Raw genomic sequence first — 57,200 nt, 5'->3', positions numbered from 1 at the left:
TCGTAAGGCATACCATTCCTTATGCTTCAATGGGTTAGCCATAGCACCCAGAATATCGGACAACACGTTGACAATAATCACCAGCGAACCAATCACCATCACACCCGCAGAAATAGCGGCGTAGTCCTGCTGGCGAATGGCGTTAATCAGCCATCGCCCAAGGCCTGGCCAGCTAAAGACCATCTCGGTGATCATGGCCAGCGTCAGCATGGTGGAAAACTGTAATCCAAGACGCGGAATAACCGGCGGTAGCGCGTTGTGCAGGACGTTGCGGCGCAGTATGGTCAGGCGTGACAACCCGCGCGTGGCGGCGGCTTTGACGTAGTTCTGGTCAAATACCTCAATGGTGCTCAGGCGCATCAGGCGGATCACTTCGGTTGTCGGCGCAACCGCCAGGGTCAGCACCGGCAGTACCATATGGCGCAGGGCGCTGACGATCATCTCGTGGCGCCACACCGAATCGGACAGCCACGCGTCAATAATGGCAAAACCCGTCACCGTTTTAACCGTATAGAGCAGGTCAAAACGCCCCGAAACCGGCAGCCAGCCCATCGTCAGCGAGAAGAAGAGCGTCAGCAGCAGCGCCAGCCAGAATACCGGGATGGAGAAGCCGAACAGGGCGAGGGCGCTGATAAACTTATCCTGCCATTTGTTGCGATAGATCCCGGCCAGCATGCCCACGGGAATGCCAACCATCAGGGCAAAGCCGAAGGCCAGAATGCACAGCTCCATCGTGGCCGGGAACACCTCTTTCAACTGCTGGGAAATCAGCTGCCCGTTAATGCTGGACACGCCGAAATCCCAGTGCAGCAGCCCGTTAAACCAGAAGAGCCAGGCATCCCACAGCGACGACCCCTGAAGCGGGGCATGGGGCGTGAAATAGCTCAGGCTGAAGCCGACAAAGTTCAGGAAAAAGAGCGTCACCAGCAGCAAAAGGAGCCGACGTAAGGTAAAAATAATCATGGTTTTTTCACCTCTTGTTCTTTTTCACGCGACACGCCGGCGAACGAGGCGTTGCCGAACGGGCTCAGTACCAGGCCTTTAATATCATAACGATAGGCCTGAAGACGCAGGGAAGAGGCCAGCGGCAGCACCGGCAGTTCCTGGGCGAGGATCTTCTGCGCTTCATCATAGGCGTCAATACGTGAGGCCAGCTGCTGGGAAGCCAGCGCTTTTTGCAGCACGGCGTCAAACTCCCGGTTACACCAGTGGGCGTAGTTGGTCTGCGAGTTTATCGCCGCACAGCTCAGTAGCGGCCGGAAGAAGCTGTCCGGATCGTTACTGTCGGTCGCCCAGCCGGTCAGGGTTAAATCATGATTCATGTCCATCAGGCGCGCCTCCTGGAAACGGCCCTCAACCGGTACAATGATCACTTTCACGCCCACCTGCGCCATATCTGCCTGCAGCAGTTCGGCGGTCTTGAGCGGGCTGGGGTTCCACGCCTGGGAACTGGTGGGCACCCAAAGCTGCAGCGTCAGGTTTTCTGCCCCCAGCGCTTTCAGCTGTTCACGCGCTTTTGCCGGATTGTATTCCGTAATTTTAGCTTCACCGTCATAGGCCCACGAGGCGCGCGGTAAAATTGAGGCGGCGGTTTCCGCCGTGCCGTAGTAGATCGACTGCATCAGGCGCTGGTTGTTAATGGCCAGCGCCAGAGCGTGCCGAACGGCAGGGTTATTCAACGGTGGTTTATCTGTGTTAAAGGCCAGATACGCGATGTTCATCCCCGGGCGTAGCGTCAGACGCAGGCGCGGATCGTCGCGCAAAATCGTGAGCTGGCTGGCCGCGGGCCAGGCAAGGACGTCACATTCCCCGGTGAGCAATTTCGACAGACGTCCCGTTCCGCCAGAGCCGAGATCCACCACCACCTGCGGCATCAGCGGCGTACCGCGCCAGAAGTGTTCATGGCGCTGCAGACGAATATATTGACCGGCGCGATATTCGGCCAGCTGGAACGGACCGGTGCCAACCGGCTGGCGATCGAGCAGTTCCTGACGATCTTTTTTCGTCAGGTTCGCCGCGTATTCTGCCGACATGACGGATGCATAGTGGGTTGCCAGGTGCCAGAGGAAGGAGGCATCCGGGCGCGTCAACGTGAATTCAACCGTGCGGTTGTCCAGTTTGCGCACGCTTTTCACGGTGTCGGCAAACTGCAGGCTGTCGAAATAGGGGAAATTGCTGCCGTTAACGTTATGCCACGGGTGGTTGCGGTTAAAGATACGCTGGAAGGTGAAGACCACGTCATCTGCGTTCAGCTTGCGCGTGGGGGTAAACCACGGTGTGCGTTGAAACGCGACGTCATCGCGCAGGTGAAAACGGTAGGTAGCGCCGTTATCCAGCACTTCCCAGCTTTCCGCAAGCTCAGGCACCAGACGGTAGGTGTACGGGTCAACATCAAGCAGACGATCGTAAAGCTGCGCGGCAAGGGTATCCACAATCAGGCCGCTGCCCGCTTTTTGCGGGTTGAAGGTATCCACCTGGCCGCTTACGCAATAGACGAAGCCGCTGTCACGAATGTCAGGCTGCGGCGTTAGCCCGGGCGCGGCAAAGGCCAGGCTGCTAAACAGACCAAGTGCAAAAAAGGACGATAAAACCAGACGCATAATTTTTAAGGTATTATATATGAAGTGGCTATCCTACTAATTTTAAACGACATTATCCAGTGTCGTTTAAGCCTGAGGGCATAATGGGGGCAGTAACGTTTGCAGTCGGTCACTCAGCGTCACAACCAGATGCACGTTCATACCTGCAATCCACTTTGAATATACCTCATGGACTATCTTAGCATTTTCGTGGCGCATCTGACTCGCTATAAACGAAGGATTCGCTCCGGCGGATAGCATCAAGCTTGTGAATGTATGCCGCGAATGACAGGAAGACATGTTGTCGCTATCAGATCTGGGATCATACTTTCTGAAGAAAAATAGCTGGTAAAATGCGGCCGTTTATCACCAGATCTGAGAGCAGATCAAGTACGGGTAAGGCAATGGCATACGCACAGTCTAAATAGCATAGAGTAAAAATGCTCACTTTGTTGTTACGTGCGTACCTGCCACCCTGGTTCATTTTTTCAGCACTTTCATAAGCATCATCAGTACAAACGCTATCATTGCAGACAGGCCAAACTTGATCAGAATTGCTGTGAAATCATAGTTATTCATGGCTTCTTCACCATCGCCTGATATCTGGATATGTTGCATGAAAACATCATTAATCCAGCTGTCCGGTAAGAGGATAAAACAGGCAATAAGTAAAACAACGAATTTTATGATTTTCATCTCACACCACATTTACTGAAGTCAGGTACACCACGAACATCAATTTCGATGCAAATACCATTTTGGCTACCCTATTTGGCGGGTTGAATGGTCAGTTCCAGTATTCATATTTCGTCGTCATCACGGCCTTATGTTTTTCCACATACTGTTTACCCGTCCGATCGGCTGGGACAATCGTGGTATCCATATTGGCGCGTGTGCATTCTCCATGCGAGTTCCACTCCTCACACGTTGTCAGGTTTTTTTCAATGGTGAAATACGTCTGGGTCTTGCTCAGGGACAGCTCACGGCCCTCGTTATCGTAGGCATACTCTTCTATGGTTGAGGGGGACTCGGTTTTGATCAGGCGATCATTGTCATCATAGCTGTATACAGTTGTATTGTTATCTATTGCCAAACTTCCTTTGCTTACCACCCTTGCCAGCAACCCTGATGAATTGAATACGTAGTCTATTGTGCCCACTGTGGTTTTATCTTTATCTCCTGGTTTTGTGGCCGCAATAACCGAACGATTAACCACGTGGCTGATAAGTCCTTTGTTGTTCAGCTGGTACATTCCCTCCAGCGTCTGCCGATATAATTGTGTGGCCTTCTGACTGTTGTTATCGACTATTACGCCGTTCGCATCCAACTGAATGCGCCAGCCAAATTCCGTTCTGTTTAACTGAATTTCATTGGTAGTCGTGAAAACATTTTTCGGGCCCGGTGAGGTTTTGACCTCTTTAACACTGCTGCCAGTGAGCTCACCGCATGGATTAAAGTTGCTTTGAACCGATGCGCGGATATACCCATCAGGGCTATCAACAGTGATTTCCACTGACTTAGGGATTTCGGTTCTTGTCTGCTGGTTCAGGAGGATGAAGTTGTTCAGTTTGTTTTTAGCGAAAGTTTCCGCTGTGCATTGTGCTGCATAAGTCTGAAATGAGCAGAGGGATAGAAAAGTAATAAATAGGTTTTTATTATTGAATGGCATTGTTTGTTGTCCTAAGGAGTAGAGCAGTTATCCAGGCTTGGCTTTGTAAAATGTCTGCTGTTAAATGCTGATATTGTCAGCGCATTTGATGCTTTTTAAGCAATGCCCTTAACTGATGGTAGGTCAGACCCAGCAGTTCAGCCGCCCGTTTCTGGTTGTATTTCGCCATCTTCAGGCTTTGCTCCAGCAGCTGTTTCTCCTGGTCGTGCTGGAACTGGCGTAAATCAAGGGGGAGAGTAGGGTGATCGCCTGAAGACGTTGGCACGGTCAGAGACGGTACGCTGCGCTGAAAAGGATCGATAATGATGTTGTCCAGCTCCGTCTCGCTGCTGCCGTGGCGATAGACGGAACGCTCCACGACGTTTTTCAGTTCGCGGATATTTCCCGGCCAGTGGTAAGCAAGCAGCGTCTCCTGTGCATAATCGCTGAAGCCGGGGAACAGCGGCAGTCCGAGCTCGCGGCACATCTGAATCGCAAACTGGTCTGCCAGCAGCATGATGTCGCTTTTGCGCTCGCGCAGCGGAGGAAGCTGAACGACGTCAAAGGCCAGGCGGTCAAGCAGGTCGGCACGGAATTTCTCCTCCGCCACCATCTCCGGCAGGTTGGCGTTCGTGGCGCACACCAGGCGCACGTTGACCTGCAGCGGCTGGCTACCGCCGACGCGCTCCAGCTCGCCGTATTCAATCACGCGCAGCAGTTTCTCCTGTACCAGCATGGGCGCGGTGGCCAGTTCATCAAGAAACAGCGTACCGCCGTCGGCGCGCTCAAAGCGTCCGGGATGACGCTTCTGGGCACCGGTAAACGCGCCCGCTTCATGGCCGAAGAGCTCGGTATCGAGCAGGTTTTCATTAAGCGCCGCACAGTTAAGGGAAATGAAGGGGCCGTCCCAGCGCCCGGATAAATAGTGCAGACGGTTAGCTATCAATTCCTTTCCCGTTCCGCGTTCACCGATGATCAGTACCGGTTTGTTGAGCGGCGCCAGGCGAGAAACCTGTTCCAGCACTTCCAGAAAACTGTTTGCTTCGCCGAGTAAATTGTCTTTGTATCCAGGCATGATGAAATTAACCACTCCTTAGCGATATTCACCAGGCAAGAATAGTTCTTTACTGCATGAAAATCAATCAGTCTCAGTAAAATCAATAGGATAAAAAGTTGGCATGATGTTTGTATTATCTGTACAGCAGGGCATAGCCCGATAACAGAACTATGAGGATTTGATTATGGGTATTTTTTCTCGTTTTGCCGACATCGTGAACGCCAACATCAACTCACTGCTTGAGAAGGCGGAAGATCCGCAGAAGCTGGTTCGCCTGATGATTCAGGAGATGGAAGACACGCTGGTTGAAGTGCGTTCTACCTCCGCCCGTGCGCTGGCGGAAAAAAAACAGCTTACGCGTCGTATTGAACAAGCTACCGCTCAGCTGAACGAATGGCAGGAAAAAGCGGAACTTGCGCTGCGCAAAGACAAAGAGGATCTGGCCCGCGCGGCGCTGATCGAAAAACAGAAGCTGGCAGAGCTGGTCGCGACGCTCGAGCATGAAGTGACGCTGGTGGATGACACGCTCACCCGTATGAAGAAAGAGATTGGTGAGCTTGAAAACAAACTGAGCGAAACCCGCGCGCGTCAGCAGGCGCTGACCCTGCGTCACCAGGCGGCAAGCTCTTCCCGCGACGTGCGTCGTCAGCTGGACAGCGGTAAGCTTGATGAAGCGATGGCGCGTTTTGAATCATTTGAACGTCGTATCGACCAGATGGAAGCGGAAGCCGAAAGCCACGGCATCGGCAAGCAGAAGTCGCTGGATCAACAGTTCGCCGACCTGAAGGCCGATGATGAAATCAGCGAGCAGCTGGCGGCACTGAAAGCCAAAATGAAGCAAGACAACCAATAATAATTCCTGCGGCACCTGAGCGTGCCGCATCGTAAGACAAGGAGTACACATGAGCGCGCTTTTTCTGGCCATTCCCCTGACAATTTTCGTGCTGTTCGTTTTGCCGATTTGGCTATGGCTGCACTACAGCAACCGTTCTTCACGGGGCGAACTTTCCCAGAGTGAACAACAGCGTCTGGTTCAGCTCTCCGATGAGGCGAACAAAATGCGCGAACGCATTCAGGCGCTGGAAGCCATCCTGGATGCTGAACATCCAAACTGGAGGGACCGTTAATGTCTGGACTGAATCTGAACAAAAAGTTGTGGCGTATTCCGCAGCAGGGCATGGTGCGCGGCGTTTGTGCCGGGCTGGCTCATTATCTTGATGTCCCGGTAAAACTGGTGCGCGTGGTTACGGTGCTATCGATCTTCTTCGGACTGGCGTTTATTACCCTGGTGGCATACATCGTCCTGTCGTTTGTCCTTGACCCGATGCCGGAAGGAGAACTGGCTGCGGAAGGTGCCCCCACCAGCAGCGATCTTCTCAATGCGGTTGATGCGCAACTCGCCGCCGGTGAGAAGCGGCTACGGGAAATGGAACGCTATGTCACGTCGGATACCTTTACGCTGAGAAGTCGTTTTCGTCAGCTTTAAGAGAGAGATGAGATGAAACAACACTGGCAACAGGCCGGTCAGAAGGTAAAACCCGGCCTGAAAATCGCAGGTAAACTGGTCCTGCTGACCGCGTTACGGTTCGGACCGGCAGGTGTGGCGGGGTGGGCAATAAAATCCGTTGCCCGCAAGCCGGTCAGAATGGTGCTGGCCGTGGCGCTCGAACCGCTGTTGCAAAAGGTGGCAAAACGGCTTTCTCGCCGCTACTTATCCCAATAATTTCCGCCGGCGTTAGCCCTTTCCCTTCCGGGAGAGGGACTGGCGACGGTTAACCGCATTTCTCTTTTCCCCGTGCTTTCTTTGCGGCAGCTCACAATATTGTGCTGAGCTGCTTTGCAAACACCTTTTTCTCCTTCCCGGTCCGTTGACAGATATTTTTCATGGGAGTAGATTGCCACTTCGTGGGACCGCTACCATGGAAAATGAAATGAAGACAAAAATTAAAGAACTCATTAATCTTGTTTACGGGGAAACGTTTTCTGAAGCCCAGCTTAAGGTGCTGATGGAAAATATTGGAAAGGCCGCTTCTGTTATTACAGAAAAACGTAAGATAGCCTGGGATGAAAAAGATGTTGTTCTGATTACCTATGCCGATCAGTTTTCAGCGAAAGGGGAGAAGGCGCTGCCGGTTTTTACACGTTTTTATAACAAATGGCTTTCCCATTCCTTTTCTCATGTTCATCTTTTGCCTTTTTATCCATGGTCTTCGGACGACGGGTTTTCTGTTATTGATTATCATGAGGTTGCGCCTGAAACGGGTACGTGGCGAGATGTAGCTGAATTAAAACAGTCCACCAGCTTAATGTTCGATTTCGTCTGCAACCACATGTCATCCAAAAGTAAATGGTTCTCTAATTATCTGAAGCAAACGCCTGGCTATGATGATTTCTTTATTTCTGTCGATCCTGAAACAGATTTATCCGCGGTGACGCGTCCGCGTGCCTTACCGCTTCTTACGCCTTTCACGCTGCATGATGGCAGCGTGCGACACCTGTGGACCACCTTCAGCGAGGACCAGGTTGATCTTAACTTTGCCTCTCCGCAGGTGCTGATCGCGATGGTGGACGTGTTGCTGCATTACCTGATTGAAGGGGCGCGATACATTCGTCTGGATGCTGTGGGCTTCATGTGGAAAATACCCGGAACAAACTGCATCCACCTTGAGCAAACCCACCAGCTTATCCAGCTTTTCCGCGCTATCACTGAAGCTGTCGCCCCGGGGACGGTGATTATCACCGAGACGAACGTTCCGCATAAAGATAACGTCGCTTACTTCGGTGACGGTGAAAATGAAGCGCAGATGGTTTATCAGTTCTCTTTGCCGCCGCTGGTATTGCATGCGGTGCATTGTCAGGACGTCCGGACGCTGAGCCAGTGGGCAGCGTCGCTGAGGCTGCCTTCGACGAAAACCACCTGGTTTAACTTCCTGGCCTCGCATGATGGGATTGGTCTGAATCCGTTGCGCGGAATTTTACCTGAGTCGGAAATCCTCTCTCTTGTGGAGAAACTTCAGGCTGAAGGGGCGTTGGTTAACTGGAAAAATAACCCGGATGGTACACGCAGTCCTTATGAAATTAATGTGACCTATCTGGATGCATTAAGTACACGTGACAGTCTTGATAGCCATCGGATTGCCCGGTTTATTCTGGCGCATGCCGTCCTCTTAAGTTTCCCCGGCGTGCCCGCGGTTTATATCCAGAGTATTCTCGGCTCGCGTAATGATTATGCAGGTGTTGAACGTCTGGGATACAACCGCGCGATAAATCGTGAAAAATACATTGCAGGACAAATTGATAGCGTGCTTGAAGATAAAAATAGCCTGCGCTCTCAGGTCTATTGCGCATTAAGCCAGTTAATCGCGCTGCGTCGGGCGGAAAAAGCATTCCATCCTGACAGTGAAGCTTATTTTAGTGCGTCAGGTGAGCATGTATTAAAAATCGTTCGCGTGGCGGATTGTGGCGAAAAAATAACGGCGCTGTTTAATTTCAGCGATGGCATTCAAACGGTGGAGTCCGATATTCAATCCGGAACGGAGTTGATTGCCGGAAAAGATATTACAGATAAAACGCTGACCCTATATCCATGGCAGGTGTTGTGGATTAAAGAAAACTAAAAAGGACCTTAAAAATGAAAATGCCCAGAATTGTGCTGATATCAGCACTGGTTTCGTGCGCCCTGTTATCAGGCTGCAAGGATGACAAAAAGTCTGCTGTCACCATTGAGTTTATGCACTCATCTGTCGAGCAGGAGCGTCAGGCGGTTATCACGAAGCTGATCGAAAAATTTGAGAAAGAGAACCCCGGCATCACGGTGAAACAGGTGCCGGTAGAAGAGGATGCCTACAACACCAAGGTTATTACGCTCGCCAGAACGGGCGCACTGCCTGAGGTAATTGAAGTCAGTCATGACTACGCGAAAGTCATGGACAAGGAACAGCTGCTGGATCGCAAAGCTATTGGTGAAGCCATTAAAGCGGTAGGCGAGAACACCTTCTATGACGGCATCTTGCGCGTTGTGCGTACGGAAGATGGTTCTGCCTGGACGGGGGTGCCAGTCAGTGCCTGGCTATCCGGCGTCTGGTATCACAAAGATGTGCTTGCTGCAGCGGGTATCCAGGAGCCGCATAACTGGGAACAGCTGCTAAAAGCCAGCCAGAGCCTTAACGACCCGGCCAAAAAACATTACGGCATTGCGCTGCCCACCGCGGAAAGCGTGATGACAGAGCAGGCATTCTCCCAGTTTGCGCTTTCCGGCGGCGCGAACGTTTTTGATGCCAAAGGGAACGTCGACATCGATACCCCTGAAATGGCAAAGGCCCTGGCGTTTTATAAAGCCCTGGCCGCGACCACCATGCCGGGTTCAAACGACGTCATGGAGATCAAAGATGCCTTCATGAACGGTTCTGCGCCGATGGCGGTTTATTCCACCTACATCCTGCCGGCGGTTTTCCAGGATGGAAACCCTTCCAACCTGGGCTTCGTCGTCCCAACAGAAACATCTTCTGCAGTTTACGGCATGGTCACGTCGCTGACGATTACCACCGGTCAAACCGAAGATGAAACTCAGGCGGCTGAAAAGTTTGTGACCTGGATGGAACAGGCTCAAAACGCAACCGACTGGGTCATGATGTCGCCTGGCGCGGCACTGCCGGTGAACAAGCTGGTGGTGGGTACTGATACCTGGAAAAACAACGATGTGATTAAAGCGTTTGGGCAACTGCCTTACGAACTGATTGCGCAGTTCCCAAATGTGCAGGTGTTTGGTGCCGTGGGCGACAAAAACTTCACCCGCATGGGCGATGTAACCGGGTCCGGCATCATCAGTTCCATGGTGCATAACGTCACGGTAGGTAAACAAGATCTCAGCAACACGCTTAGTGACAGCCAGAAGCGACTGACTGATCTGATTTCACAACGATAGGAGCGCTCTGCGGAAGGAAATTATGAAGACGTTGTTTTCTGGTCGTTCAGATATGCCTTTCGCCATGCTGCTGTTGGCCCCCAGCCTGATTTTGCTGGGTGGCCTGGTGGCCTGGCCAATGATTTCCAATATTGAAATCAGTTTCTTACGTCTGCCGTTGAACACGCGTATAGATGCGGTGTTCGTCGGGCTCGATAACTACATCCGCATTCTCGGGGATGCTGCTTTCTGGCACTCGCTGTGGATGACCTTCTGGTACACCGCGCTGGTGGTGATTGGCAGCACGGGGCTGGGGCTGGCTGTTGCGATCTTCTTTAACCGTGAATTCCGTATGCGGAAAACGGCGCGTTCACTGGTAATTCTGTCCTACGTTACGCCGTCCATTTCGCTGGTGTTTGCATGGAAATACATGTTCAACAACGGCTACGGCATTGTGAACTATCTGGGCGTTGACCTGCTGCATCTGTATGACCAGGCGCCGCTGTGGTTCGACAATCCTGGCAGCAGTTTTGTACTGGTGGTGCTGTTCGCCATCTGGCGTTACTTCCCGTACGCGTTCATTTCGTTCCTGGCGATTTTGCAGACCATTGATAAGTCGCTGTATGAAGCGGCGGAAATGGACGGCGCGAATGCCTGGCAGCGTTTTCGAATCGTTACGCTACCCGCGATTATGCCGGTGCTGGCAACGGTGGTGACGCTGCGCACTATCTGGATGTTCTACATGTTTGCGGATGTCTACCTGTTGACGACCAAGGTCGATATTTTGGGCGTCTACCTCTACAAAACGGCATTCGCTTTCAATGATTTGGGGAAAGCAGCGGCGATCTCCGTCGTGCTGTTCGTGATCATCTTCGCGGTGATTCTGCTGACCAGAAAAAGGGTAAACCTCAATGGCAACAAATAAACGCGTACTGAGCCGCATTGGTTTTTATCTGGGGCTGGCGGTGTTTCTGGTCATCACGCTGTTCCCGTTCTTCGTGATGCTAATGACGTCATTTAAGAGTGCGAAAGAGGCAATATCGCTTAACCCGACCATATTGCCGCAGGCGTGGACACTGCAGCATTACGTCGACATCTTTAACCCGCTGATTTTCCCGTTTGTGGACTACTTCAAAAACAGCATGGTGGTGTCGCTGACCTCATCGGTGATTGCCGTATTTCTCGGCACGCTGGGGGCCTACGCCCTGTCCAAACTGCGTTTTAAGGGCCGCACGACGATCAATGCGAGTTTTTACACCGTCTACATGTTCTCCGGGATATTGCTGGTGGTGCCGCTGTTCAAAATCATCACTGCCCTTGGGATCTACGACACCGAGCTGGCGCTGATTATCACCATGGTGACCCAAACGTTACCGACCGCGGTGTTCATGCTCCGCAGCTATTTCGACACCATCCCGGACGAGATCGAAGAAGCCGCGATGATGGACGGCCTGAACCGCCTGCAAATCATCTTCCGCATCACCGTGCCGCTGGCGATTTCCGGGCTCGTGTCGGTGTTTGTCTACTGCTTCATGGTGGCGTGGAACGACTACCTGTTTGCGTCCATTTTCCTGTCCAGCGCCAGCAATTTCACCTTGCCGGTCGGGCTGAACACGCTCTTTAGCACGCCAGATTATATCTGGGGTCGCATGATGGCGGCATCGCTGGTGACGGCGCTTCCGGTGGTCATCATGTACGCCCTGTCTGAACGTTTTATTAAAAGTGGTTTGACCGCCGGTGGCGTGAAGGGCTGAGGCGGCCAATTTTAACAAGGAGTCAGTCATGAAAAAATTAGTTGCGACAGCGCCTCGTGTGGCGGCGCTGGTGGAATATGAAGATCGTCCGGTTGCGGTTCATGAAGTGAAAATTCGCGCCCGCTTTGGCGCGCCGAAACACGGTACCGAAGTGGTGGATTTCCGCGCCGCCAGTCCGTTTATCGATGAAGAGTTCAACGCGGAGTGGCAGATGTTCACGCCGCGTGAAGAGGGTACGGCCCGCGGGATCGAATTCGGTAAGTTCCAGCTGGGCAACATGATTGTTGGCGACATTATCGAATGCGGTGATGACGTCACTGAATATCAAATCGGCGACAGCGTCTGCTGCTATGCACCGCTGCAGGAAACGGTGATCGTTAACGCGGTAAATAACTACAAGCTGCGCAAAATGCCGCAGGGTGCCTCCTGGAAAAACGCCGTTTGCTACGATCCAGCGCAGTTCGCCATGAGCGGCGTGCGTGATGCCAACGTGCGGGTCGGCGATTTTGTAGTCGTGGTGGGGCTGGGAGCGATTGGGCAGATTGCTGTCCAGCTGGCCAAAAAAGCCGGGGCGTCCGTCGTTATCGGTGTCGATCCTATTGAACACCGCTGCGAGATCGCCCGTCGTCATGGGGCAGACCACTGTCTGAACCCAATCGGCACGGATGTCGGTCTGGAAATCAAAAAGCTGACCGGGAAGCAGGGCGCGGACGTGATCATCGAAACCAGCGGCTATGCAGATGCACTGCAGTCCGCGCTGCGCGGACTTGCCTATGGCGGCACCATCTCCTACGTAGCCTTCGCAAAACCGTTCGCGGAAGGCTTTAACCTTGGCCGCGAAGCGCATTTCAACAACGCGAAGATTGTCTTCTCCCGCGCCTGCAGCGAACCCAACCCGGACTACCCGCGCTGGAGCCGTAAACGTATTGAAGAGACATGCTGGGAACTGCTGATGAACGGCTATCTGAATTGTGAGGATCTGATCGACCCGGTCGTGACCTTCACCACCAGCCCGGAAAGCTACATGACGTATGTCGATCAGCACCCGGAACTCAGTATCAAAATGGGCGTCACTTTTTAAGCTAAGGAGAGCAAATCATGAAAATCGCAACGCAAAACCAGGCCTTTTTCCCGACCAATATCATGGAAAAATTCGAGTACATCAAAGCGATGGGTTTTGATGGCTATGAAATTGATGGCCGACTGCTGGTAGAAAACCTCGCCGAGGTAAAAGCGGCCATCAAAGCCACCGGTCTGCCGGTGACGACGGCCTGCGGTGGATACGATGGCTGGATTGGCGACTTCATCGAAGAACGTCGTCTGAACGGGTTAAAGCAGATTGAACGCATTCTGGAAGCGCTGGCTGAGGTAGGTGGCAAGGGCATTATCGTGCCTGCTGCCTGGGGAATGTTTACCTTCCGCCTCCCGCCAATGACCTCCCCACGCAGCCTGGAAGGAGACCGCAACGCGGTAAGCGCCTCCTTGCGCTGGCTGGATGAGGTCGCGGCGCGCACCGGGACGACCATCTACCTGGAGCCGCTGAACCGCTATCAGGATCATATGATCAACACCCTTGCTGATGCGCGTCGCTATATCGAAGAGAACGGTCTGAAGCACGTGCAGATCATCGGCGATTTCTATCATATGAACATCGAAGAAGACTCGCTGACGGATGCGCTGCATCAGCACCGCGATCTGCTGGGCCATGTGCACATCGCAGATAATCACCGCTATCAGCCGGGCAGCGGTAGCCTCGATTTTGCCAGCCTGTTCGATCAGCTGCGTGCGGATAATTACCAGGGTTACGTGGTGTATGAGTGCCGTGTCCGCGCCGAGGATCCGGCGCAGGCTTATCAGGACTCCCTCACTTATTTGCGTGAATGCTAAGGATGACGAGCGTGATGAGTGCTTCTACACCTTCGCCTCTGCGCGTCGCCATCATTGGCGCCGGGCAGGTCGCGGACAAAGTGCATGCCTCGTATTACGCCACGCGCAGTGATGTTCAGATGGTGGCTGTCATGGACAGCCATCCTGAACAGGCTCGGGCGTTTGCGAAGCGTCATGGTATTCCCTCGGTGTGGCAGGATACGCGAGAGATGCTCGAGGCGGTTAAGCCGGATGCGGTGAGCGTCTGTTCGCCTAACCGGTTCCATTTCGAGCACGTCATGGCCGCGCTGGAAGCGGGATGCCACGTGATGTGTGAAAAACCACCTGCTATGACGCCGCAGGAGGCCGATAGGATGCGCATGGCCGCGCGCAAGGCGGGGAAAGTGCTGGCGTATGATTTTCACCATCGTTTTGCTCTCGATACGCAGTTGCTTCGCGAGGCTGTGATGAAGGGGGCGTTGGGGGAAATTTATTACACCACGGCCCAGGCGCTGCGCCGCTGCGGGGTTCCAGGCTGGGGCGTCTTTACCAACAAAGCGCTACAGGGCGGTGGGCCTCTGATTGATATCGGTATCCATATGCTCGATGCCGCAATGTACGTGTTGGGGTTCCCGGCGGTAAAAAAGGTGACGGCACACGGCTTCCAGAAGCTGGGAAACCGTAAAAGCAGCGGCCAGTTTGGCGAGTGGGATCCCACGCAGTTTACCGTTGAGGACGCCCTGTTTGGCACGATTGAGTTCTGCAACGGTGGCATTCTGCGCCTCGACACGTCGTTTGCGCTCAATATCCGTGAGCAATCGATCATGAACGTCGCATTCTGCGGTGAAAAGGCGGGCGCTACGCTGTTCCCGGCGCACATCTACAACGATGAAGGCGGTGTTTTAGTCACCCTCACGCAGCGTGAAGAAGCTGACGACCAGCGTCATAAGCGCAGTATGGATGCCTTCGTACGGCATGTGCTGGGAGAGCCCGTCACGATAGCTGATGCGGAGCAGGGGCTGGTTATCCAGCAGCTTGTCGCCGCGCTGTATGAATCAGCAGAAACAGGGGAAAGCGTGACCTTATGCTAAACGTGTCTGTATTAACCGACCCGGGCTTTTGTCCACACAGCCTGAATAAATACGCCTCTATCATGGCCTGCGGTAATGGCTACATGGGGATCCGCGCTGCGCATGAAGAAGATTACACCCAGCAAACCCGAGGCATGTATCTTGCGGGTCTCTATCATCAGGCGGGTCGTAACGAGACCACTGAGCTGATCAATCTGCCGGATATCACCGGTATTGACGTTGAGCTGGATGGCGTCAATTTCACGCTCCTGTCAGGCGAAATTCTCGAGTGGCAGCGCGAGCTGGCGTTTGCCAACGGCGAACTTCATCGCCGCGTCGTCTGGCGCTCCCCCAACGGAAAGCGCTATCGCCTGGAGAGTCGTCGTTTTGTCTCTCTGGATCAGCTGCCGCTTGTGGCCATGCAGCTTTCGATCACACCGCTTGATGATGTCACGCAGGCCGTGCTGAAAACCGGCATTGATGCAACGCAAACGAACAGCGGCAGACAGCATCTGGATGAAATGTCGGTCAGAGTGTTTGACCAGCAATACATGCAGGGCGTGTATGAAACGCAGGACCGTGCGTCAGAAGTTGTTGTTTCGGCATATTGTCAGCTCTCAGCGAAGAGCGACAGCTGTTTCACCGCCAAAAATCGTCGTCTCAGCGTTCATCATTCGCTGACGATTGCGAAGGGTGACACTGTCACGTTAGAGAAGATCGTCTGGGTGACGCATCGCAGTGATAAAGCACTGTCGCAGGCCTCTTTCGCTCGCAACGCGCTGGCCGATCTTAAGGTCTGTGCGGCAAGAGGTTACGACGCATTGCTTGAGAGTTCGTCGTATGCCTGGGAAGAGGTCTGGCGTGACGCTCGGGTGGAAGTGGACTCTGCGGAGTATCAGGATCAGATGGCGCTGGATTACGCCGTCTGGCATTTGACCACCATGACACCTGCTCATGATGAGCGGAGCAGTATCGCCGCCAAGGGGCTGACGGGCGAGGGGTATAAAGGCCACGTCTTCTGGGATACCGAAATTTTCCTGCTGCCTTTCCATCTCTTCACGCGGCCCCGAGCCGCCCGCAGCCTGTTGCGCTATCGTTGGCTGAACCTGGCCGGGGCGCGGGAAAAAGCCCGTCGCAACGGCTGGCCAGGCGCGCTGTTCCCATGGGAGAGCGCCGCGAGCGGCAAAGAGGAGACGCCGGAGTTCGCGGCTATCAACATCCGAACCGGCACGCGCCAGAAGGTGGCCTCTGCGCTGGCGGAACACCACATCGTGGCGGACATTGCCTGGGCCGTCGTCGCTTACTGGCAGGCGACACACGATGATGCCTTTATGCGGAATGAAGGTCTGACGCTGCTGATGGAAACCGCTGCGTTCTGGATGGGCCGCGCAACGGAAATCAATGGTCGTCTCGAAATCCATGACGTCATCGGACCGGACGAATACACCGAGCATGTGAACAACAACGCTTATACCAACTATCTGGCCTGGCACAACGTCGCCTGCGCTCGCCAGTTTATGGCGATGTTTGGGCGCGAGGATGAAGGTTTTACGCAGAATGCCTCACGGTTCCTGGCGAGCTTATGGCTACCAGAGGCTGACGCGGACGGTGTGCTCCCCCAGGATGATACCTTCATGGCAAAACCTGCCATCGATCTGAGCCGCTACAAAGCCAAAGCGGGTAAGCAGACCATTCTGCTCGATTATTCCCGCGCGGAAGTGAACGAGATGCAGATTCTTAAGCAGGCCGATGTGGTGATGCTTAATTATCTACTACCGGAGCGGTTTACCCCGCAGCAGTGTGCCGCCAATCTGGCGTTCTACGAACCCCGCACAATCCATGACTCTTCGCTGAGCAAGGCCATCCACGGCATTGTGACCGCCCGCTGTGGTGACACCGAAGGTGCCTACGCCTTCTGGCGCGCTGGCGTGGCTATCGATCTGGGCGACGATCCGAACAGCAGCGACGACGGCATTCATGCCGCGGCCACGGGTGCTATCTGGTCCGGCGTCATTCAGGGCTTTGCCGGCATGCAGATAGTGGAAGGGGAGCTGCACCTTGCACCCAGGTTGCCAGCCCACTGGCGAAGACTTGCTTTCCCCCTGCGCTGGCGGAACGCCACGCTGCGCTTTACGTACGAAAACGAGGTTTTAACCATTGAAGCTTCGGCACCTGTCACGCTGACGCTGTGGGGCAAAACGCTACACGTATCGGGGCATAAAGTTTGTGCCTGTAAGGACTTTCTTACATCTGTGAATGGGACCGCTACCACAGAGGTGCACCATGACGCTTAAGGCTGTTGTATTCGATCTGGACGGTGTGATCACCGATACCGCACACCTCCATTTTTTGGCCTGGCGTGCAGTGGCGGAGGAAATCGGCATCACCATCGATGAAGTGTTTAACGAACAGCTGAAGGGTATTAGCCGCATGGATTCCCTTCAGCGCATCCTGAAGCATGGCGGGAAAGAGGGAACGTTTAGCGATGAGCAGTGCCTGGCGCTGGCGACGAAGAAAAACGCGTTCTATGTCCAGTCTCTGGCGTCACTGACGGAAGATTCACTGCTTCCCGGTATTCGCGACGTGCTGGCGGATATCCGTGCGGCGAACGTCAAAATTGGGCTCGCCTCCGTTTCCTTGAATGCCCCTGGCATCTTGCGCGCCCTGGGCATTCAGCACGCTTTTGATTTTTGCGCCGATGCTTCCCTCATTATCTGTTCGAAGCCTGACCCGGAGATCTTCCTCGCCGCCTGTGCTGGCCTGAATGTGCTTCCTGAAGAGGCCATGGGTATCGAAGATGCACCTGCAGGCGTTGAGGCGATCAACGCGGCGGGAATGCTATCGGTTGGGATTGGATCTGGCCTGGACCATGCGGGATTACAACTTCATTCAACGCGGGAACTGACCTGGAAATGTCTGACCGAGTTTTGGGCATCCCGGACGTATTGATAAGGAATTAACAATGGCTCAACTGTCTCTGAAACACATTCAGAAAATTTATGATAACCAGGTCCACGTGGTTAAGGATTTCAATCTCGAAATCGAAGATAAGGAGTTCATCGTCTTCGTCGGGCCTTCGGGCTGCGGTAAATCCACAACGCTGCGTATGATTGCCGGTCTGGAGGAGATCAGCGCGGGTGAACTGGTCATTGACGGCGTTTGCATGAACGACGTGCCCGCCAAGTCTCGCGATATCGCGATGGTGTTCCAGAACTATGCGCTTTACCCGCATATGACGGTCTACGACAACATGGCGTTTGGCCTGAAGATGCAGAAAATCGCCCCGGCGGTTATCGAAGAGCGCGTTCACTGGGCGGCACAGATCCTCGGCTTGCGGGAGTACCTCAAGCGTAAACCCGGCGCGCTGTCCGGCGGGCAGCGTCAGCGCGTGGCGTTGGGCAGGGCGATCGTGCGCGAAGCGGGCGTGTTCCTGATGGATGAACCGCTTTCCAACCTCGATGCCAAGCTTCGCGTGCAGATGCGGGCTGAAATCAGCAAGCTGCACCAGAAGCTTAATACCACCATGATTTATGTAACCCACGATCAGACGGAAGCCATGACGATGGCAACCCGCATCGTGATCTTAAAAGACGGCATTATTCAGCAGGTCGGTGCCCCGAAGCAGGTGTACAACGAACCGGCGAACATGTTTGTCGCAGGGTTTATTGGCTCGCCAGCCATGAACTTCATTCGCGGCGCTATCGATGACCGCTATTTCGTCACGGAAACGCTGCGTCTGGCGATCCCGGAAGACACGCTCGCTTCACTGAATGCCGCAGGGTATCAGCGCAAAGCCGTGGTCTTTGGCATCCGCCCGGAAGATATTCTCACTCTGCAGAGCAGCGGTGAAAACATCGCGGCGAAAGTCAGCGTCGCCGAACTGACCGGCGCGGAGTTCATGCTCTACGCCACCGTTGGCGGCCATGAACTGGTGGTTCGCGCAGGCGCCGCGAATGATTATGCTGCAGGGGATAATATCGACATCCAGTTCGATATGAATAAGTGCCATTTCTTCGACGCTGAAACCGAAGCGGCTATTAGATAAGAAAGGTGTTCGCCGGAAATGCAAATTTCCGGTTTTTTTGTTTGTAAATTATAAAGGGAATATTTAATGGGTACTCTACTAAGAAGTGCTGCGCTCGTTCTGTGCGCAGGGGTTAGCTGCGCACAAGCATCAGAAACAGCTAAACAGTGGGAATTTAATATTGGCGCGATGTATGAAATAGAAAACGTTGAAGGTCAGGCCGACGATAAAGATGGATTATATGAACCCTCCGTGTGGTTTAATGCAACCTGGGATGCGTGGACTATTTCTCTGGCGATGTATCAGGAGGGGCCGGTTGATTACAGCAGTATGACCCGTGGAACCTATTTTGACCGTCCTGAATTTGAATTACGCTATCGCTTTATCGGAACCGATGATTTTACTTTCGGTCTGACCGGTGGTTTCCGAAATTATGGTTATCACTTTAAAGATGAACACGGTGCCAAAGACGGCAGCGCGAATATGCAGCGCTACAAAATTCAGCCTGACTGGGACATTAAATTAACCGATGACTGGCGCTTTAGCGGCTGGTTTGCCATGTATCAGTTTGCCAACGATCTGGAAAAAACCGGCTATGCTGACAGCCGCGTCGAAACCGAAACGGGCTTTACATGGACCATTAACGAAACCTTTGTGGCTAAAGTGAATTACTATTTAGAGCGCGGCTTCAATATGGACAGTACCCGTAATAACGGTGAATTCTCCACCCAGGAAATTCGCGCCTATCTGCCTATTTCATTGGGCCAGACGACCCTAACGCCTTACACTCGACTGGGACTTGATCGCTGGACGAACTGGGACTGGCAGGACGATCCTGAGCGTGAAGGGCATAATTTCAACCGACTGGGTATGCAGTACGCCTATGACTTCAACAACGGTTTATCCATGACGCTGGAATACGCCTATGAGTGGGAAAATCATGACGAGGGTGAAAACGACCGCTTCCACTATGCGGGGGTTGGCGTAAACTACGCGTTCTGACCGACGACACGCCAGGGGCACTAAGCCCCTGGTTTTAGCGAAGGGAAGCAGCCAACAAAAAGTGGGTATCAACCAGCACTTTTTGCGGGGCGGGCTGACCGGCAATACGCCTGAAAAGAAGATCGCAGCTCTCTTCCCCCAGTTTTCGTGTGGGGATATCAAAGCCGCCAGGTGCGGGCGTTAAAATGAGAGACAGCATCGGGTCGCTGTATCCGGCTATCACCACCTGTTCCGGGATCATCAGATTCAACTCATCCGCCGCACGATAGAGGCTGAGCAACTTCATGCTGTCGGTCGCAAATACCGCATCAGGCGGCGTGGGTGACGACAACAGTTCCAGAGCCGCCGCGAGCGCACTCTCATGGGTATAACCGCCATCCCTGATCCAGTCCGGGTTAATGGCAATACGGTGCTTTTCCAGACTGGCTTTATAACCCGCCAGACGATCGATCGAAACATGATAATCAAGCGGCGCATGCAGACAGGCAATTTTTTGCCGACCGTTTTTTATAAAGGTTTCGGTCAGCGTGGCGCTGTCATGAAAATTATCCGTGTCGACGGAATAAATATTCTGATACTCACCTTCCACTTTGCCGATAACTACTACCGGTACGCCATATGCATCCAGCGTGGTGAAAAAGGATTCATTTGCGGGTGAACTCAGCATAATGATCCCTTTGATCATTTTCTGTTTTATTTTACTTACACATTTCAGCAGATCGTCTTCGCTGCTTTTTGAGGTTTGCAAAATAACATCAAACCCTTCTTCTTCCGCTTTAGCCGTAATGGCATGAAGGACATCGGAGAAAAAGGGATTACCGGCAGTGGTTTTGGTTGAACGGGTCGAAATAACCATAATGGCATCAAAGCCTGAAGAGGTCAGGGCGCGAGCCAGTTTGTTGGGTTGATAATTTAATTCGTCAATCGCCTTCAGCACTTTGTCACGTGCTTCGGGAGAAATATTGGTTTGTTTATTCAGAACGCGGGAAACGGTTGATTTCGATACGCCCGCAACCCGTGCGATATCATAGATGGTGGGTGACATACACCTTACTCACTCCGGACTGACAGCAATGCCGTTCATCTTACTGGAGAGAAAACGGCAATAGCAATAAATAAGAATTGATAATCAACGATCTGCCCCCATTTATTGTATTCTGAAGCCATGCATTCAAGGCTTCCAGGCAACGAAGGACGGCGATGAAGCGACTTAAGAACGAAATCAATTCACTGGTGAACCGTGGCGTTGACCGTCATCTGCGTCTGGCCGTGACGGGGCTGAGCCGCAGCGGTAAGACAGCGTTTATCACCGCGATGGTAAACCAGCTCCTGAACCTGCACGCCGGGGCGCGTCTGCCGTTGCTTAGCGCGGTGCGGGAAGAACGCCTGCTGGGCGTGAAGCGCGTCCCGCAGCGGGATTTTGGTATTCCACGTTTTACCTATGACGAAGGGCTGGCGCAGCTCTATGGCGATCCGCCCACCTGGCCGACGCCGACGCGAGGGGTCAGTGAAATTCGCCTCGCGCTGCGTTTTCGCTCGAATGAATCCCTGATGCGCCACTTCAAAGATACCTCCACGCTGTACCTGGAAATCGTCGATTACCCCGGCGAATGGCTGCTCGACTTGCCGATGCTGGCGCAGGATTACCTTAGCTGGTCCCGCCAGATGACGGGCCTGTTGCAGGGGCAGCGCGCCGGGTGGTCGGCCAAATGGCGACAGCTGTGCGAAGGTCTGGACCCGCTTGCGCCGGCCGATGAAAACCGTCTGGCGGCCATTGCCGACGCCTGGACGGCGTATTTGCACCAGTGCAAGCAGGAAGGGTTACACTTCATTCAGCCGGGGCGATTTGTTCTGCCGGGTGATTTAGCGGGCGCGCCTGCGCTTCAGTTCTTCCCCTGGCCGGATGTGGACGGGGTGGGCGAGTCGACGCTGGCGCAGGCGGATAAGCACACTAACGCCGGGATGCTGCGTGAGCGTTACCATTACTACTGTGAAAAAGTGGTCAAGGGATTCTATAAAAACCACTTTTTGCGATTTGACCGCCAGATTGTGCTGGTGGATTGTCTGCAGCCGCTCAACAGCGGGCCACAGGCCTTCAACGATATGCGTCTTGCGCTGACGCAGCTGATGCAAAGTTTTCACTACGGGCAGCGGACGCTGTTTCGCCGTCTGTTCTCACCGGTAATCGATAAACTGCTCTTTGCGGCCACGAAGGCCGATCACGTCACGGTCGACCAGCATGCCAATATGGTGTCGCTGCTGCAGCAGCTGGTGCAGGACGCCTGGCAAAACGCCGCCTTCGAAGGGATCGGCATGGATTGCCTTGGGCTCGCGTCCGTGCAGGCGACGCAAAGCGGGCTGATTGACCTTAACGGTGAGAAAATACCGGCATTACGCGGGAACCGGCTCAGCGACGGTGAACCGCTTACCGTGTATCCGGGCGAAGTGCCTGCGCGGCTGCCGGGTCAGGCCTTCTGGCAGAACCAGGGCTTCCAGTTTGAAGCCTTCCGCCCGCAGGCAATGAGCGTCGACAGGCCATTACCACATATCCGTCTGGATGCGGCGCTGGAGTTTTTGATTGGAGATAAATTGCGATGACGGAACCGTTAAAACCGCGCATAGACTTTACCGGAACGCTTGAGCAGAACCCTCAGGAGGCGTTCAAAACGGCGCAGACGTTCAGCGGTACCCAGGCCGATAACTTTGCCCCGGCGCTGCAGGACGAGCCGGTTGTTGAGGATGGTCCGGCGGAGGCGGTCGTGGACGCCGCGCTGCGTCCAAAACGCAGCCTGTGGCGCAGGATGGTCACCGCCGGTCTGGCGCTGTTTGGCGTAAGCGTGGTGGGTCAGGGCGTGCAGTGGACGATGAATGCCTGGCATACTCAGGACTGGGTGGCGCTGGGCGGATGTGCCGCAGGCGCGCTGATAGTGGGGGCTGGCGTCGGGTCGGTTGCCACCGAATGGCGTCGACTCTGGCGTCTGCGCCAGCGCGCGCACGAGCGTGATGAAGCGCGGGATCTGCTCCACAGTCACGGCACCGGGAAAGGGCGCGCGTTCTGTGAAAAGCTGGCCAGCCAGGCCGGAATCGATCAGTCGCATCCGGCGCTTCAACGCTGGTATGCCGCCATCCATGAAACCCAGAATGACCGGGAAGTGGTGACGCTCTACTCCCATATGGTTCAGCCGGTGCTGGATGCCCAGGCGCGACGCGAGATCAGTCGTTCTGCGGCGGAATCCACCCTGATGATTGCCGTTAGCCCGCTGGCGCTGGTCGATATGGCCTTTATCGCCTGGCGTAACCTGCGCCTGATCAACCGTATCGCGAACCTTTACGGCATAGAGCTGGGTTACTACAGTCGGCTCAGACTGTTCAAACTGGTCCTGCTCAATATCGCGTTCGCCGGGGCGAGTGAGCTGGTGCGCGAAGTGGGCATGGACTGGATGTCACAGGATCTGGCGGCGCGTCTTTCTGCCCGTGCCGCTCAGGGTATCGGCGCGGGATTATTAACGGCGCGTTTGGGAATTAAAGCGATGGAGGTCTGCCGTCCGCTGCCGTGGATTGATGGCGATAAGCCCCGGCTGGGGGATTTCAGGCGTGAGCTGATCGGCCAGCTCAAAGAGACGCTCAATAAAAAACCTGCTCCGTGAGGTTTTGTTCACTAATCGTGCTGGCTGTCAATATTTGTTGACAGCCATCTTCCGGATCACCGTGTTCTGACATATCATTTTACTGTTATTGGCTTAAAACGGTGAATTTCCCATGCGTCTTGAAGTCTTCTGTGAAGACCGTCTCGGTCTGACCCGCGAATTACTCGATCTTCTTGTTTTACGTAGCATTGATTTACGTGGCATTGAGATCGATCCTGTCGGGCGAATTTACCTCAATTTTGCCGAAATTGAATTTAATACCTTCAGCAGCCTGATGGCGGAAATCCGCCGTATCGCTGGCGTTACGGATGTACGCACCATTCCCTGGATGCCCTCTGAGCGTGAGCACCTGGCCCTGAGCGCGCTGCTGGAAGCCATGCCCGAGCCGTTCCTCTCCCTGGATTTGAAGAGCAAAGTTGAGCGCGTTAACCACGCGAGCTGCCAGCTGTTCGCGCAGAGTCAGGAGAAGCTCAGCAATCATAACGCCGCGCAGCTGATCCCCGGCTTTAACTTCCAGCGCTGGCTGGACAGCAATCCGCAGAACACGCTTAGCGAGCATGTGGTGATTAACGGACAGAATTTCCTGATGGAGATCACGCCGGTCTATCTGAAAGGAGAAGGGAATACTCGAGTGTTGACCGGGGCAGTGATCATGCTGCGCTCGACGTTACGCATGGGTCGCCAGCTGCAAAACCTCTCCAGTCAGGACGTTGGCGCATTCAGCCAGATTATCGCCGTCAGCCCGAAAATGCGCCATGTGGTTGATCAGGCGCGCAAGCTCGCAAGCCTGACCGCGCCGCTGCTGATTACCGGGGATACCGGCACCGGGAAAGACCTGCTGGCTCACGCCGTGCATCAGGCGAGTCCGCGTGCGGCTAAGCCTTATCTGGCACTTAACTGCGCCTCTATTCCGGAAGATGCCGTTGAAAGCGAGCTGTTTGGTCACGCGCCGGAAGGCAAGAAAGGGTTCTTCGAGCAGGCTAACGGCGGCTCGGTGCTGCTGGACGAAATCGGCGAAATGTCGCCGCGTATGCAGGCTAAGCTGCTGCGTTTCCTGAACGACGGAACGTTCCGCCGCGTCGGTGAGGATCACGAAGTGCATGTGGACGTGCGCGTCATTTGCGCCACCCAGAAAAACCTGGTTGAACTGGTGCAAAAGGGGATCTTCCGCGAAGATCTCTATTACCGCCTCAACGTCCTGACGCTGAATATTCCGCCGCTGCGCGATTGCCCCCAGGACATCATGCCGCTTACGGAGCTGTTCGTCGCCCGCTTTGCCGACGAGCAGGGGGTGCCGCGTCCGAAACTGTCTGCCGATCTTGGCACGGTGCTCATGCGCTACGGCTGGCCGGGCAACATTCGTCAGCTCAAAAACGCCGTATATCGCGCGCTGACCCAGCTTGAAGGGTATGAGCTGCGCCCGCAGGATATCCTGCTGCCGGATTACGATGCCGGAACGGTATCGGTAGGCGAAGAGGCGATGGAAGGGTCGCTGGACGATATCACCAGCCGTTTCGAGCGTTCTGTGCTGACGCAGCTGTACCGCAGCTATCCCAGCACCCGCAAGCTGGCAAAACGTCTTGGCGTCTCGCACACCGCAATCGCGAATAAGCTGCGTGAGTACGGTTTGAATCATAAGAAAGGTGACGAATAACAAAAAAGCCTCTGCAAAGAGGCTTTTTACTTTACGTTTATTCCTTCGCCATCGGCGTGTTAACGATTTCTGTTTTTGTCTCTCCCTGTATCGACGCAATCCTGCTTTCGATGTCTTTCACCTGCTGCGGGCTGTGCAGCAGGGTATAGGTCAGATCGAACTGCGCGCTGGCGCCTGGCTCCAGCTGCTTAACCCGCTTCTGCTCGCGTTCAATCGTCACGGGGTAGGCGTAGCTGGTACCCGGTTCGATGCCCGTGACATAACCCTGCTTCAGCGTGTCGGTATTTTTCCATAAGGTCAGCACAGGCAGCTGGCGCGTATCAAACTGGATTGATGCGCCTTTATCTCCGGCTTTGTTGACCACTGCCGCGAGCGTTTCGTGGTTGTTGTCTGCGAGCGGTTTAATGTTAAAGACCATCTCATCAAAGCCCTTTGTCGGCCCGGCGTAGGTTTGCCAGTCGTTAATGCCCGCTTTGGCGTAGTCATTGAATGGGCTCACGCTCACCGCAGGCGCAAGGAATCGGGCGCCTTCTTCGAGGATTGGCGTGCCGAAGTTGCTGTGATAGATGATTTGGTAATCATGAGGGTAATCTGCATGGTTGGTCAGAACATCATGCAGGCTGAACTGGTTGGTTCCGGGGACGTAGCGCAGTTCGGTCATGGTTTGCAGATCCGCTTTTTTGAACGTGCTCTCTTTGATCAAACCCCGAACGCGGATCTCATGCGGAGCGGCATCCGCAACCTCGACCTCTACCTGCGATACCGGTGTATTACCGGCTCTGCCATGCAGGGTATAAATTTGCCCGTCCGCGGTGACCGGGTGCCCTGTCCACTCATAGCCACAGCGCACCATCATCTCGTTGAAACCATCCAGCCAGCCGAGACCGTTGCGGCTTTCAAGATTGATATAAGCCGGGTTCACGACCTCTTTGACGGGGGAATTCCAACCCAGTCGGGTGCCAAAGCCTTCTACGTGCAGAAGGTTCATCCCGCGGGTCGGGCTCAGGGTGATGGTGAGGCCATCTTTGCTGCTAATAATGATGACTTTGCTGCCTTCCTGCTTGCCGCCATGTAAGACTTTTTGCTCAATGCTGAACGTTTGATTCTTAACTTTCAGCTCGTCACTGGAAATCTTCCAGTTTCCTTTCTCTACGCTGCTTTCAGCGCTTGTCAGCACCCAGGTTTTAGCCGCAGCATGACCAGAAATCAGGACCGCAAGGAGCGTAAAAGCGAATTTAATCTTCATATATTATCCTTTTTGCTGAAACGATTATTTTCTTTCGTAAGCAAATCTAATGTTTAGACAAAAAGGGAAATGTGATGTGCTTCACTGGGGATGAAAATAGGGAATTTTAACGATTATTATGCGTTATTGATCACGCTCATGTTACATATTGCCTAAGTTATTGCATGATTAATGTGACTTACGAGCATTTAAGCTTTAACGATTCAGCTTTGAAGTAATAAAAAACCCCGCCGCAGCGAGGTTGAGAATAAGTTGTATAGAATGCTAAGGACTTATTATGCTTTCAGCACGTCCAGCGCGGCAGTGTAGTCCGGCTCGGTGGTGATTTCGTTAACCAGTTCGCTGAAGACGACGGTGTCGTTTTCATCCAGAACCAGTACAGCACGTGCTGCCAGACCCTTCAGTGGGCCTTCAGCAATGCTGACGCCATATTTCTCGAGGAAATCTGCGCTGCGCAGGGTGGAGAGGGTAATAACGTTGCTCAGGCCTTCGGCACCACAGAAACGGGACTGGGCAAACGGCAGGTCAGCGGAAATGCACAGCACAACGGTGTTGTCCATTTCAGTCGCCAGCTGATTGAATTTACGCACGGATGCGGCACAAACACCGGTATCAATGCTTGGGAAAATGTTCAGTACTTTGCGTTTGCCCGCAAACTGAGCCAGTGTGACGTCAGACAGATCTTTAGCCACCAGAGTAAAAGCCTGCGCTTTGCTGCCAGCCTGCGGAATGGAACCTGCTACAGCAACCGGGTTGCCCTGGAAATGAACGAGTTGTGACATAGATATCTTCCTGTTTACATATAGTTAACGTCGGGGCTAGTGTATGCCATCAGCGGATAACACGGCAAACCAAATTTTTCGCCTTACCGGGCCGCAAGGAGTCAGTGATGAGAAGCGTTAAGGTCTATGAAGAAGCCTGGCCATTGCATACCCCGTTTGTGATCTCTCGCGGCAGCCGAAGTGAAGCCAGCGTGGTCGTAGTTGAAATCGAAGAAGAGGGTATGAAAGGCGTCGGGGAATGTACGCCTTACCCGCGCTACGGAGAAAGTCCTGCGTCGGTGATGGCGCAGATCATGACCCTGGTGCCTGACCTGCAAAAAGGTCTCACGCGCGAGGCGTTACAGCAGCGTTTACCCGCCGGGGCGGCGCGCAACGCCATCGACTGTGCGCTCTGGAGCCTTGAAGCCGCTAAGCAGCAAAAATCGCTGACGTCCTTGCTGGGTGTGGTCGTGCCGGAATCGATCGTGACGGCGCAGACGGTCGTGATTGGTGAGCCGGAGCAAATGGCCGCCAGTGCGAAAGCGCTCTATGACGCCGGGGCCACGCTGTTAAAAGTGAAGCTCGACGATCGTCTGATCAGCGAGCGGATGGTCGCTATTCGCTCGGCGGTACCCTCAGCCACGCTGATTGTGGACGCCAACGAGTCGTGGCATCCCGAGGGGCTGGCCGCACGATGCCAGCTGCTGGCCGATCTGGGCGTAGCGATGCTGGAGCAGCCTCTGCCGGTAAAAGAGGATGCAGCGCTGAAGAATTTTATCCATCCGTTGCCCGTGTGCGCGGATGAAAGCTGCCACACCCGCGAAAATTTGAGCGAGCTTAAGGGCTGCTATGAGATGGTCAATATCAAGCTCGACAAGGCAGGCGGACTGACAGAAGCCCTGGCCCTTGCAGCGGAAGCCCGGGCGCAGGGGGTCGCCCTGATGCTGGGATGCATGCTCTGCACCTCCCGGGCGATCGGCGCGGCGCTGCCGCTGGTCAACCAAGTTCGTTTCGCCGATCTGGATGGCCCGACGTGGCTGGCGGTTGACGTTTCACCGGCCCTTAAATTTACCAGCGGCGTGCTTCATCTCTGAGGCTGCCAGCGCAGAAGCTCCATCATCGCTTTTAGGTAAATTTCGCTGGCTTCGTCGGAGGATATCGGCGGGAATTCAGCGGTGATGCAGGGCAGGCTCAAATCGGCACACCAGCTTCCGAATGATCCGGGTGTTTCATACCCCACGCTGGTGACGAGCGGCAGGCCGAAAGCCTGTGCCAGCCACGCGCCCAGGTCGGAGTGACGCGGATCTTCAATGCAGGCCAGCGGATCGTGGAAGGAGACAACCCAGGCGGGGTGGATCTTATGGATAAGCTGGCACAGCGCCTGCGTTTCAGGCTCCGAGCCGGGCTTGTCTCCCGTCAGCAGCACCACGTCCCGCTCCTCGGCTGAGCTGTTCCAGCGATACACCGTTTCTCCGGCGCGCCAGTTTGCCGCCGGGAAATTACGGTTCAGGTCGATCCCCCTCGCATTTGCCCGTAATCCAAGCTGGCAGCCATCCGGATTCACGGCAAGAATCACATGATGGCGTCGTAATGACGGCGTCAGCGTCCGCAGCGCGCACGAGAGCGTGACGACAGACGAGTTCTCATCACCGTGCGTGCCGGCAATGATCAAACCGCTGTCGCGATCGGCATCGGGTGCCGGGAACCAGATCAGCGATGCGCCTAAAAATGAGCGGCCATATTGTTCCGCGCCCGGAGGAAAGGCGCCGCGTTCCGCGCGTGGTCGGGTGGTTGCCATACGAAATCCTGATAAAAAAATCTCTACTGGCAGTGTTGTGCAAAAGCCGCTGTTAATCAAATAGTTTCCGTAACGGCTGAGAATTGCCTTAAATCACTATTCAGGCGTAAGTTATTTGCATTTCTTATTGTCGAAACAAATAATTACGCATCTGCTTGTTACCTGAATTTATTAAAGGGGATCTTATGAAGCATCCTGTTTCGCGTCTTTTTACCGCACTGTGTCTGTGCGGGCTCTCTACACTCTCATACGCTGCTGATGTGCCGCAGGGCACGGTACTGGCGCAAAAACAGGAGCTGGTCAGGCATATTAAAGACGAACCTGCCTCGCTCGATCCGGCAAAAGCGGTGGGGTTGCCCGAGATTCAGGTGATTCGCGATCTTTTCGAAGGGCTGGTGAATCAGAACGAGAAAGGGGAGCTCACTCCGGGCGTGGCGACGCGCTGGCAGAGCAACGATAACCGTATCTGGACGTTTACCCTGCGTGACAACGCGAAATGGTCTGACGGTACGCCCGTCACCGCGCAGGATTTTGTCTACAGCTGGCAGCGTCTGGTTGACCCGAAAACCACGTCTCCGTTTGCCTGGTTTGCGGCGCTGGCGGGTATCAACAACGCGCAGGCCATTATCGATGGTAAAGCGGCGCCTGACACCCTGGGCGTGACGGCGGTGGATGCCAGAACCTTACGCGTCCAGCTGGACAAACCGCTACCGTGGTTCAGCAACCTGACGGCAAACTTTGCCTTCTATCCGGTACAAAAAGCGAACGTTGAAAGCGGTAAAGAGTGGACGCGTCCGGGTGCCCTGGTGGGCAATGGCGCATACGTCCTGAACGACCGCGTGGTGAATGAAAAACTGGTTGTCGTTCCGAATACCCACTACTGGGACAATGCGAAAACTGTCCTGCAAAAAGTGACCTTCATTCCGATCAATCAGGAATCATCCGCCACCAAACGCTATCTGGCGGGGGATATTGATATCACCGAATCGTTCCCGAAAAACATGTATCAGAAGCTCCTGAAGGACATTCCGGGACAGGTATATACGCCGCCTCAGCTCGGAACCTACTACTACGCGTTTAACACGCAAAAGGGCCCGACGGCCGATGCCCGGGTTCGTCTTGCCCTGAGCATGACCATCGATCGCCGCATTATGGCGGAGAAGGTATTAGGTACCGGTGAGAAGCCGGCCTGGCATTTCACGCCTGACGTGACGGCGGGCTTCACGCCTGAACCTTCACCGTTCGAGCAGATGTCACAGCAGGAGCTGAATGCTCAGGCGAAAACCTTGCTCCAGGCCGCAGGTTACGGTCCTCAGCGTCCGCTGAAATTGACCCTGCTGTACAACACCTCGGAAAACCACCAGAAAATCGCCATTGCGGTGGCGTCAATGTGGAAGAAAAATCTCGGTGTGGACGTCAAGCTGCAAAACCAGGAGTGGAAAACCTATATCGACAGCCGTAATACCGGCAATTTTGATGTGATCCGCGCGTCATGGGTAGGCGATTACAACGAGCCATCGACCTTCCTGTCCCTGCTGACCTCAACCCACAGCGGCAATATCTCGCGTTTCAATGACCCAGCCTACGATAAAATTATCAACCAGGCAACGCTGGAAACCACGGCGAAAGCGCGTAATACGGATTACAACATGGCGGAGAAAATCCTCATGGAGAAAGCGCCCATCGCGCCAATTTATCAGTACACCAATGGTCGTCTGATTAAGCCCTGGGTGAAGGGCTACCCCATCAAAAACCCGGAAGACGTGGCGTATAGCCGGACAATGTATATTGAGAAACACTGACGCCCAGGGGTTCACTACTACCAAATCCAGAACTGGCGCGGAGTACAGCGCCAGTTGCTCCTTCTGATCCTCTCCCGCCACAGCAGAAAATAGCACTTTCCTGACGATACTCGCGCTGATATTTATCAGGCGATTCAAAAAACACAATACGTAATTGTGGGTAAAAATTGCATGTGTTGAAAATCGCCATCTACACTTGAACAAAATAATATCTTGTGTTCTGCATATTAAAAACATGCAGTAACTCCAGTGAGGTCAATATGTCTTTCACTAACAGAGAGTTGCGTGAACTTGTCGAAACACAATTAAAATATACGTTATGCGTTAGCCTGGACAAGGCTACCAACGGCGATATATTCAATGCTGTGGCGCTGGCAGTGCGGTATTTTCAGCAAGATCGCTTTCTCGATAGTCAGGCCCGGCAGCGCGCTGAAAAGAAAAAACGCGTTTATTATCTCTCAATGGAATTTTTACTCGGGCAGTCATTGCGTAACAACCTGATGAATATGAATTTGCTAGATGATATGCGTCAGGTTGTCAATGAGCTCGGATTTGATTTTGATAATATTTTTGATGAAGAACCCGATGCGGCACTTGGGAATGGGGGGTTAGGGCGCCTGGCCGCCTGCTTCATCGATTCTATGGCTACGTTAGATATTGCTGCTTCAGGGCATGGTATCAAATACGAGTATGGTTTATTCAGGCAGACGTTTGAGAATGGTCAGCAAGTCGAACATCCAGATGACTGGCATTCCATGCACTCCCCCTGGCTAGTTGAACACCATAGCCAGGCTATGCTGATCCCCATTGGTGGTTTCATTGAACATTCAGATGATGTTAATGGTAATTACAACCCAATGTGGATGGGATGGAATACCATCGTAGGCATTCCTAATGATTATTTCGTTTCTGGTTACAGAGGTAACACCACTAATAAACTTCGTTTATACAGTGCCGTAGCTTCTAACTCTTTCAATATTCATATTTTCAATCATGGTGATTATATAAAAGCAGTTAGTGAAAAAATAGCTTCTGAAAATATCTCAAAAATACTCTATCCTTCTGATGAAATTCTCTCAGGTAAGGAGCTCAGACTTACTCAGGAGTATTTTCTTGTGGCATGTACTTTGCGTGATATTTTTCGTGAATATACTGAAATTGAAACGGACATTTCTTTATTGCCGAAGCATGTTGCTATCCAGCTTAATGATACGCATCCCGCGCTGGCTGTTGTCGAGTTGATGCGAATACTTGTCGATGAATACAGCCTTCCCTGGCACCAGGCCTGGGATATCACCCAAAGAACCTGTGCTTACACCAACCATACGTTGATGCCCGAGGCTCTGGAGACCTGGCCAGTGGCGTTGTTCGAAAAACTGTTGCCGCGGCACTTGCAGATTATTTTTGAGATTAACCATCGTTTTCTTGCGGATGTCGCCTCCCGATGGCCAGACAAACCGCACTTATTGACCTCCTTGTCACTTTTTTCGGGGAACAACGAGAAAAGTATCAGGATGGCAAATCTGGCCATCGTCGGGAGTCACTGTGTTAATGGGGTGGCAATGCTCCATTCCGAGCTTATCAAAACGCACCTGGTTCCCGATTTTTATTTTATTACGCCAGATAAATTCATTAATCAGACCAACGGCATTACGCCGCGCAGATGGTTGCAGCAGGCTAACCCAAATCTTGCCGCGTTTCTGAATCAGCAATTGGGTAACCGATGGCCGACGGATTTACATATGCTTCGACAGCTGGAGAAGCATGCGGATGATACGGGGGTGATCGATCATATTCGCGGCATTAAATTCAAAAATAAATCCGCGCTGAGCCAGATTGTTTCACAACGCTATGGGATTATGTTGGACCCTATGGCAATGTTTGATTGTCAGGTAAAACGCATTCATGAATACAAGCGCCAGCTTCTGAATATTCTGCACGTCATTTCTCTCTATATTGATATTAAAGAGAATGGGAGAACCATAGCACCTAAGGTGCATCTTTTTGCAGGTAAAGCGGCACCCGGTTATCGAATGGCAAAGCTTATTATTCAGTTAATTAATGCTGTTGCGAATAAAATCAACAGCGATGCGCGTATTGCCGGACAGCTGAAAGTCATTTTTCTTGAGGATTACAAAGTCTCCTTAGCCGAAAGCATAATACCGGCAACAGACCTGTCTGAACAAATATCCACAGCAGGTACGGAGGCATCTGGAACCAGTAATATGAAGTTCGCGCTGAATGGTGCGTTAACAATGGGTACGTATGATGGTGCCAACATTGAAATTCTTAATGCTGTTGGGGTAGAAAACTTCTATCTTTTCGGCGCGACGGCTGAAGAAATCAATGAAATGCGTTCAAATGGCGATAATAATCGTTTCTATCGTCAGAGCGATCCTCGAATGATGCGTATAGTGGATACGCTTATTTCTGGCGAATTTACCGCGGATCGTGAAATTTTTGCACAGCTACACCATATGTTGACAACAGCCGATCATTATTGTCATCTGCTGGATTTTGACAGCTACAGTCAAACCCAACGTCAGGCAATGGCGGATTTTGAACATCCCCGCCAGTGGCATCGAAAAGCGTTGCTAAATATTAGCCGAATGGGGGAGTTTTCGAGTGACAGAACCATTCAGGGATATGCAAGGGATATTTGGGGAATAAATTGCTGAGGGTCATGCTTCCGGTTGCCTTCCGGGAGCGATGCCGGTGCACTAAGATCTGCATTCGGGAACACGTTACGCCTGATGTGAGGGTGATTATGAACTTTGAAATACAGAGTGAAAATGACGTACAGATTGTCGTTCCGCTGGTTCGCAGGCTGGATGCTTCTGTCGAGCAGACCTTTAAGCAGCAGGTGCTGGAGGTGATTGAAAAAAGTAATAAAAAGATATTGCTGGATTTCAGCCACGTAGATTTTATTGACAGCAGCTGTCTCGGCGCGCTGGTATCCATACTCAAGAGTTTAAACGGCAAGGGTGAGCTGGTGCTGTGTTCGCTTAACAGCAATACACACGATCTCTTTAAGCTGACCAGGATGGATCGTATTTTTTCTATTAAGGCCAATCGCCAGGATGCCCTGCAGGTGTTGATGGGCTAATATCACATTGCTTTTAGGGGAGAAAGCGGGATGTGCCAACGGTTAAAACGAGAACTGACGCATCCTCGCGCCAGTCCTGAAAACATGGCTCCGCTCCACCCGCACGGTATTCGCCCGGGCTGATACCGGCGCGCTATTGTGCTAATAACGCACTAAACTTCGCCAGCCACTGCGGATGCGCGGGCCAGGCGGGAGCCGTCACCAGGTTGCCGTCTACGTGGGCCTGATCGATGCCGATAGTGGCGTAGTGTCCTCCGGCGAGGCGCACCTCAGGCGCGCAGGCCGGGTAGGCGCTACAGGTTCGTCCTTTCAGGATACCTGCGGCAGCGAGCAGCTGCGGGCCGTGACACACTGCCGCAATCGGCTTACGCGCGGCGTCAAATGCCTGCACCAGCTTTAACACGTCCTCATTTAGCCGCAGATACTCGGGCGCTCTCCCGCCGGGGATGAGCAGCGCGTCGTAATCCTGTTCCTTGACGGTGGAAAAATCGGCGTTGAGGGTAAAGCGGTGACCGGGTTTTTCGCTATAGGTCTGGGCGCCGTCGAAATCATGGATTGCCGTCATGATGTAGTCGCCTTTTGGTTTGTCGGGACAGACTGCATCTACCTGATGGCCAATCATCTGCAAAGCCTGAAAAGGCACCATGGTCTCGTAATCTTCGGCGTAGTCGCCAACCAGCATCAGGATCTTCTTGCTCATCATTCCTCACCTTTTTCAATAAAGATGATTAAGATATAGCCTGGCGTGGCTGAATTGCCGGAAATAAAAAAGCCCGTCAGAGCACGGGCAACATAAGCAAATGAATAAGTGATTCGTTATCAACGTTGTTGGAGGATAACGCCGCGTATTTTACGCGGCTGTAAGGGAAGCAGATACCTGACATATTCGGTAGGTGAAACAAGCGATTAAACGTGCGTTACGGTGCGTCGAAGGTTGGGTAAAGGCTATTTTCAAGGAATTCGACGAGATACCAGATCTCACCGCTAAAAATAAACCAGAAGCCAAATATAATAAGGAGTAAAATAATTAAGGTGAGTATTATTTCTGTTTTTCCCATTGCAGCTTTAACCCACCTGAAGCTAATTGATTCGAGGTGGGCATTGTAGCGGGGCTTTACTGGATACTCCAGTTTCATGCAGCAAGGACTTTATTGCGTCCGTCATTTTTAGCGCGATACAGGGCATCGTCCACACGCTTAAACAGCTCATCAATACTCTCCCCCTGATCGTGCCGCGCCACGCCAATGCTGACGGTAAACCGCGGTAAGCCCGGAATCGTAATGCGGGCTACGGCTGCACGGATCGACTCGGCAATCTGCAACGCGGTGTCGAGAGAAGTGCGCGGCAGCAGAATTACGAACTCTTCGCCACCCCAGCGGAACACCATGTCGCCCTCCCGACTACAGGCTTCGAGCGTTCGCGAGAGGGCGATAAGCACCTCATCACCTTTCAGATGACCGAACAGATCGTTAATATTTTTGAAATGGTCGGTATCCACCAGCAGCAGGCTAAATTGCTGTTGCGCTGGAAGATAATTGAGGCTGTTTTGATCGGTAATGGCATAGAACTGGCGCCGGTTGAGTAGCCCGGTCATGGAGTCACGTAACGCCGCATGCTCCAGCTCCTGCTCCAGCCTTTTCTGCTCGGTGATATCGTGAATGATGCACAGCATCAGCTTGTCGCCGTAGATCTCAATGGGCCCGGCATACGTCTGAACGTGGCGGGTGGATCCATCGGCCAGGCGGTGAACAAAATTGAGAGGCTTATGACCACCGGGCAGCGCGGCAATCGCCGTCATAATGGGCATCACATCCCGCCCCAGGGTATTAATTTCCCAGGTATGCTTACTGCACATGTCGTCGTGTGAATAGCCATAAAAATTGAGTGCAGCCAGATTCGCATCGACGATTTGACCATCGCGGGCAGGATCGATCAGCAGCATCGGGGCGCTGTTGGTCAGAAAAAAGCGCGCATAAAATCCCTGTTTTTTCCGCCGGTAGGTGGCGGAACGGCTGGCCTTCAATCCTGAGAGTAATTGTGGTGAGGTCCCCTCGAAAACAATCACGTCACCCCAGGGGGCGTAGTGGGCAAGCGAGAGACGACAGCTTAACGGCGTATCCTGGCCATCCCAGCTGATTGTCCAGATTTCGACGATCTCCTGATCTGTTTTCAGTTCAGGTACATACATCGACAGGAGGGGTTGCGCATTCGCAGAATAGGTGCCTTTGCGCAGGTCATCGAGCGTTTTATCCCCCATGACCTGCGTTGCGGCCACATTCGCAAAAATGATCTGTTCCGACACGGGTGAAATGAGCCACACGGGTGTTTTAATTACATTCAACGCATCAAAACAAGGTTGCGACATAGGCATTTCCTGTTCATTGGCACACTGTGGCTGACATGTATGACAGAATTGACTCGCGTGTACTGCTTTGAAACATACTCCACTTCATCCCGTCAGGCATGATTTTTTTGTGAAGCAAATGCGTTTTCCGAATGAATTTTACCAATTGGTATAATTTGTTTGTCCGAGTTTATTTGCAGCAGCAGCCACGGTACCTGTTCGGCAGGTAAGGGGCGGGAGAAAAGGTACCCCTGCAGATAATCGCAGCCGAGACGGGTGAGGACCGCCTCCTGTTCTTCCGTTTCGATCCCTTCTGCCACCACATTCATTTCCATGGTCCGGGCGATACTGATGATGGTTTCAACCAGCTTGTAGCTTTTTTCATTTTCCAGCATCGAGGTTACGAAGCTTCTGTCGATCTTAAGTTCTTTAGCCGGAAGCACGCTCAGCATCAGCAGGTTGGAATAGCCCGTACCGAAATCATCAATCGAGACGGTGATCCCTGCGTGATTAAACGTATTGAGCAACTCAATGCTGCGGTCGAGATTTTTAAGCGCGGTGCTCTCCGTTACCTCAAGGATCAGCCGGGACGGAGACAGGTTATATTTTTCCAGCATCGACGAGATGATAGGGAAAATGTCCGGCTGTTCGAACTGGACGGGGGATAGGTTGAGCGACAACGTCCACTGGCTGAACCCTTGTTCAGTCCAGAAATGCAGCTGCCGGCATGCCGCTTCAATGGCCCAGTTGCCCACCGGGATAATTAAGCCGGTTTGTTCGAGCGAGGGGATAAACAGACCAGGCAGCACAACGCCTTGCTCAGGATGCCGCCATCGCAGAAGGGCTTCAAAACCATGAATGGTTTTCTCTCCCGCATGCCAGGTGGGCTGGTACCACAGTTCAAACTGATCGCGTTCAAGCGCCTGAGAAAGTTCCTGCAGGAAACCGGGTTTCGCTGGGATCGCTGTTGACATCTCGGACTGATAAATCGCCCAGCCGTTGCGCCCATCGTCTTTGACATGATGTAAGGCTGCATCCGCCTTAAGTTTGAGCTCGTGCAGCGTTTCGCCATCCTGAGGATAGAGGCTGACGCCCGCGCTGATCGTCGTGCTCAACGTATGTCCGCAAACAGACAGAGGGCGTCGTACATCCCCGAGCAGTGAAGTGAGCAGGGCGTTGAGCTTGTCGTCATCACATTCCGGCACCAGCAGGATAAAGGCGTCTCCTCCCAGTCTTGCCAGGGTCATCTCACGCGTGAGTCGGGCCGTGATGCGCTGTGCGACGGTGATCAATAACTCATCGCCGACGCTGTGACCCCAGGTATCGTTGACGCGTTTGAAATGATCGACGTTCAGGAAAATGACGGCAAATTGCCTGTTACTCAGCAACGCGCTGCGCAGGCAGTCCTGCATGCGGAGATCCATCTGGTGGCGATTCGCGAGTCCGGTGAGCGCGTCAAAGCGCGCCTGTAGCTCAAGCTGCCGATTGAGCTGCCGCAGATTGTCCGTCAGCCGGCCGGTGCGTCGGTGAGAATCGACAAGGGAAATAATTAACATCACGCCAAGCAGGCAGAGCGTGGTGACCGAAACCCAGATGGATAACCCCAGTTCGCCGATCCCGCCGGGGAGGGTATGCGACATTTCCGGGTAATGCGCGGCACTCATGCCGGTATAGTGCATCGCACAAATGGCGGCGGCCATGACCAGGGCCGCGAGAAGACGATCGATAAAGACGCCTTTGTGTTTATCTCGCAGACGGAAAGCCAGCCACAGCGCCGTGCCGGAAGCCACCACGGCAATGACCACGGACAACCCCACAATACGGCGATCCCAGATGATGCTGCCATCCAGCATCAGGGCCGCCATACCGATGTAGTGCATAGACACCACGCCAGCGCTCAGGATAGCCGTGGCGAGGATCAGTCGAAAGGAAGAACGTTTTTTGCCCACGACGGCAATGTTCAGAGACGTGGTCGATGCAACCACCGCGGCGCCCAGTGAAGCAAGGGTTAACCAGAGGTCGTAGCTCATCATCATGGGCATTTGCATCGACAGCATGCCGATAAAGTGCATCGACCAAATGCCAATGCCCAGCGTAACCCCACCGGCAATGCGCCAGAACAGGGCAGCCTTTCGGCTGGAAAGGGGGATCTTTCCGGCGCTGTCCAGCGCCACAAAGGAGGCGATAAACGCCACCAGATAAGAGATAGCGATTAACACAGGGTCCCACGATATATTGAGCATTATGCAATCCCACGCCTGAGAGGGTTACCGATTTCGCCTGCCGGGTACATCTTTATCGGGCAACGAACATGCGCATTCAAACCATATTAGTTATTTATCGTGAAAAATGACCAGTCATATTAATACTCTAAAACTTATTAAGAATATAAAATATATTCCATTGTTAATGTATTAAGCATTGCTAAACAAAAACGAATAAAAGTAGCAAAGCTCCTTAAATATGAGGGCGATCGTATCGTCTCACCGCGGGCGATACTATCGCTTAAGATGGCGAGAGACCAGTATCACAGCATCCTGCGCAGAACATTTTCACTAATACACTCTTTTTGTCTGACTTAAGACAAATCTCAGGATGCTAACGGCGAAAAAACAAACCCGTGAAGTTTGCGAGGAAAAACGTCTGAGCCAATGCTATAAGTCTTAATGCCGACCAAAATATAAAACGTGGGTATTATCATGCTAAAAAATATTAGTGTCAGGACCTTTATTATTGGGTTCCTTTTATCTCTTTTTTTGGTGGATGCAGGTGTCGTTGTTCTATTTTCCAGCAATCCTTCTCTCTTTATTTCGCTTAATGTCATCAACTTCATTGCGCTATTTTTGCTCTGGGTCTATATGACGAAGTATCTTGTGACGCCGATCAATACGGTGAAGAAGAGTATTGAAGAGGTGACAGCAGGTAATCTTGGTGTCTCTATCCCTGAATTTGGCAATAACTGTGCCGGCCGACTCATCCCGGGGATAAACAGCCTCTCCGGCAACATTGCGACGCTGGTGCGCGAGATCAGGGCGTCGTCGCAGACCGCGATGACCTTATCGGATCAACTCTCGGCACGTAGCGCTCAGCTTTCGGTGAAAACCGAGCAGCAGTCTGCGTCTTTAGTGCAAACCGCAGCCAGCATGGAGCAAATGGCGGCGAGTACTAAAAACAATGCCGATAACACCCGCCTGGCGAGCGAACAGGCTAATGTGGCGACGCTGCAGGCGCGCAAGGGCGGGGAGCTGATGGGGCAGGTCGCCAACAATATGCAGTCCATTACCGAATGCGCCCAGCAGATGACGGAGATTATTTCGTTGATTGACGGCATTGCGTTCCAGACCAATATTCTGGCGCTCAACGCGGCCGTTGAGGCGGCAAGGGCAGGCGATCATGGAAAAGGTTTTTCTGTCGTTGCGGAAGAGGTCAGAAACCTGGCACACCGCAGCGCAGAGGCCGCGAAGAATATCAAAGCGCTGATTGAAGTCACCAGCAGTAACGTCACGCAGGGCGCTACCGTTGTTTCGCAGGCAGAGAAGAATATGCATGAAATCGTGACGGGCTCGGGGAATGTCAGTCGCTTAATGGACGACATTTCCGCGTCGACGTCAGAGCAGGAAAAAGGCATTTCTCAGATCACGCTGGCCCTTTCGGAGCTGGAGCGGGTCACGCAAAGCAACGTGGCGATGGCTGAGGAACTCAACGGATCCTCTGATGTCCTGCGCAATCAGGTCATTGAGCTGCAGGCCCGCACGCGTAATTTCAGACTTGACCAGGGCTCTTCTTCCTCATTACCAGGCGGCTCGCCATCCTTCTTCCAGCGGCCAGAGCACTCACTCTGACTGAATCTCAAAGCCTGGCATGCCAGGCTTTTTTTTACGCCTCTGTCCAGCATGTACATTTCCTGAACGATATCAGCGCGATGGGAGACATAGTTGTTGCTTAACCCCCGATGGACGCTAGACTGACACCAAAAGAGCTTAAAAGGTGGAGGCGCTGTGGAAAGCATTAAAGGATCTGAACTTAACGTTCCTGACGCAGTTTTTGCGTGGGTGCTGGACGGCCGCGGCGGTGCGCGACCGCTGGAAGATAATGATGTGATCGACAGTGCGCATCCCTGCTGGCTACATCTGAACTATACCCACCCGGACAGCGCTGACTGGCTGGCCTCGACCCCGCTCTTGCCAAATAACGTGCGCGATGCGCTGGCGGGTGAAAGCCTGCGGCCGCGCGTGAGCCGAATGGGGGACGGTACGCTGATCACCCTGCGCTGCATTAACGGCAGCACGGATGAACGTCCGGATCAGCTGGTTGCGATGCGGGTCTATATGGACGATGGGCTGATTGTCTCCACCCGACAGCGTAAAGTCCTGGCGCTGGATGACATCGTAAACGATCTGAAAGAGGGCACCGGGCCGATCGATTGCGGCAGCTGGCTGGTGGACATCTGTGACGCGCTTACCGATCACGCGAGCGAATTTATCGAAGAACTGCACGACAAAATCATCGACCTGGAAGATAACCTGCTCGATCAGCAGATCCCGCCGCGCGGTTTTCTGGCCCTGTTGCGTAAGCAGCTAATTGTGATGCGCCGCTATATGACGCCGCAGCGCGACGTGTACGCGCGTCTGGCCAGCGAAAGACTCGCCTGGATGAATGACGATCAGCGACGCAGAATGCAGGATATTGCCGACAGGCTGGGGCGCGGGCTGGACGAGATTGATTCCTGTATTGCCAGAACGGCGGTGATGGCGGACGAGATCGCGCAGGTGATGCAGGAGTCGCTGGCGAGAAGAACCTACACGATGTCCCTGATGGCGATGGTCTTTTTGCCCAGCACGTTCCTTACCGGGCTGTTTGGCGTAAACCTGGGCGGTATCCCGGGCAATGCCTATCGCTATGGTTTTACCGCGTTTTGCGTCATGTTAGTTGTTTTGATAGGCGGTGTTGCATGGTGGTTGCATCGTAGTAAATGGCTGTAAATTTACGCTTTTTCCAGCTTTTGCCGGGATCAAAACGCTCTTTTAATTGAGCGAGGTCAATAAACATCTACCCCGTAAGGTGCAATATTACTCCCGCAGGTGAATGCAACGTCAAGCGATGGGCGTTGCGCTCCATATTGTCTTACTTCCTTTTTTGAATTACTGCATAGCACAATTGATTCGTACGACGCCGACTTCATAGTCGGCTTTTTTTTGCCTCCTGATTCTCAACGTCTACCCTAAAAGGGACGACAGTAAATTCTGGAGGGAATGATGAGCATCCTGAACGCTCTGCTACTGCAACAATCGCGTCAATCCGATCCTATCCCCAGCGATCCGGTCCCCATGCCCGATCCCATCCCGCGCCCGCAGCCGATGCCCGACCCGCCGCCCGATGAAGAACCGATTAAATTGTCGCATCGAACCGCGAGATCTGCGAGGATACGCGCCATCTGACTGCAAAGATGACCACGAGAGACTATTGTGACCGCTTTTTCTACCCTGAATGTTTTGCCCACTGCCCAGCTTGATAACCTCAACGAGCTGGGATACCTCACGATGACGCCTGTTCAGGCGGCCGCGTTGCCTGCCATCCTCGAGGGCCGTGACGTGCGCGTACAGGCGAAAACGGGCAGCGGGAAAACGGCGGCATTCGGCCTCGGCCTGTTGCAGCATATTGATGCGGCGCTTTTTCAGACCCAGTCTCTGGTGCTGTGCCCGACCCGCGAACTGGCAGATCAGGTTGCGGGTGAACTGCGTCGCCTGGCGCGTTTCCTGCCCAATACCAAGATTTTAACCCTCTGCGGCGGACAGCCGTTCGGCGCGCAGCGTGATTCACTCCAGCATGCGCCGCACATTATTGTCGCCACGCCTGGCCGCCTGCTCGATCATCTGCAAAAAGGCACCGTCTCGCTGGATGCGCTACAAACGCTGGTCATGGATGAGGCCGATCGCATGCTGGACATGGGCTTCAGCGATGCGATTGACGAGGTGATCCGTTTCGCACCCACCGACCGTCAGACGCTGCTGTTCTCTGCAACCTGGCCGGACGCTATCGCCGCCATCAGCGGGCGCGTGCAGAAAAATCCACTCACCATTGAAATCGACAGCGTAGATGCGCTGCCCGCTATCGAGCAGCAGTTCTTTGAAACCTCACAGCAGGGGAAAATTCCGCTCCTGCAGAAATTGCTGAGCCAGCATCAGCCTGCCTCCTGCGTGGTGTTCTGTAATACCAAAAAAGACTGTCAGTCGGTCTGTGATACCCTCAATGCCGCCGGGCAGAGCGCACTGTCGCTGCATGGCGATCTGGAACAGCGCGATCGCGATCAGACGCTGGTTCGATTCGCTAACGGCAGCGCCCGTGTTCTTGTCGCAACCGACGTCGCTGCGCGCGGTCTGGATATTAAATCCCTTGAGCTGGTGGTGAACTTTGAGCTGGCGTGGGATCCCGAAGTGCACGTGCACCGTATTGGCCGTACCGCACGTGCAGGAAACAGCGGTCTGGCGATCAGCCTCTGCGCACCGGAAGAGGCGCAGCGCGCCAATATTCTCTCTGAGATGCTGCAGATGAAGCTGAACTGGATGAATGCCCCTGCTGGCGTCAGCCTGGTGCCGCTGGAAGCCGAAATGGCGACGCTGTGTATTGATGGCGGTAAAAAAGCCAAGATGCGTCCAGGTGACGTATTAGGCGCGCTGACCGGGGATGTGGGTCTGGACGGAGCGGATATCGGTAAGATTGCAGTTCATCCGGCGCATGTCTACGTAGCGGTTCGCCAGGCGGTGGCCCATAAGGCATGGAAGCAGCTGCAGAACGGGAAAATCAAGGGTAAAACCTGTCGCGTACGTCTGCTGAAATAAAGCATCAAGCGTCTCAGAATATGTTTCTGAGACGCTACTCGCTTACTTCACTTCAAGCACGTTCAGACGAAGCTCTTCAAACTGATTGTCATCGTCTTCCGGCTGCCAGCCGGCTGGCTGCATGGGAATATCTTCCCGGTCAAACGCCAGATCGCCGCCATTCACCACGTCTGAGTCATGGTTAATGCCTTTGAAGTCGAACAGTTCTACATCCGCGAGATGGGAAGGGACAACGTTCTGCATCGCGCTGAACATAGTTTCGATACGACCCGGATAACGCTTATCCCAGTCGCGCAGCATATCGCCAATCACCTGACGCTGCAGGTTCGGCTGAGAGCCGCAAAGGTTACATGGAATGATTGGGAACCCTTTAGCCTGAGAAAAACGCTCAATGTCTTTTTCACGACAGTAGGCAAGCGGGCGGATCACAATGTGTTTACCGTCATCGCTCATCAGTTTAGGCGGCATGCCTTTCATTTTGCCGCCGTAGAACATATTGAGGAACAGCGTTTGCAGGATATCGTCGCGGTGATGGCCCAGCGCAATTTTGGTCGCGCCCAGCTCCGTCGCGGTACGATACAGAATGCCGCGGCGCAGGCGAGAGCACAGAGAACAGGTGGTTTTCCCTTCCGGGATTTTCTCTTTCACAATACCGTAGGTATTTTCTTCGACGATTTTGTACTCAACGCCCAGCTTCTCGAGGTATTCCGGCAGAATGTGCTCCGGGAAACCCGGTTGCTTCTGATCAAGGTTGACCGCCACCAGGGAAAATTTCACCGGTGCACTTTGCTGAAGATTACGCAGGATCTCCAGCATGGTGTAGCTGTCTTTACCCCCTGACAGGCAAACCATGATGCGGTCGCCTTCTTCAATCATGTTGAAGTCTGCAATGGCTTCGCCCACGTTACGGCGCAGTCGCTTTTGCAGTTTATTCAGGTTGTATTGCTCTTTCTTTGTATTTGATTGATTTTCTTGCATTTATTACTACCTTCGGAGCCAATAGGGGCATAATAGGGGCAAAAATTTTTCAGCGTGCCAGCTTATCGTTAAGCATCAGCACCTGTTCGCCATTCATTTCTTCAATCCACGCACCGTAGACTTCATAAACCATTTGCGCGTTTTCATGCCCCATCTGGCTGGCTATGAAAGACGGGTTAGCGCCGGCAGATAAAAGCCAGCAGGCAAAAGTATGCCGCGTATGGTACGGATTCCGGCGGCGAATACCAGCACGTTTTACAGCTGCGTTAAATCTGGAGCCGATACTCGATAAAGAGTAGTAGGCCTTCTGTATGCCCTTGCGCATCCTGGGCATGAAAACAAACCGCAGGTTCTGATATTCCATCGCACCATACTCTCGGTGATGAAACACAATCTCGGTTTTGGGCTGTAACGAAGTCAGCGTACGCTGTGCCTTCAAGGCCTCTAGTGCTGGCTCTAATAGCGTGATAACTCGATCACCTGCATCGGTTTTTGGTGGGACGAACATTCCTAGCGCATTAAGGTTGCGCTGTATATGAGCCGTACCTTTTTCCCAGTCGATATCTTCCCAGGCAAGAGCTGCAAGCTCTCCATGACGGACACCAGTATAAACTGCGAACGTCCACATATTGAGGCTCTGGCCACGCTCGGATGCCGCAAGCAAACTAAACTCCTGCTTCGTTAAAGGATCCGGTTTTACTTTCCCTTTGTGTAGTTTCTTGATCCCTTCAAAGGGTTTGCCACTGATAAAGCCAGATTTGTGTGCAAACCGAAGAAGGGAGCACAGAAGCGATATATAGTTGTTCACGGTACGCACAGTGCGTCCCTGTTTGTTACTTCTGGGATTTGCCAGGTAAAGTGTCTCACCGTTCAACAGTTCCTTCCTGTATTTCAGAATGTCGCTGTGGCGTATAGTTGAAACAGGCGTATCTCCGTTAATGATGTGCATTAACGTACCGAGTTGTGAGCGCGTCTTACGCATGGTATTCGCGCTAATTTCGGTTTCTTTAATGCTCGTCCACAGTTCACACAGCTCTGAAAAGGTTTGAACTGAAACAGTGGTTACGGTTTTTTTGGCTCTGGACGATGAAGGAAAGCGCTGGTGGTAATCAAACTCTCCAAGGTTGATCTCACTAACGATCATAGCCCGAAGATTCCCGGCTTTTTTGATGTTCGCCGGGGTGTTAACCCAACCTTTGAGAATTTCGCGGCAACGCTTTCCCCGGTACATAAACCAGATACAAATCTTATTGTTTCTGATTTCGACACCTGTAGGCAAAGCTGCCATCTTACGCATCCCTTATTAACTGATTAATTCTCGGATAGTTGTACCAGGTTGTGCCACGCATGGTTTTTTCTCCGGAAGGAGAAACCCGTTTAAAATGGACACCTTCCACCCAACAGCCCTGGCGATACTTCTCAATCTGTCGTTCGGTCAGGCCTGTTTTTTCTGTGAGCCTTGCGCCAACAACCCATTCTTCGTTAAAAATTACCTGCGACATGGTTCACCTCAGGTAACCGGCATGAGTATAGATATGCCGGTCTGTAGTCGTTGATATTTCAGTTTCAGTTTGCCTGGCCGGGCAGGGAACGCAGTCGGCGCATGCCGGTCATTGCTGTGGCCACGTAGCTTGCCTTGCAGTTGACCACTTCAACCCAGACCTTCACGCCTTCCACTCTCACCGTATAAGTCTCTTTCATCTTGCTGCGCCCATAGTCACCGTATCTTTGCTGGTGGGCTGCGAGTGCGATTTCACATGCCTGGCGAGCCAAAGGGGATTGCTTACTGCCTCGATTAATCAGTCGCATTTCTTCTCCTTGAGGGAGGGTTTCCCCTCCCGATCTCGTTAGTCCAGGTATTCCGGTTTCATATCCGCCAGGGTGATGCTGAACTGTCCATGTAGCTCGTCGCCCAAATGTCGTTTCGACGATGCAAGAACGCGCTCTACTTCTGCGAACCGCGCAACTGCATCGGGATCATCAGAAGGTGGCAAGGAATTGATGGCTGCTTCGACTTTGTTCCGTGCATCAACCAGGTAATAACGCTTCACGGCCTTGTTTTTCAGCTCAGTGAACAGGGCAGAACCCAGCGTTGCTTTCACGGTTTCAATATCTGCGCGCAGAGCTTTAGCGCTATCCACATCCTGAGCCGCCTCGATGCGATCACGGAAATCATCAGCAAGTGCATCGATGTTTTGAGCTGATTCCTGAGCCGTTTGAGTCGTAGTGACGTTGTCACCTGAAATGTCTGCAAGGCTAACGTGCTGCGCCGGTGCTGGGTTTACCTCTCGTTCTTCACGGCGATCATCCAGTTCATCCGGGGTGTAGACGCCCAGAATCACATCCGGGCAGAACAGTCTCGCCCAGCGTTTGACGGCCAGGTACGCCAGCTGCTGGCGAGGATCGTCTGCCCACAGGGTAGAGTTTCTGGTGCGGGCCTGAGCCAGCAGTAAATCAAGTTCCCTCGGCTGATCTTCGCCTTTCAGGGTTGCGCGGATAATGATGCCGATCCCGGCTTCGTCAGCCAGGGTCCAGCCCGGGACGCGGTACTCGCCTTTGTCGCCTTTGCGGATATGGAATTTTCCAACGACCTTTTCCCATGGCCCGTACCATTCATATTCAAAGCGGCTTGCCAGCACGCCGCTGCGTGAAATGACGGCATTAACCAGCTGCGCTTCATACCCGAGCACACCGTTAATCAGGTGCGTCTTCTGCGCCACGGCAAAGGGATTCATCTGCCACTGTGCCGCTTGCATCGCAACTGCCATGCAGTCGGCCTGGTTGCCCTGCAGGTGCTTAGGAACAGTAGCGGTGCCTTGGGCCATAATCTGCGCGAACGTGCTGATGGCGTTCAGATACTGGGAATCGAACAAAGCCACGTTGGAGTTAATAACGGTGTTCTGGTCAGCAACGGTAACGTTTGTGTTATGCATAAATCCCCCCTTAAGCCTGAGCGCGCAGCGCTTCGAGGCGGCGCAGGTCGAAGTCGTTCAGTTCATCGGTGTAATCGGTAGTGATCGGCGCTGGCCACTCGCCCGTATCGAAGCCTGTGGCGATGGCGCGCATCGTTTTGCGGTACTCGAGCATGCCCAGCTCCAGCAGTTCAGTGGATGCCTCAATGATGGCGATCCAGTGGTAGTTCTCGTCTTTATTGACGAAAATCCAGAAGAACTGGTCCAGCGCCGCGGTCTCGCAATACATAGCCGCGCTGAGGTGATAGTCACGGTCTATGATTTCCCGGTGCAGCCTGGCGCGCAGGCTTTCTTGCTTCACATTCCACATGCTGATGGTTTTCAGGTCAGCACCGATACGCACGCCGTCCAGTTCAATCTCGAGGTCAGGGCGTACACGTACTTCTAAACCTGTTTCGTCGTCAAAGCCGAAGTAACTCACTTCAACAGCGCGGCTTGGATGTGTCAGCAGCATGCCAGCGGTAGGGTGCGTCAGGAGTGCAGACTGAATTGCCCGCGCTGTGGCCAGTTGCTGGCGGGTAACCAGAATCTTTTCGCCAGGGTTGTCGCGCCAGGCATCCAGCAGTTCGTCGGCGAATATGGCATCGGGCTTAACCGACTTAACAGCATGGATCATGTCCGTTTTGGTGCCGGACACTTTCAGCGGCGTCGGTTTCTGCGCTTCCTGTGCGACCAAATCAGGATTGATGATCGCTAATTGCTCGAGTAACGCATCACGGCTGCCGCTGGTTTTAACCGGTACGGGCAGGGTGGCGTTGTACTCTTTGATGCAGGCCTTCATCGCCGTTGCTGTCTGCTTCTGGCCTTCTTCAATACGCTGGTACGCAACAGGGAGAGCCATATAGCTTTGACCCGTTTCTTCCAGGCTGGCGCCAAGCGGCACTGGAGCGGGAAGGGACGCGTTATGTTCTTCAAGTAACGCTTTAATCTCGTCAGCGCTTAGCAGCGCCGGCAGGCTGGCGTTGTACGCTTCGATGAACTCGCGCAGAGTTGCTGTGGTGGTGAAAGCACCCTCTGGGATCTCAGGTTCTACGCTGAATTCTGCTTCGAGGTTTTCCGGCTGCAGTGCAAGGGCATGCACCAGGTTCCCCATGTCCAGCACTTTGGATGTTGTGCGCGGGATGGTTTTAGCCACATTTCGTGCGTTGAAGTACATCAGGCTGACGCGGGCATCTTTCACCTGGGTTGAGCTAATACCGTTTGCTGCGTGATAAACGTCATTCGGTAGGCCTTCGTAGCGGCCAGGCTCGAAGTAAGCGGGGTATTCAATTACTGGTTTTGCTTGCTGTTCTTCCAACGCTACGGAATCTGTCTGCGAATTATCTGCATCAGTGCTTTCGCTCGGTGGTACCGAACCAACATCTTCGTCTTTCTCTGGCTTAGCCGTTTCCATCTGCACATCGTTGGTGGTCTCCGCTGCGTTTTCCGTTTTTTCGACTTCATTTGAGGAGGTATCGACGACCGGTTCGGTATTTCCACCCATCAGGCCATCGATGGAGAACACGCCGCTGCCGAGATTTTCAACCTGCGGTTGTTCACCTGGGGCTTCAGTCTCAACTACAGGAGTAGGCAACGGCAGTAACTCCACAGCAGAGATAAACTCAGCCGTCATGGTTTTATTAACAAATTCAAGATGAGCCGCTGGCGTGTGGTGGATGTTTTCCGGCGCTATGCGGATCAGATTGAAGATTGCCGCACGGTTCACCGCCAGTACGCCGGGCTGATTACGCAGGATGGCGCTCCATGATTTCCATGGTTCTTCTTTCTTCGCCACGATTTCTTTGGCACGTCGTAACACGCTCGAAGGAATTTCGAAGTGGTGGAAGTCCATAGGCAGTAGGGCGCATGCGATCTCAAGATCGAGGGTGTCCAGAGTGTGATGCGCGCCTTCGCCGCGATCCGTTACATAGCCACCGTCTGCATTGGTCCCAGAATCAGTGCGCTGAACATTACTGATGCGATTACCGGTAGCCCATTCGCGAACGAGAATGCCGCGATCGATATATTCAGTCGCCGCCCAGATTCGGGTAAAACGAAGTACCAGAGCGAGTTCGTGACGCTTCTCCTTGCTGAACACCTTGCGAATGGCGTCGGTATAGCGCCACAGGTCTTTGGTGTCGTAACCCTTAACTTCTTCGCAGTTTTCTGCCGCCAGCAGCAGGTTCTGGACATAGCTGTTGTCAGTGTCCATCTCCAGCGCGCTGATACCTTCGTATTCTTCGCGGGTTAAGTGGTGTCGCAGTTCGTCGGCGGTGAACTGGGCGAGTAGCTGCTTGCGGAACGGCATACGAACGACTGGATAACGTGTGGTTTCGTCATCATTCTCGTCAATCTGAATACCGTTTTCAGGTTCTGGATCCTGAATGGTTGTAACGTCGGAGTTGCTGGTGCTTTCTGATTTGAGAAGTGTAAGCTTTCCGCTTCTCCACTCTCTAACTAACTCATTGCGGTCACCTGCATCTACTCTCAACCAGTCGGCCATGAAAGCAGCAAGTAGCTTTACTTCGTGCTCTTCATCTGGCGCAAATACCTGCTTAATCGCCTGAACCAGTTTCCACTCAGCGTTCAGGCTGAGTTCGGCAACTTCCGGGATGTCGTTCTTCGCCATCAGCAGGTTCTGGAGATAGGTGTAGCCTTCATCCAGTGACATTTCGCTGGCAGCCAGCTGCTGCTCTTTAGTGATATGTGACTGGTATTTGTCGCTGGTCAGGTGGACGGCATAACGAACCGCTGGAGTGCGGTTTTCAACTGGGACACTCTCGACGGTCGTTTCGACTTTAACGGTAGTTTCCGGTGCGGCAGAGTTGTCCACGGGTCCAGTCGACTCAGCACCAGCCTTTGGCAGCCAGGTGCGTCCATCGTCCTGCAGTTCGTAGCGTTTGCACCAGGTGTAATCCACAGTGCTTTCTTCAGGCAGATCGTTGAAAACAGGGAAATCGGTGCGAACCGGTTTGACGTAATCCTTACCGCGACCGGTTTCAATACCTGCATCTTCTAGCTCAACATCGAGCTGCAGGTTTGCACGGGCTTCAGATTTCGCAGTGAACCAAATCACTGCGTCTTCTTTGCCAGATTTCTGCGTAGCCTTCACTACATAGAAAAATTCCATGTGAGATCCTCTTTTTTGGATGTAAGATCCCCGGGCCAGAGATAGCGCCCATTGGGTGAACTTTGGTTTTTTAAGTAGTTTTCCGGTGTAACTTTGGTCGGGAGCACCGGACGTACGGGCCGCCTTGCGCGGCTTTTACGTTATGCCTCGTGTGCCATCTGGTCGAACGAAGCACAACGTTCAGAGCAGTATTCTTTATCTTTGCGCGCCAACTGTGCGCCGTTGCGATAGAGAAGGGTACTTTTGACTACTTCTTCCGGGTTAACCGGATTGCCGCAGTACCCGCATTTTGTTGAGTTACACATCTGGATTGCCCTTTTGCGCCAGCAGGTAGCACAGGCGGCGAATAATCACCTCGAAGAAGTTCAGCTTTACGGCCTGCTGCCGTCCTGGTTTGCGTGCGAAATCAATCATTCTCACCCTCGTTTGCCTTATCGCCGGCCAGCGGAACGTTTACACCTGATGCGCGTTAATCTCTCCACCTCATCCGACTATTCGTATGCCGTCGGCGGCTACTTCGTGGGCGTCCTGCCTTGGTGGTTCGTAGTGCGTCTTGGTTAGATGGATTAAATCACTGGTTTATATGAGTGTCAACCCTTGGTTAATGATAATTGTAAATCTACGGTTTATATGGATAGATATTGTGATGAGGCTGACGAATCGCAGGCAAAAAAAAACCGACGCAGTGGCCGGGATTTAGGAAAAGCGGGCACGGGTTGGAGGGAGAGTTGATGGTTGCGGACAACAAAACCAGCGAGGTGGTCAAGGGTATTTATTCAAATTCGAGCTTAATATTCGTAGGGTAGACGTTAGCTGAAGTTTTGGCATAACCGCATGAAAAACCCGACACAGGGGTCGGGTTATGGCTTCTTCAAATACAGGTTAATTAAAAGTGTTATAACGGGCATTGCGACTGAAAAAAGTAATATAGTAAGAAACCATACTTTCATCGAATCAGCTGTAGGGCGCTTGGCTAATGCAGCATCAATTTCAGTAGTTTTTTGTAACAATACTGAGACATCTGTTTTCGTTGCAGAAGTCGTTTTCGTCAACTCTCTAATATCTTCACGAGCTTCGGCAAGGTTAACCTTGATATTCTCCACATCAGCTTCCAGTTTAGCTACGCGAATTTCAAGCATGTCATCCCCCCCACCATTTCCAGAACCATACTTTGAAGTATGGGTATGGTTGCTATCATTTTCAAGTTTATCTCTAGGATGTGCGAAGTGAAATACCTGACCCATTTACTTTCCCCCTGCGACAAAAACGCTTAAGAAACAACTTATAGAATCGACTTGCGTTTTGACGCCTTCTTCATTTTTTACCATTAAGCTGGTTCTGATTTCGTAAATGCCTGAGCAAGGAAATATAACATTACTTACATGCATAGCCGTCGTGACGATGACGGATTCATCACCGACATACGTTGTATCCATAACCTCTTGAAAACCATCAAGAGAATCAGAATCAAGAGTGATTGCTTCATTGTCAAGATACACATCAACGGTTATAAAGGTATTTTTAAGAACCAATAATAAAATTGAAGCAGTTACAATAATGGTATTTTTTTTAGAAGGGGAAATATCAATCAGAAGTGAATCGGGTTTATAAGGTTTTTTTGAAGATTGCCCCTCCCTTAGCAAAGTAGGATATACAAATAAAACCTTTTCTTTATTTTCCATATATATCACTCACTCCAAAAAAGTCTGTACTGATAATTTGTAAAATTCTAATCCGGACAGAATACTTGAGCTAAGAGTTAGGACGCATCTCCACTTCTGATGCGCCCCTTCATGTATCGCGCATAAAGTTCATCAAGTTCATTCAGGCGAAGCGCGAAGATACGGAGCATGTTCTGTTGCTCTTCCGCTGGTAGTTGCCGGTAAAGTTCTAATAGGCGCTGTTCGTCCGGCTTGAGTCCATCTTTCTCACCAACGTCCTCGCCGAGTAACCAGGCAACAGAAATGCCTGCAGCGTCAGCTATGGCCAGTGCCGACTTCTTACTAATCACGCCTTTCTTGAACCAGCCGTTTACGGCCTGAGGGGTGACTCCAGCTATTCGTGCCATATCTGCTTTGGTAACACCGCGATCAGTGATCTCAGTGAGGCGTTTCACCAAAACAAGGTTGGGTTCTTCTTTTCTCATAGGGCCATTGTAAATATTTGGTTTATACACGCAATAAATCCTTGGTTTGCATATGGTGTAAATCTGTGGTTTACTTTTGCTATCCATAAGCAGGAGAAACACATGTCCGCACTTGATAAAGCAATTAAAGCCGCTGGCTCAGCCAGAAAGCTCAGCATCGCGCTTGGTGTGACGAGTATGTCTGTAAGCCATTGGAAGAATCGCGACCACGGGATCGTCCCGCCAAGTTACATTTTCTCGATTTTCAAAATGACAGGCGTAACGCCCCACGAACTACGCCCTGATCTCTACCCAAACCCAACTGATGGTTTACCTAAACAGGAGCCTTAACAATGCAAACTGTTTCATTTCAACAGAGTAGCAGAGCTTCCTCTAATCCTCTGATATTCCCGTGTCATCAAAGCGAACCGGCAACGCAGGATATAGATCATCGTGATATCTGCTCAGCTGTCCGAGCCTGGGCAGCGGCAGAAGGGCGCATAGCTGTCGCTCTTCAGATCCAAGAAGCGGCAGAAGAACTTCAGCTTAATGGCGTGGACTTCTCAGGCCAGGCCGATGTCTGGAACGTGAAGCTGTTCCGATGGCTGGACAACAAAGAAGACTCCGCATCTTACCGAAAGAACGTCGAACAGCTGGTGCCCGCGATCATGTCTGTATTACCGCTTCGATACCGCGACCGTGTCGTTAAAAACGACTCGTTTGCCTACCGGATGGCCAGATTGGAAAAAGAGGTTAGTGAGGCGAAGCAAGCTCTGATGCTCGATGCACCGAAGAAGGAAAAGCTGAAGGAGCTAGGCGAGGGGATTTTCGAAATGTTCAGAGTCGATCCTGACCTTACGGCACCTCTGCTGGCGATGGTGACAACCATGCTGGGGGCAATGTGAATACTCTAGAAAAGGCGAAAGCCGGTCTGCGCGAACAGAACCGACTTTCAGGTGCAAAAACGGAGTGTAATTGCGGAGCTAAGTATGTCAAACACAGCTGAAATTATCAATTTCCCCCAAAGAACCGAACAACCGGGAGGTCGTATGGCCGACCTGTCGAATGGGTATACCAAGGTCGCTAACGAAATCCAACAGCTCAAGCCTCGTCTGAGAATGTCAGGCCGGGAGTGGCAGTGTTTTGAAGCAGTGATCTGGCTTACCTACGGCTGGAACAAGAAACAGGACCGCGTTACGAACACGGTGATTGCCGAGCTTACAGGGCTGAGTGATTCGCATGTTTCTGATGCGCTCAAATCGCTCTCAGAACGCAAAATTATCTTCAGTCAGAAGCAGGGCGTGATGAAAACGGTCGGTATAAATACTGACCTTTCCGCCTGGATTTTAGACAAACCGAAAACGGGAAAAGTCTTCCCGAAATCGGGAAAAGTGTTACCGAAAACGGGAAAAACCTTCCCGGAAACGGTAGACACCCAAGACTATAACAAGAACAATATTAAAATATCCTCGTCTCGGAATTCTGACGAATCCCGAAACCAGAAAACTCAAAAGTTTCTCTCACGCCATCCAGAAGCTGCCGCCGGGATATACACCCCGGCAGGTAAATCATGGGGATCAGCTGACGACCTCAAGGCCGCACGCTGGATTTACGACAGGCTTCTCACCGTCAACGCATCGCTATCCGAACCTAACTGGGCTGAATGGGCGAACACCATCAGGCTGATGCGTGTCCAGGACAAACGTACCCACTACGAAATCTGTGACCTGTTCCAGTGGGCCAACCGGGACGAGTTCTGGAAAGACAACATCCTGAGCCCTACAAGTCTGCGAAAGCAGTGGGATCAGCTCACCACCAAACGGCTGCGTGCAACCGGAGCGGTAAAACCATCCCGGGGCGGTATTGACCTGCATAACACCGACTGGATTGATGGGGTGCTGGAATGAAAAACCTAGCCGAGAGCATTCGCAATTTTGACAGGGAACAGGCTCGGCGCGTGGTGCACAACCTTCCTGAGCAGTACACCGAACGCGAACAAACGCAGCAGGTGGCGCAGATTATCAACGGGCTATTCGTACAGCTGGCAGCTGCGTTCCCAGCAAGCCTGGTTAATCGCAGCCAGGAAGAGGTGAATGAGATCCGCCGCCAGTGGGTGCTGGCTTTCAAAGAAAACGGGATAACCAGCATGGAGCAGGTTGAGGCCGGCATGCGAATGGTGCGTCGCCAGGAGCGTCCCTTTCTGCCTTCGCCAGGCCAGTTCATCAAGTGGTGCAGGGAAGGGGGCAGCGTGCTGGGGATCACCACCGCTGACGTAATGGCTGAATACTGGAAGTGGCGCAAGCTGGTGTTCCGCTACCCGAGCAGTGAGCAGTATCCGTGGCCAAAGCCGGTTTTTTACCACATCTGCATTGAGCTGCGCCGTCGAGGAACTGATGGGCAACTTAGTCAGAAAGAACTCGAGCGTGAAGCCAGCGATATTCTAGATAGGTGGGAAAAGCGGGTGCTGGCCGGGAAGCCTATTCCTCCAGTTCGTCGGGCGTTGGCAGCACCTGTGGCACCGAAGGGGCCGACACCTGCGGAGCTTTTGAAAGCCAAATATGAGCGAATGAAGGCAGATGGAAGAGTGTAACTATGCCAGTAAATATTCTTATGATTCGTACCGCATGGCGAATGAGTTAAAGGCTTTGTCTTCTTTGCGTGTTATAACCGAGTACAAGCCGCCTCTTCTGGCGACAAAGAGGCATCAGAATGAAATTAAGAATCACAAGAGCAATCGGCCTCAGCAAGTTCTCGCCACGGTGGGTTAAGCTTATCTGTTTACGGTTGACTAAAAACGATATTGAGCGCTCCCTCAACGCAGTGCTGGCCACAATTGATGAATCTGAACTCACCTCTGAGCAAGTCAAAGCATTGAGGGAATGCGTTGACAGAATTAACCTAGCAATGGGGAAGGGGATGAAAGCGTGAGCAATTTTGATTAAGCATGTTTCGATGTTGCTTTTTTAGAATAAATTTTATGCAAAATCAACGACAAACGTGATTTTGCTACATGTATGAGAGAAAGGTAGACGATACCGTATATACGCCGCGCGTTGGTTACGCCAGTATCGCCGAAGGGGCCGACACCAGCGGAGTTGCTTAAATCGATGCACGAACGATACAAAGCAAATTTTAAAGCGGCTTGTGAGTGGGACTTATTTCGCCCCTAATTCAAATTCAGCGTGGATAAATTGTCTGACTTGAAGGATCGAATTGAGGTTAAGTTTGTGCCCGATATTATTGGTGTAGGTATAGATAGTTTTGGGTGACAGGTAAATTTTTCTTGCTGCAGCGTACGTGTCGTCAGTATCAAGGAGAGCGAAAAGGGTCTTCTTTTCCTGGGCTGAAAGCATGCAAAGGTTTCTGCAGCGCGATATTTGGTTCAACGCATATTCAGGAGAATGCGTTCGCCCGCTAGTGAGTTGTTTTCGAAATTCCATAAAGCACGATTTCCTGTATATCGTCACAAGTGGTTCCAGGACCCTTGAACTGACATCCTTGCCACCAATGAAGATCACCTGGTGTTTTTCCGTCATTTTCTTCCTTTTCAAAAGGTTGTAAATTGCACCCAGGCTTCTGAATGATTCAATATCTACGATGCAAACCTTTCTGCTGGGGGACGCATGCTGGAGGATGACAGACAGCGCTTTATTCAAAAAAACATCTTTCGTCAAAATTATGTGAGGCATAAACATAACCAGAACATCTCAGAACAAAGTGAAAAGGGGCCGAAAGGCCCCTGTGGTAACATCAGAATCCGATACGGATACCGGCCACACCCTGGATAGGTGTCTCGATTTGGCTGCCCTGACGATAATTAGCCTCACCGTACAAGGTTACGTCTTTACCAACGTTGACCGACGCACCCAGACCGTACTTGCCTGATGTGCCTTTGACGTTGTTGTCAAAGCGATTGCGCTCATTGATCGTGACCTCATTGGAGTTAGCAAACTCCTGCAGCACCGCAGCTGACAGATAAGGTTTGAACTCAGTCGAGCCAATATTGAACTTACCGGCAATCTTCGCACCGGCTTCACCCGTGACAGAACGCGGTGAGCCCGTATTACCTTTCATGCCGTTGCTGAGTTTCACCTCCTCACTGGTTATCTGAACAAACGCCAGGCGTCCATAAGGCGTGATGCTTACATCATCATTGAGATCGAACTGATAACCACCTTCAACGGCTGTGCTGAGTGCATACTGCTTCCAGTCACCGCCGGTTCTACCGCCATTGGTCATGACCGCTCTCAGTTTGTTGTTAAGACGGTTACCTTTCACAACACCATCTGTGTAGAACCCGCTGGCGTCAAACCACGTGGCATACAGGCCAAGACCATAGCTGTCGATTTTGCTCTTGCCGCCGCGATCATGTTTAACCTTGTTGTCGCTATATGACATGAATGCGCCCGTGACGAGGCTGCCACGTTCAAAATCAGTCCGGATATCTGCCCCGATTTCCATACCGTTTTGATTAAGCTGATAAGCTGCGCCATTGCTGGTATCAATGTTATTTTTGCTTCCGAGGTAGTGACCCCAAACGTTACTTTCTGGTCCGGTTTTATCCAGACTCGCGCGATACGTGCGAAGACCATCCAGCTCGCCGTGGATCACGTTCAGACCGGCATTGGACATGGCCAGAACAGCATCGGTTGCAGGCGTGGTCATCGGCTTCTTGCCGCCGCTGCCGTTACCACCCGCGTTGCCGTTGTCGCCGCCGCCAGGGTTTTCACCACCAGGGGTCTCACCGCCCGGGTTCTCGCCACCCGGGTTCTCGCCACCCGGGTTTTCGCCACCAGGGTTCTCGCCGCCAGGGTTCTCGCCACCCGGGTTTTCGCCACCAGGGTTCTCACCGCCCGGGTTCTCGCCGCCAGGGTTCTCGCCACCAGGGTTCTCGCCACCAGGGTTCTCACCTCCAG

55 protein-coding genes and 2 pseudogenes (2 of these 57 cut by a window edge) are annotated in these 57,200 nt (G+C 52.7%); 30 read left to right on the top strand and 27 right to left on the bottom strand.

Features of this window, described 5'->3' with window-relative positions:
* Nucleotides 1–11 carry the 5' end (the start) of a putrescine export ABC transporter permease SapC gene (gene sapC, locus GXP72_RS12870; RefSeq protein WP_024907136.1) on the bottom strand. 880 nt of this gene lie to the left of the window's left edge, so only the first 11 of its 891 coding nucleotides appear in the window; the start codon lies at nt 9–11; its stop codon lies off the left edge, out of view.
* Nucleotides 1–963, bottom strand: the 5' portion of a protein-coding gene (gene sapB, locus GXP72_RS12865) for a putrescine export ABC transporter permease SapB (RefSeq protein WP_024907137.1). It extends 3 nt beyond the left edge of the window; 963 of the gene's 966 nt are visible here — the first part of the coding sequence; it begins with the start codon at nt 961–963; its stop codon lies off the left edge, out of view. Before sapB ends, sapC begins: the two co-directional genes overlap by 14 nt.
* Entirely contained in the window at nt 960–2,600 is a 1,641-nt protein-coding gene (sapA, locus tag GXP72_RS12860; protein ID WP_023312048.1) for an ABC transporter substrate-binding protein SapA, read from the bottom strand. Before sapA ends, sapB begins: the two co-directional genes overlap by 4 nt.
* A gap of 66 nt (nt 2,601–2,666) precedes the next feature.
* Nucleotides 2,667–2,864: pseudogene (locus GXP72_RS22660) on the bottom strand (site-specific integrase); the annotation flags it as partial.
* 195 nt (nt 2,865–3,059) lie between these two features.
* Nucleotides 3,060–3,275: a hypothetical protein gene (locus GXP72_RS12855; RefSeq protein WP_024907139.1), complete on the bottom strand. Its 216-nt coding sequence runs from the start codon at nt 3,273–3,275 to the stop codon at nt 3,060–3,062.
* Nucleotides 3,276–3,366: 91 nt separating this feature from the next.
* Nucleotides 3,367–4,248, bottom strand: coding sequence for a hypothetical protein (locus tag GXP72_RS12850; RefSeq protein WP_090416707.1), 882 nt, complete (start codon nt 4,246–4,248; stop codon nt 3,367–3,369).
* Nucleotides 4,249–4,324: 76 nt separating this feature from the next.
* Nucleotides 4,325–5,302: a phage shock protein operon transcriptional activator gene (pspF, locus tag GXP72_RS12845; RefSeq protein ID WP_024907141.1), complete on the bottom strand. Its 978-nt coding sequence runs from the start codon at nt 5,300–5,302 to the stop codon at nt 4,325–4,327.
* 166 nt (nt 5,303–5,468) lie between these two features.
* Between pspF and pspA the strand changes: the two genes are divergently transcribed.
* The 15 genes from pspA (at nt 5,469) to GXP72_RS12770 (ending at nt 19,903) form a co-directional block, all read left to right on the top strand.
* Entirely contained in the window at nt 5,469–6,137 is a 669-nt protein-coding gene (gene pspA, locus GXP72_RS12840) for a phage shock protein PspA (protein ID WP_021240283.1), read from the top strand.
* A 49-nt stretch (nt 6,138–6,186) separates the two neighbouring features.
* Nucleotides 6,187–6,411 carry an envelope stress response membrane protein PspB gene (gene pspB / locus GXP72_RS12835; protein ID WP_023312045.1) on the top strand — a complete coding sequence of 75 codons (225 nt, stop codon included), beginning with the start codon at nt 6,187–6,189 and terminating at the stop codon, nt 6,409–6,411.
* Nucleotides 6,411–6,770, top strand: coding sequence for an envelope stress response membrane protein PspC (gene pspC, locus GXP72_RS12830; protein ID WP_008501237.1), 360 nt, complete (start codon nt 6,411–6,413; stop codon nt 6,768–6,770). Before pspB ends, pspC begins: the two co-directional genes overlap by 1 nt.
* A gap of 12 nt (nt 6,771–6,782) precedes the next feature.
* On the top strand, nt 6,783–7,007 hold the full coding sequence (gene pspD / locus GXP72_RS12825; protein WP_023312043.1) for a phage shock protein PspD: 225 nt from the start codon (nt 6,783–6,785) through the stop codon (nt 7,005–7,007).
* A 196-nt stretch (nt 7,008–7,203) separates the two neighbouring features.
* The gene (locus tag GXP72_RS12820; protein WP_061714986.1) at nt 7,204–8,901 is read left to right on the top strand and encodes a sugar phosphorylase; all 1,698 of its coding nucleotides are present in this window, start codon (nt 7,204–7,206) and stop codon (nt 8,899–8,901) included.
* A gap of 14 nt (nt 8,902–8,915) precedes the next feature.
* On the top strand, nt 8,916–10,208 hold the full coding sequence (locus GXP72_RS12815) for an ABC transporter substrate-binding protein (RefSeq protein WP_024907143.1): 1,293 nt from the start codon (nt 8,916–8,918) through the stop codon (nt 10,206–10,208).
* Between the two features lie 22 nt (nt 10,209–10,230).
* Nucleotides 10,231–11,112: a sugar ABC transporter permease gene (locus GXP72_RS12810; protein ID WP_208762968.1), complete on the top strand. Its 882-nt coding sequence runs from the start codon at nt 10,231–10,233 to the stop codon at nt 11,110–11,112.
* Complete coding sequence (locus tag GXP72_RS12805; protein WP_023335920.1) at nt 11,099–11,941, top strand: carbohydrate ABC transporter permease; 843 nt, start codon at nt 11,099–11,101, stop codon at nt 11,939–11,941. The genes GXP72_RS12810 and GXP72_RS12805 overlap by 14 nt, the downstream gene beginning before the upstream one ends.
* 28 nt (nt 11,942–11,969) lie before the next feature.
* Nucleotides 11,970–13,022 (top strand): zinc-binding alcohol dehydrogenase, encoded by a 1,053-nt coding sequence (locus tag GXP72_RS12800; protein WP_208762967.1) that lies wholly within the window; start codon nt 11,970–11,972, stop codon nt 13,020–13,022.
* Nucleotides 13,023–13,039: 17 nt separating this feature from the next.
* On the top strand, nt 13,040–13,828 hold the full coding sequence (locus tag GXP72_RS12795; RefSeq protein WP_090416713.1) for a sugar phosphate isomerase/epimerase family protein: 789 nt from the start codon (nt 13,040–13,042) through the stop codon (nt 13,826–13,828).
* An 11-nt stretch (nt 13,829–13,839) separates the two neighbouring features.
* Entirely contained in the window at nt 13,840–14,898 is a 1,059-nt protein-coding gene (locus GXP72_RS12790; RefSeq protein ID WP_090418156.1) for a Gfo/Idh/MocA family oxidoreductase, read from the top strand.
* Nucleotides 14,892–17,171 (top strand): glycoside hydrolase family 65 protein, encoded by a 2,280-nt coding sequence (locus tag GXP72_RS12785; protein ID WP_208762966.1) that lies wholly within the window; start codon nt 14,892–14,894, stop codon nt 17,169–17,171. The genes GXP72_RS12790 and GXP72_RS12785 overlap by 7 nt, the downstream gene beginning before the upstream one ends.
* Nucleotides 17,161–17,826, top strand: a complete 666-nt coding sequence (gene pgmB, locus GXP72_RS12780; RefSeq protein WP_208762965.1) for a beta-phosphoglucomutase — start codon at nt 17,161–17,163, stop codon at nt 17,824–17,826. The genes GXP72_RS12785 and pgmB overlap by 11 nt, the downstream gene beginning before the upstream one ends.
* 13 nt (nt 17,827–17,839) lie before the next feature.
* A complete protein-coding gene (locus tag GXP72_RS12775; protein WP_157189291.1) occupies nt 17,840–18,922 on the top strand; it encodes an ABC transporter ATP-binding protein in 1,083 nt (360 codons plus the stop codon).
* A 66-nt stretch (nt 18,923–18,988) separates the two neighbouring features.
* Nucleotides 18,989–19,903 (top strand): OmpG family monomeric porin, encoded by a 915-nt coding sequence (locus GXP72_RS12770; RefSeq protein WP_208762964.1) that lies wholly within the window; start codon nt 18,989–18,991, stop codon nt 19,901–19,903.
* A gap of 34 nt (nt 19,904–19,937) precedes the next feature.
* On the opposite strand, the gene GXP72_RS12765 is transcribed toward GXP72_RS12770, so the two are convergent.
* The gene (locus GXP72_RS12765) at nt 19,938–20,948 is read right to left on the bottom strand and encodes a LacI family DNA-binding transcriptional regulator (protein ID WP_024907151.1); all 1,011 of its coding nucleotides are present in this window, start codon (nt 20,946–20,948) and stop codon (nt 19,938–19,940) included.
* A 155-nt stretch (nt 20,949–21,103) separates the two neighbouring features.
* On the opposite strand from GXP72_RS12765, the gene GXP72_RS12760 reads away from it, so the two are divergent.
* The 3 genes from GXP72_RS12760 (at nt 21,104) to tyrR (ending at nt 25,204) form a co-directional block, all read left to right on the top strand.
* Nucleotides 21,104–22,501: a YcjX family protein gene (locus GXP72_RS12760; RefSeq protein ID WP_024907152.1), complete on the top strand. Its 1,398-nt coding sequence runs from the start codon at nt 21,104–21,106 to the stop codon at nt 22,499–22,501.
* Entirely contained in the window at nt 22,498–23,550 is a 1,053-nt protein-coding gene (locus tag GXP72_RS12755) for a YcjF family protein (protein WP_208762963.1), read from the top strand. Before GXP72_RS12760 ends, GXP72_RS12755 begins: the two co-directional genes overlap by 4 nt.
* 112 nt (nt 23,551–23,662) lie before the next feature.
* On the top strand, nt 23,663–25,204 hold the full coding sequence (tyrR, locus tag GXP72_RS12750) for a transcriptional regulator TyrR (protein ID WP_148768895.1): 1,542 nt from the start codon (nt 23,663–23,665) through the stop codon (nt 25,202–25,204).
* A gap of 37 nt (nt 25,205–25,241) precedes the next feature.
* Here the strand turns inward: tyrR and GXP72_RS12745 are convergent, their stop codons facing one another.
* Nucleotides 25,242–26,450 (bottom strand): aldose 1-epimerase family protein, encoded by a 1,209-nt coding sequence (locus GXP72_RS12745; RefSeq protein WP_208762962.1) that lies wholly within the window; start codon nt 26,448–26,450, stop codon nt 25,242–25,244.
* Nucleotides 26,451–26,725: 275 nt separating this feature from the next.
* A complete protein-coding gene (tpx, locus tag GXP72_RS12740) occupies nt 26,726–27,232 on the bottom strand; it encodes a thiol peroxidase (RefSeq protein ID WP_023335907.1) in 507 nt (168 codons plus the stop codon).
* 107 nt (nt 27,233–27,339) lie between these two features.
* On the opposite strand from tpx, the gene ycjG reads away from it, so the two are divergent.
* Nucleotides 27,340–28,305, top strand: a complete 966-nt coding sequence (gene ycjG, locus GXP72_RS12735) for an L-Ala-D/L-Glu epimerase (RefSeq protein WP_208762961.1) — start codon at nt 27,340–27,342, stop codon at nt 28,303–28,305.
* On the opposite strand, the gene mpaA is transcribed toward ycjG, so the two are convergent.
* The gene (gene mpaA, locus GXP72_RS12730) at nt 28,296–29,009 is read right to left on the bottom strand and encodes a murein tripeptide amidase MpaA (RefSeq protein ID WP_208762960.1); all 714 of its coding nucleotides are present in this window, start codon (nt 29,007–29,009) and stop codon (nt 28,296–28,298) included. The two genes, ycjG and mpaA, sit on opposite strands and share 10 nt — an antisense overlap.
* Before the next feature lie 185 nt (nt 29,010–29,194).
* Between mpaA and GXP72_RS12725 the strand changes: the two genes are divergently transcribed.
* The 3 genes from GXP72_RS12725 (at nt 29,195) to GXP72_RS12715 (ending at nt 33,917) form a co-directional block, all read left to right on the top strand.
* Nucleotides 29,195–30,811: a peptide ABC transporter substrate-binding protein gene (locus GXP72_RS12725; RefSeq protein ID WP_208762959.1), complete on the top strand. Its 1,617-nt coding sequence runs from the start codon at nt 29,195–29,197 to the stop codon at nt 30,809–30,811.
* A 260-nt stretch (nt 30,812–31,071) separates the two neighbouring features.
* Nucleotides 31,072–33,489, top strand: coding sequence for a glycogen/starch/alpha-glucan phosphorylase (locus tag GXP72_RS12720; protein WP_208762958.1), 2,418 nt, complete (start codon nt 31,072–31,074; stop codon nt 33,487–33,489).
* Nucleotides 33,490–33,578: 89 nt separating this feature from the next.
* A complete protein-coding gene (locus GXP72_RS12715) occupies nt 33,579–33,917 on the top strand; it encodes an STAS domain-containing protein (protein WP_157189288.1) in 339 nt (112 codons plus the stop codon).
* A 133-nt stretch (nt 33,918–34,050) separates the two neighbouring features.
* Here GXP72_RS12715 and GXP72_RS12710 read toward each other — a convergent pair whose 3' ends face one another.
* The 4 genes from GXP72_RS12710 to GXP72_RS12695 form a co-directional block, all read right to left on the bottom strand.
* On the bottom strand, nt 34,051–34,617 hold the full coding sequence (locus tag GXP72_RS12710) for a DJ-1/PfpI family protein (protein ID WP_032647513.1): 567 nt from the start codon (nt 34,615–34,617) through the stop codon (nt 34,051–34,053).
* A 217-nt stretch (nt 34,618–34,834) separates the two neighbouring features.
* Complete coding sequence (locus GXP72_RS12705) at nt 34,835–34,975, bottom strand: Ecr family regulatory small membrane protein (protein WP_021240268.1); 141 nt, start codon at nt 34,973–34,975, stop codon at nt 34,835–34,837.
* Nucleotides 34,976–35,049: 74 nt separating this feature from the next.
* Nucleotides 35,050–36,282, bottom strand: coding sequence for a sensor domain-containing diguanylate cyclase (locus GXP72_RS12700; protein ID WP_024907161.1), 1,233 nt, complete (start codon nt 36,280–36,282; stop codon nt 35,050–35,052).
* 92 nt (nt 36,283–36,374) lie between these two features.
* Complete coding sequence (locus GXP72_RS12695; RefSeq protein ID WP_061714999.1) at nt 36,375–38,504, bottom strand: EAL domain-containing protein; 2,130 nt, start codon at nt 38,502–38,504, stop codon at nt 36,375–36,377.
* Between the two features lie 456 nt (nt 38,505–38,960).
* Here GXP72_RS12695 and GXP72_RS12690 point away from each other — a divergent pair, with 456 nt between their 5' ends.
* The 4 genes from GXP72_RS12690 to dbpA all read left to right on the top strand — a co-directional run bounded on the left by GXP72_RS12690 (nt 38,961) and on the right by dbpA (nt 43,100).
* The gene (locus tag GXP72_RS12690; protein ID WP_208762957.1) at nt 38,961–40,103 is read left to right on the top strand and encodes a methyl-accepting chemotaxis protein; all 1,143 of its coding nucleotides are present in this window, start codon (nt 38,961–38,963) and stop codon (nt 40,101–40,103) included.
* 156 nt (nt 40,104–40,259) lie between these two features.
* A complete protein-coding gene (gene zntB, locus GXP72_RS12685; RefSeq protein ID WP_208762956.1) occupies nt 40,260–41,243 on the top strand; it encodes a zinc transporter ZntB in 984 nt (327 codons plus the stop codon).
* Nucleotides 41,244–41,525: 282 nt separating this feature from the next.
* A complete protein-coding gene (locus GXP72_RS22655; RefSeq protein WP_316326207.1) occupies nt 41,526–41,699 on the top strand; it encodes a hypothetical protein in 174 nt (57 codons plus the stop codon).
* Between the two features lie 27 nt (nt 41,700–41,726).
* The gene (gene dbpA, locus GXP72_RS12680; RefSeq protein ID WP_061715007.1) at nt 41,727–43,100 is read left to right on the top strand and encodes an ATP-dependent RNA helicase DbpA; all 1,374 of its coding nucleotides are present in this window, start codon (nt 41,727–41,729) and stop codon (nt 43,098–43,100) included.
* A 42-nt stretch (nt 43,101–43,142) separates the two neighbouring features.
* On the opposite strand, the gene ttcA is transcribed toward dbpA, so the two are convergent.
* From ttcA to GXP72_RS12630, 11 genes and pseudogenes are all read right to left on the bottom strand, one after another.
* Complete coding sequence (gene ttcA, locus GXP72_RS12675; protein ID WP_208762955.1) at nt 43,143–44,078, bottom strand: tRNA 2-thiocytidine(32) synthetase TtcA; 936 nt, start codon at nt 44,076–44,078, stop codon at nt 43,143–43,145.
* A gap of 49 nt (nt 44,079–44,127) precedes the next feature.
* On the bottom strand, nt 44,128–45,366 hold the full coding sequence (locus tag GXP72_RS12670) for a site-specific integrase (RefSeq protein WP_208762954.1): 1,239 nt from the start codon (nt 45,364–45,366) through the stop codon (nt 44,128–44,130).
* A gap of 1 nt (nt 45,367) precedes the next feature.
* Nucleotides 45,368–45,580 carry an excisionase family protein gene (gene xisR, locus GXP72_RS12665; RefSeq protein WP_208762953.1) on the bottom strand — a complete coding sequence of 71 codons (213 nt, stop codon included), beginning with the start codon at nt 45,578–45,580 and terminating at the stop codon, nt 45,368–45,370.
* Between the two features lie 64 nt (nt 45,581–45,644).
* Nucleotides 45,645–45,887 carry a DUF4060 family protein gene (locus GXP72_RS12660; protein ID WP_020882485.1) on the bottom strand — a complete coding sequence of 81 codons (243 nt, stop codon included), beginning with the start codon at nt 45,885–45,887 and terminating at the stop codon, nt 45,645–45,647.
* 38 nt (nt 45,888–45,925) lie between these two features.
* On the bottom strand, nt 45,926–47,011 hold the full coding sequence (locus GXP72_RS12655; protein WP_208762952.1) for a RecT family recombinase: 1,086 nt from the start codon (nt 47,009–47,011) through the stop codon (nt 45,926–45,928).
* 10 nt (nt 47,012–47,021) lie between these two features.
* Nucleotides 47,022–50,159 carry a RecE family exodeoxyribonuclease gene (locus GXP72_RS12650; RefSeq protein ID WP_208762951.1) on the bottom strand — a complete coding sequence of 1,046 codons (3,138 nt, stop codon included), beginning with the start codon at nt 50,157–50,159 and terminating at the stop codon, nt 47,022–47,024.
* Between the two features lie 140 nt (nt 50,160–50,299).
* Nucleotides 50,300–50,464, bottom strand: a complete 165-nt coding sequence (locus tag GXP72_RS22650; RefSeq protein WP_244319916.1) for a YdaE family protein — start codon at nt 50,462–50,464, stop codon at nt 50,300–50,302.
* A pseudogene (locus tag GXP72_RS22645) lies at nt 50,457–50,612 on the bottom strand (hypothetical protein); the annotation flags it as partial. The gene GXP72_RS22650 and the pseudogene GXP72_RS22645, both read right to left, overlap by 8 nt.
* Before the next feature lie 407 nt (nt 50,613–51,019).
* On the bottom strand, nt 51,020–51,403 hold the full coding sequence (locus GXP72_RS12640; protein WP_208762950.1) for a hypothetical protein: 384 nt from the start codon (nt 51,401–51,403) through the stop codon (nt 51,020–51,022).
* The gene (locus GXP72_RS12635) at nt 51,404–51,841 is read right to left on the bottom strand and encodes a hypothetical protein (protein WP_023344305.1); all 438 of its coding nucleotides are present in this window, start codon (nt 51,839–51,841) and stop codon (nt 51,404–51,406) included.
* Nucleotides 51,842–51,918: 77 nt separating this feature from the next.
* Nucleotides 51,919–52,335, bottom strand: a complete 417-nt coding sequence (locus tag GXP72_RS12630; protein ID WP_208762949.1) for a helix-turn-helix domain-containing protein — start codon at nt 52,333–52,335, stop codon at nt 51,919–51,921.
* Between the two features lie 72 nt (nt 52,336–52,407).
* Here GXP72_RS12630 and GXP72_RS12625 point away from each other — a divergent pair, with 72 nt between their 5' ends.
* From GXP72_RS12625 to GXP72_RS12610, 4 genes are all read left to right on the top strand, one after another.
* Complete coding sequence (locus GXP72_RS12625) at nt 52,408–52,635, top strand: YdaS family helix-turn-helix protein (protein WP_023344303.1); 228 nt, start codon at nt 52,408–52,410, stop codon at nt 52,633–52,635.
* Nucleotides 52,636–52,637: 2 nt separating this feature from the next.
* Entirely contained in the window at nt 52,638–53,189 is a 552-nt protein-coding gene (locus GXP72_RS12620) for a toxin YdaT family protein (RefSeq protein ID WP_095449135.1), read from the top strand.
* 84 nt (nt 53,190–53,273) lie between these two features.
* Entirely contained in the window at nt 53,274–54,191 is a 918-nt protein-coding gene (locus GXP72_RS12615; RefSeq protein WP_208762948.1) for a replication protein, read from the top strand.
* Nucleotides 54,188–54,874, top strand: a complete 687-nt coding sequence (locus GXP72_RS12610) for a replication protein P (RefSeq protein ID WP_208762947.1) — start codon at nt 54,188–54,190, stop codon at nt 54,872–54,874. The genes GXP72_RS12615 and GXP72_RS12610 overlap by 4 nt, the downstream gene beginning before the upstream one ends.
* A gap of 1,160 nt (nt 54,875–56,034) precedes the next feature.
* Here GXP72_RS12610 and GXP72_RS12605 read toward each other — a convergent pair.
* On the bottom strand, nt 56,035–57,200 hold a 1,166-nt coding region (locus GXP72_RS12605), incomplete at its 5' end, for an autotransporter outer membrane beta-barrel domain-containing protein (RefSeq protein WP_208762946.1).

Origin of the sequence: Enterobacter sp. SES19 (assembly GCF_011765665.1) — a bacterium.
Classification (GTDB): domain Bacteria; phylum Pseudomonadota; class Gammaproteobacteria; order Enterobacterales; family Enterobacteriaceae; genus Enterobacter; species Enterobacter pseudoroggenkampii.
Note: the sequence above shows the minus strand (reverse complement) of the source record. Positions and strands in the feature narration are given on the sequence as shown.

Excerpts from the sequence above, each read along its gene's own strand:
- sapA (WP_023312048.1), bottom strand. The coding sequence starts at position 2,600 with ATGCGTCTGGTTTTATCGTCCTTTTTTGCACTTGGTCTGTTTAGCAGC.
- GXP72_RS12855 (WP_024907139.1), bottom strand. The coding sequence starts at position 3,275 with ATGAAAATCATAAAATTCGTTGTTTTACTTATTGCCTGTTTTATCCTC.
- GXP72_RS12850 (WP_090416707.1), bottom strand. The coding sequence starts at position 4,248 with ATGCCATTCAATAATAAAAACCTATTTATTACTTTTCTATCCCTCTGC.
- pspF (WP_024907141.1), bottom strand. The coding sequence starts at position 5,302 with ATGCCTGGATACAAAGACAATTTACTCGGCGAAGCAAACAGTTTTCTG.
- pspA (WP_021240283.1), top strand. The coding sequence starts at position 5,469 with ATGGGTATTTTTTCTCGTTTTGCCGACATCGTGAACGCCAACATCAAC.
- pspB (WP_023312045.1), top strand. The coding sequence starts at position 6,187 with ATGAGCGCGCTTTTTCTGGCCATTCCCCTGACAATTTTCGTGCTGTTC.
- pspC (WP_008501237.1), top strand. The coding sequence starts at position 6,411 with ATGTCTGGACTGAATCTGAACAAAAAGTTGTGGCGTATTCCGCAGCAG.
- pspD (WP_023312043.1), top strand. The coding sequence starts at position 6,783 with ATGAAACAACACTGGCAACAGGCCGGTCAGAAGGTAAAACCCGGCCTG.
- GXP72_RS12820 (WP_061714986.1), top strand. The coding sequence starts at position 7,204 with ATGGAAAATGAAATGAAGACAAAAATTAAAGAACTCATTAATCTTGTT.
- GXP72_RS12815 (WP_024907143.1), top strand. The coding sequence starts at position 8,916 with ATGAAAATGCCCAGAATTGTGCTGATATCAGCACTGGTTTCGTGCGCC.
- GXP72_RS12810 (WP_208762968.1), top strand. The coding sequence starts at position 10,231 with ATGAAGACGTTGTTTTCTGGTCGTTCAGATATGCCTTTCGCCATGCTG.
- GXP72_RS12805 (WP_023335920.1), top strand. The coding sequence starts at position 11,099 with ATGGCAACAAATAAACGCGTACTGAGCCGCATTGGTTTTTATCTGGGG.
- GXP72_RS12800 (WP_208762967.1), top strand. The coding sequence starts at position 11,970 with ATGAAAAAATTAGTTGCGACAGCGCCTCGTGTGGCGGCGCTGGTGGAA.
- GXP72_RS12795 (WP_090416713.1), top strand. The coding sequence starts at position 13,040 with ATGAAAATCGCAACGCAAAACCAGGCCTTTTTCCCGACCAATATCATG.
- GXP72_RS12785 (WP_208762966.1), top strand. The coding sequence starts at position 14,892 with ATGCTAAACGTGTCTGTATTAACCGACCCGGGCTTTTGTCCACACAGC.
- pgmB (WP_208762965.1), top strand. The coding sequence starts at position 17,161 with ATGACGCTTAAGGCTGTTGTATTCGATCTGGACGGTGTGATCACCGAT.
- GXP72_RS12775 (WP_157189291.1), top strand. The coding sequence starts at position 17,840 with ATGGCTCAACTGTCTCTGAAACACATTCAGAAAATTTATGATAACCAG.
- GXP72_RS12770 (WP_208762964.1), top strand. The coding sequence starts at position 18,989 with ATGGGTACTCTACTAAGAAGTGCTGCGCTCGTTCTGTGCGCAGGGGTT.
- GXP72_RS12765 (WP_024907151.1), bottom strand. The coding sequence starts at position 20,948 with ATGTCACCCACCATCTATGATATCGCACGGGTTGCGGGCGTATCGAAA.
- GXP72_RS12760 (WP_024907152.1), top strand. The coding sequence starts at position 21,104 with ATGAAGCGACTTAAGAACGAAATCAATTCACTGGTGAACCGTGGCGTT.
- GXP72_RS12755 (WP_208762963.1), top strand. The coding sequence starts at position 22,498 with ATGACGGAACCGTTAAAACCGCGCATAGACTTTACCGGAACGCTTGAG.
- tyrR (WP_148768895.1), top strand. The coding sequence starts at position 23,663 with ATGCGTCTTGAAGTCTTCTGTGAAGACCGTCTCGGTCTGACCCGCGAA.
- GXP72_RS12745 (WP_208762962.1), bottom strand. The coding sequence starts at position 26,450 with ATGAAGATTAAATTCGCTTTTACGCTCCTTGCGGTCCTGATTTCTGGT.
- tpx (WP_023335907.1), bottom strand. The coding sequence starts at position 27,232 with ATGTCACAACTCGTTCATTTCCAGGGCAACCCGGTTGCTGTAGCAGGT.
- ycjG (WP_208762961.1), top strand. The coding sequence starts at position 27,340 with ATGAGAAGCGTTAAGGTCTATGAAGAAGCCTGGCCATTGCATACCCCG.
- mpaA (WP_208762960.1), bottom strand. The coding sequence starts at position 29,009 with ATGGCAACCACCCGACCACGCGCGGAACGCGGCGCCTTTCCTCCGGGC.
- GXP72_RS12725 (WP_208762959.1), top strand. The coding sequence starts at position 29,195 with ATGAAGCATCCTGTTTCGCGTCTTTTTACCGCACTGTGTCTGTGCGGG.
- GXP72_RS12720 (WP_208762958.1), top strand. The coding sequence starts at position 31,072 with ATGTCTTTCACTAACAGAGAGTTGCGTGAACTTGTCGAAACACAATTA.
- GXP72_RS12715 (WP_157189288.1), top strand. The coding sequence starts at position 33,579 with ATGAACTTTGAAATACAGAGTGAAAATGACGTACAGATTGTCGTTCCG.
- GXP72_RS12710 (WP_032647513.1), bottom strand. The coding sequence starts at position 34,617 with ATGAGCAAGAAGATCCTGATGCTGGTTGGCGACTACGCCGAAGATTAC.
- GXP72_RS12705 (WP_021240268.1), bottom strand. The coding sequence starts at position 34,975 with ATGGGAAAAACAGAAATAATACTCACCTTAATTATTTTACTCCTTATT.
- GXP72_RS12700 (WP_024907161.1), bottom strand. The coding sequence starts at position 36,282 with ATGTCGCAACCTTGTTTTGATGCGTTGAATGTAATTAAAACACCCGTG.
- GXP72_RS12695 (WP_061714999.1), bottom strand. The coding sequence starts at position 38,504 with ATGCTCAATATATCGTGGGACCCTGTGTTAATCGCTATCTCTTATCTG.
- GXP72_RS12690 (WP_208762957.1), top strand. The coding sequence starts at position 38,961 with ATGCTAAAAAATATTAGTGTCAGGACCTTTATTATTGGGTTCCTTTTA.
- ttcA (WP_208762955.1), bottom strand. The coding sequence starts at position 44,078 with ATGCAAGAAAATCAATCAAATACAAAGAAAGAGCAATACAACCTGAAT.
- GXP72_RS12670 (WP_208762954.1), bottom strand. The coding sequence starts at position 45,366 with ATGGCAGCTTTGCCTACAGGTGTCGAAATCAGAAACAATAAGATTTGT.
- xisR (WP_208762953.1), bottom strand. The coding sequence starts at position 45,580 with ATGTCGCAGGTAATTTTTAACGAAGAATGGGTTGTTGGCGCAAGGCTC.
- GXP72_RS12660 (WP_020882485.1), bottom strand. The coding sequence starts at position 45,887 with ATGCGACTGATTAATCGAGGCAGTAAGCAATCCCCTTTGGCTCGCCAG.
- GXP72_RS12655 (WP_208762952.1), bottom strand. The coding sequence starts at position 47,011 with ATGCATAACACAAACGTTACCGTTGCTGACCAGAACACCGTTATTAAC.
- GXP72_RS12650 (WP_208762951.1), bottom strand. The coding sequence starts at position 50,159 with ATGGAATTTTTCTATGTAGTGAAGGCTACGCAGAAATCTGGCAAAGAA.
- GXP72_RS22650 (WP_244319916.1), bottom strand. The coding sequence starts at position 50,464 with ATGTGTAACTCAACAAAATGCGGGTACTGCGGCAATCCGGTTAACCCG.
- GXP72_RS12640 (WP_208762950.1), bottom strand. The coding sequence starts at position 51,403 with ATGGGTCAGGTATTTCACTTCGCACATCCTAGAGATAAACTTGAAAAT.
- GXP72_RS12635 (WP_023344305.1), bottom strand. The coding sequence starts at position 51,841 with ATGGAAAATAAAGAAAAGGTTTTATTTGTATATCCTACTTTGCTAAGG.
- GXP72_RS12625 (WP_023344303.1), top strand. The coding sequence starts at position 52,408 with ATGTCCGCACTTGATAAAGCAATTAAAGCCGCTGGCTCAGCCAGAAAG.
- GXP72_RS12620 (WP_095449135.1), top strand. The coding sequence starts at position 52,638 with ATGCAAACTGTTTCATTTCAACAGAGTAGCAGAGCTTCCTCTAATCCT.
- GXP72_RS12615 (WP_208762948.1), top strand. The coding sequence starts at position 53,274 with ATGTCAAACACAGCTGAAATTATCAATTTCCCCCAAAGAACCGAACAA.
- GXP72_RS12610 (WP_208762947.1), top strand. The coding sequence starts at position 54,188 with ATGAAAAACCTAGCCGAGAGCATTCGCAATTTTGACAGGGAACAGGCT.